Consider the following 54,681-nt stretch of genomic DNA (forward strand, 5'->3'; position numbering starts at 1 on the left):
GCAACGCCGCTGGCCGGACGCACCTGGCTGCAACACGCGACGCCGGTCACGCTGGGCATGAAAATCGCCGGATGGCTCGGCGCCGTGACGCGTAGCCGTCAGCGTCTGCGCGAACTCAAGCCGCGTCTGTTGGTGCTGCAATTTGGCGGCGCGTCCGGCACGCTCGCGGCGTTGGGCGAACAAGCGTTGCCAGTTGCCGAGGCGTTGGCGGAAGAATTGCAACTGACCTTGCCCGAACAACCGTGGCACACCCAACGCGACCGCATCGTCGAGTTCGGCGCTGTGCTGGGATTGATCGCCGGCAGCCTCGGCAAATTTGGCCGCGACATCAGCCTGTTGATGCAGACCGAAGCCGCGGAAGTGTTCGAACCTTCGGCGCCGGGCAAGGGCGGTTCTTCGACCATGCCGCACAAGCGCAATCCGGTCGGTGCTGCGGTGTTGATCGGCGCCGCGACGCGGATGCCGGGGCTGGTATCGACCCTGTTCAGCGCGATGCCGCAGGAGCATGAGCGCAGCCTCGGCCTGTGGCACGCCGAATGGGAAACCTTGCCGGAGATTTGCTGTTTGGTCTCGGGTGCCTTGCAGCAGGCACGGCTACTGGCCGATGGTCTTGAAGTGGATGCCGCACGCATGGCGCGCAATCTGCAATTGACCCAAGGTCTGGTGCTGGCCGAAGCGGTGAGCATCGTCCTCGCGCAGCGGGTCGGGCGCGACACTGCGCATCATCTGCTCGAACAATGCTGCAAACGCGCGGTGGCCGAACAACGCCATTTACGTGCGGTACTCGGTGATGAGCCGCAAGTTACCGCCGAGCTGAGCGCTGCTGAACTGGATCATCTACTCGACCCCGCTCACTACCTTGGCCAGGCGCAAGTCTGGGTCGAGCGAGCGGTGGCCGAACACATCGCATTGTCTGACTGAAAGGAGAGGGCTGTGGCTTTCGTTCAACTCGCCGATGGCGAACTGCACTATCAAATTGAAGGGCCAACCAATGCTCCGGTGTTGGTGCTGTCCAACTCGCTGGGCACTGATCTGCACATGTGGGACGCGCAGATGCCGGCGTTCACCGAGCACTTTCGCGTGCTGCGCTTCGACACCCGAGGCCACGGTAAATCACTGGTGACGTCGGGGCCGTACACCATCGAGCAACTGGGCCACGACGTGCTCGCGTTGCTGGATGCGCTGCACATCGAGCGGGCGCATTTTTGCGGGTTGTCGATGGGTGGCTTGATCGGTCAGTGGCTGGGGATCAATGCCGGGCAGCGGCTGCACAAGTTGATCGTGTGTAATACGGCGGCAAAGATCGGCGATCCGTCGGTGTGGAATCCGCGCATTGAAATGGTCCTGCGTGACGGCGCTGCAGCGATGGTTGCGCTGCGTGATGCGTCGATTGCGCGCTGGTTTACCGCTGACTTTTCCGCTGCCAATCCGGCGGCGGCCAAGCAGATTACCGATATGCTCGCGGCTACATCGCCTGAGGGCTACGCGGCCAATTGCGCGGCAGTGCGGGATGCGGATTTCCGTGATCAACTTGGCTCGATCAAAGTGCCGTTGCTGGTGATTGCCGGCACGGAAGACGCGGTCACGCCACCCTCCGGCGGGCATTTCATTCAGGAACATGTGCGCGGTGCCGAGTACGCCGAGTTCTATGCGGCGCATTTGTCCAACGTGCAGGCCGGCAGCGCGTTCAGCGACCGAGTGCTGACGTTCTTGCAGGCTGATTGAGAGGAAAGATTGTGGACGAGAAACAACGTTACGACGACGGCATGCAAGTGCGCCGCGCGGTATTGGGCGATGCGCATGTTGATCGCAGCCTGACAGCCCTGACCGAATTCAACTCGGAGTTTCAGGAGATGATCACCCGGCACGCCTGGGGCGATATCTGGACGCGTCCGGGCCTGCCGCGCCACACCCGCAGCCTGATCACCATCGCCATGCTGATCGGCATGAACCGCGAAGGTGAACTCAAATTGCATTTGCGTTCTGCCGCCAATAACGGCGTGAGCCGTGGGGAGATCAAGGAGGTGATCATGCAGAGCGCGATCTACTGCGGGATTCCGGCGGCGAATGCGACGTTCCACTTGGCAGAGTCGGTCTGGGATGAATTGGGTGTCGAATCCCGGGAGTGATTGTGGCTGAACTGGCCCCATCGCTGGCAAGCCAGCTCCCACAGTGCTCTCGGGTGTGCCCAAAATTTGTGAACGACACAAAAACCTGTGGGAGCTGCGGTGCGACGATTCGACTTGCCAGCGATGAGGCCGCCGCGATCAATCACGTCTTGGCAACAATGAAAATCCGCTTGAACGGAAACAACGTACGCCCGTCACGCTGCTGCGGATACTCCGCCTGCACCCGCATCACAAAGTGATAGATGAACCGCGCCTGCTCGCCAGCATCCAGCCCCTGCATCACCTCACGCAGCGCTGACACCTTGATCCAGTCGTAAACCGGCGACTTGCCGTCCACCACTTGCATCTGCTCGGTCTCCCAGATGTCCACCGTCGCGCACAGCGGGGCGAGCAAATGGTAGTAATCGGCTAATGGCAACAACGGGCGTCTGCGCATTCTTTCGCGCAATTGCGGCGTGCCCAGTGGCTTGCCGTTCTGGCCACTGTCCTCAAGCGTATCGAGCATCAATTGATACCAGCGCGCATCCCGCCAGTCGGGCATGTGCGCAGCCAGGCAGCCGCCCGGGTCGAGGTGCCCGAGCAATCCCGGAAGCAGATTCTGATGGTCATCGATGAAGTGCAGCACGGCGGCGGCGAACAGCAGGTCGGCGGGTTTTTCAGGCTTCCAGCCTTGCAGGTCGCAATGGTGCCACTGGGCTTTGATCGGCAGGCATCGCGCCTGCTCGAGCATTTGCCTTGAGCTGTCGACGCCTGTCAGTTGTGCGCGCGGCCAGCGTTTGGCCAGAGCTTGAGTGCCAATGCCGGTGCCGCAGCCCAGATCATAGATGAGGTTGGGATTTACCAGGTCGATACGTTCAAGCAATTCGCACACCGGACGTTGTCGCAGACGTGAGAATTGCTGGTACGCAGTGGCGTCCCAGTCAGGCACAGATTTGAGGCGAGCGATCATGAGGTGGTCCTCCATTGATCAGCAGTGTCTTCCGATGACAGCTTGGCTTGAGTCGCGGGGACCAACATCCACAGATAACGGAAGCGGGTAGGTGCAGCGCCTGAGTCCTTCAGGTTTTTCTTACTCTAATGGATGGCTGGCGCTATGCCAGCCATCCCGACGGATGGCCTATAGCAAGCTGATCGGATAGCTGACGATCAAGCGGTTCTCATCGAATTCGTTATTGTTGAAGTCGCGCCGGATGGTCGAGTTGCGCCATCTGACGTTGAGATCCTTGAGCGTGCCGCTCTGTACGGTGTAACCGAGTTCCGATTCGCGGCCCCACTCCTTGCCGTCGCTGGTGGTGGCGGTGTGTACGTTGTCGCCGCTGATGTAGCGGTTCATCAGGGTCAGGCCGGGGACGCCGAGGGCGACGAAGTTGTAGTCGTGGCGGATCTGCCAGGAGCGCTCTTGCGCGTTGTCGTAACTGGCGTTGTAGCTGTCGTTGGCCAGGGTACCGCCGCTGGTGCCGTTGACGCGCATCCACGCGCTGTCGCCGGTGAGTTTTTGCAGGCCGACGTAGAAAGTGTGGCCGGCGTAGCGCGCCGAGAGCATGCCCGACCAGGTCTTGTTGTCCAGCTCGCCGGCGCGGGCACTGCCGTCATCCTTGCCGTAGAAAAAACCGAGGTTGGCGCCGAGGGTCCAGTCGCCCAGCGGCTGGCTGTGGGTCAGGTTAACGTATTGCTGGCTGTAAATGTCTTCCAGCTCGGCGTTCCACAGGCCGATCTGCGTACGTTTTTCGTTGAACGCGTACTCGCCGCCCTGAAAGTTGAAACGATCTGAGGTGAAGCCTGCTTTGCCGGTCATCGACATGTCGCTCATGCTGCTGTCGTCGCGCGGGCTGTTGGCGCGGAACTGCCCGCCGTAAAGGGTCAGGCCGTCGATTTCCTTCGAGGTGATCTGCCCGCCACGAAAGGTTTGCGGCAGCGAGCGGCCGTCGTCAGAGCGCAGGATCGGCAGCACCGGCATCCATTCGCCGACCTTGACTTCGGTCTGCGAGAACTTCGCCTTGAACGCGACGTTGGTGCGGCCGAAGTTGTCTGCGGGGCGTCCGTCACGATCCAGCGGCAACAGTTGCGTGCCGCCAGTGCCTTTGCCGCCATCAAGCTTGAGCGAGTACAGGCCGAGGATGTCCATGCCGAAGCCCACGGTGCCTTGGGTGAAACCGGATTTGGCGTCGAGGATGAAGTTCTGCGTCCACTCTTCAGCCTTGCCCTGCGCCTTGGTCGGGTTGGTGAAGTTGCGGTTGATGTAGAAGTTGCGCAGGTTCAGGTTGACCTTGGCGCCCTCGACAAAGCCTGCTTCCTCGGCGGCTGCGGGGAGGGCGGTGCCCACCAGGGCCAGAGCGATCAAACCGGGGAATCCGTAACTGGAAGGCGTCATGACTTGGGTCTCTCTAGTTTTTATGGGGCAGAACGAATTTGTTGCCGCCACTTTCGGGGCAGACATGGGGTTGCAGATCTGGGGATGGAGCGGTGGCGATCAGCCTGACGGGGCAGGGCGTGGGAGCATGGTGGTGAACCTGTTGTTATTGATTTTGTGATTCGGATGGTGCGGGGCGCGGATGTCTGTGTTCAATCAGTAAAAGCGGGTTTCGGGCGATTATCGAACGCAAGATTGATCTTTGTTTTGTAGTGGCTGTCAGGGCCTCATCGCTGGCAAGCCAGCTCCCACAGTGTTCTCGGGTGTACCCAAAACTTGTGAACAACACAAAAACTGTGGGAGCTGGCTTGCCAGCGATGGCTATCTGTTAGGCGATGGGGTTGTTTCTGGCTGGGTACATATCCGTTGCTGCGGTAACGGCTGCTTGGGGTTCCGCCCTGACGGCGGGTCACCTTTTCCAAACGCCGAAAAGGTAACCCAAAAGGCTTTACCCTGACGTTCGGCCCTCGCTGTGGCTCGGGTTCCTTCGCTCCGGGATTGATCCGGGGGCATCGCCTCCGGTTTGCTGCGCTGCACCTCCTCTCGATGTGTTCGACTTCGTCGAACGGTCGCTGCGCTCCCACCCCCGGATCAATCCCTCCACTCAGCCTGCCGACGGGCGCTTGAGATCAAGAGCGGTACTCGAGCTAACGCTCATTGTGTTGAGTGGGGCGGCTTTGCCGCGGGGGTGTACGCAAATTGGAGTTGTGTGTGCCAGCCTGCTGGCGATGGGGCCAGCCCAGACAACACCACTTTCAGGCAGACAACAAAAAGCCCACCAATTGGTGGGCTCCTTGTATTCAGCCGAGGATCAGAACAACTTCATCTTCGGCGCTTCTTCTTTCAGCGGCTCGTTCTGCGCGGTTTGCGCATTCCAGCCACCGCCGAGTGCCTTGTACAGGTTGACCGCACTGGTCAGCTGCGCGAGGCGGTCGGTGATCAGCGCTTGTTGCGCGCTGAACAGCTGACGCTGGGCATCGAGGAAGGTCAGGTTGCTGTCGACGCCAATGCGATAGCGACGCTCAGCCAGGCGGTAGTAATCCTGGTTGGCCTGGACGAAATCACGCTGAGCCTGCAACTGCTCGGTGTAGGTCTGACGCGCGGCCAGGCCGTCGGCGACTTCCTGGAAGGCCGTTTGAATGGACTTCTCGTAGTTCGCCACGCCGATGTCCTTCTGGATCTCGGCGGCATCGAGGCTGGCGCGCAGGCTGCCGGCGTTGAAGATCGGCAGGTTGATCTGCGGCTGGAACAGCCAAGTGCCCGAACCACCCTTGAACAGGCCGGACAGGTCCGGGCTCAGGCTGCCCGCGTTGGCGGTCAGGCTGATGCTCGGGAAGAACGCGGCACGGGCCGCGCCGATGTTGGCGTTGGCCGCCTTCAGGTTGTATTCGGCCTGAAGGATGTCCGGGCGACGTTGCAGCAGGTCCGATGGCAGACCGGGCGGCACATCGCTGAGCAGGTCGTCGGACAGCGGTTTGGCCACTTGCAGGTTGGCCGGGATGCCAGTGCCGAGCAGCAGCGTCAGACCGTTTTCATCCTGTGCCACCTGACGGGTGTAACGCGCCAGTTGTGCACGGGCGTTTTCCACCGAGGTGCGCGACTGCGCCAGATCCAGCGCCGAGGCGACACCGACTTCGTTGCTGCGGCTGGTCAGCTTGTAGCTTTCTTCGAAGGCACCGAGGGTGTCTTGAGTCAGCTTGAGCAGTTCCTTGTCGGCCTGCCAGGTCAGGTAGGCGTTGGCCACGTTGGCCACCAGACTGATCTGGGTGCTGCGGCGCGCTTCTTCAGTGGCGAAGTATTGCTGCAGCGATTGCTCGCTCAGGCTGCGCACCCGACCAAACAGGTCGAGTTCGTAGGCGCTGATGCCGACGGTGGCGGAGTACGAGCTGGTGATGCTCGACTCACCGGTCTGCGAAGCCCGGGCCGGGACTCGCTGACGACTGCCGCTGCCATTCGCTGAAACGGCCGGGAACAGATCGGCGCGCTGGATGCGGTATTGAGCCGCATAGGCGTCGATGTTCAGTGCCGCGACGCGCAGGTCGCGGTTGTTTTCCAGCGACACCTGAATCAGTTGCTGCAGTGCCGGGTCATGGAAAAACTGCTTCCAGCCCTGCTCGGCAGCGGCCTGCGCCGGAGCCTGGGCCGGCGAGTACGCCGGGCCCTGCGGGTACTGGCCTGCGACCGGTGCTGCCGGTTGCTGATAGTCAGGTATCAGCGAGCAGCCGCTCAGCACGAAGGCGGCGACGGCGATGGAGAGTAGCGACTTGCTCATTGGCCAGCCTCTTTAGGAGTTTCTTTGGCGTCATCCAGGTCGGCGTTTTTACGCTGGCCAATGGACGACACAGTGACGAAGAACAGTGGCACCCAGAATATCGCGAGTACGGTGGCGGTGATCATACCGCCAATCACGCCGGTACCGATCGCATGCTGACTGCCCGAGCCTGCGCCCGTGGAGATCGCCAGTGGCACCACACCGAGAACGAATGCCAGCGAGGTCATGATGATCGGGCGCAGACGCATGCGGCATGCTTCGATCGCCGCATCGCGCAAGCTGCGCCCTTGCTCATGCAGTTCCTTGGCGAATTCAACGATCAGAATGGCGTTCTTGGCCGCCAGGCCGATGGTCGTCAACAGGCCAACCTGGAAGTACACGTCGTTCGACAGACCGCGCAGGCTAGTGGCCATAAGCGCACCGATGATCCCCAACGGCACCACGAGCATGACCGCAATCGGAATCGACCAGCTCTCATACAGTGCCGCCAGACACAGGAACACCATCAGCAGCGACAAGGCATACAGCGCCGGCGCCTGAGAGCCTGACAGACGTTCCTCGTAGGACAGACCGGTCCAGGACAGGCCCACACCCGCCGGCAGTTTAGCTGCGAGGGCTTCGACTTCGGCCATCGCTTCACCCGTGGAGTAACCCGGAGCCGGAGCACCAAGGATTTCCACCGCTTCCACGCCGTTGTAACGCGAGAGCTTCGGCGAGCCGTAGGCCCACTCGCCCTTGGCGAACGCCGAGAACGGAACCATGGTGCCGCTGGCGTTGCGTACGAACCATTTCTTCAGGTCTTCGGGGCTCATGCGCGAGTCCGGCTGGCCCTGTACGTACACTTTTTTCACTCGACCACGGTCGATGAAGTCGTTGACGTAGCTACTGCCCAAGGCAATCGACAACGTGTTGTTGATGTCGCTGATGGTAATGCCCAAGGCACTGGCCTTCTCGTCATCGATTTCCAGCTGGAATTGTGGCTCGTCATTCAGGCCGTTCGGACGTACCTGCGACAGCACTTTGCTCTGCGCCGCCATGCCGAGGAACTGGTTACGCGCAGCCATCAACTTTTCGTGACCGATACCGGCGCGATCTTGCAGGAACACGTCGAAACCGGTGGCGTTACCCAGTTCCAGAACCGCCGGCGGGGCGAAGGCGAACACCATCGCATCGCGGAAGGTAAAGAAGTGCTGCTGGGCACGGGCGGCGAGTTTGAACACGCTGTTGTCAGCGTTACGTTCGCCCCACGGCTTGAGCATGATGAACGCCATACCCGAGCTCTGACCACGGCCGGCAAAGTTGAAGCCGGTCACGGTGAACACCGAAGCCACTGCGTCACCTTCGCCGCCGTCCTTGGTCGGACGCAGCAGGAATTCGCGCATTTCATCCACCACTACCTGAGTGCGCTGGGCACTGGAGCCGGCAGGGGTTTGCACCTGAGCGAAGAGTACGCCCTGATCTTCTTCGGGCAGGAATGCGGTCGGAATGCGGGTGAACAGCCAGATCATTCCCACCACGATCAGCAGGTAGGCCAGCAAGTAAGGAATCTTGCGCTGAAGCATGCTGCCGACACCGCGCTCGTAGCTGCGAACGCCACGGTCGAAGTTGCGGTTGAACCAGCCGAAGAAACCTTTTTTCGGTGTGCCGTGCTCACCCTTCGGAATCGGCTTGAGCATGGTGGCGCAGAGCGCCGGGGTGAAGATCAGCGCTACCAGTACCGACAGGGCCATGGCCGAGACGATGGTGATGGAGAACTGCTTGTAGATCACCCCGGTGGAGCCGCTGAAGAACGCCATCGGCAGCAATACCGCCGAAAGAACCAGCGCAATACCGACCAGTGCGCCCTGGATCTGGCCCATGGATTTCTTGGTTGCTTCCTTCGGTGACAAGCCTTCTTCGCTCATCACCCGTTCGACGTTTTCCACCACGACGATGGCATCGTCCACCAGCAAGCCGATGGCCAGCACCATACCGAACATGGTCAGGGTGTTGATGCTGAAACCGAACGCCGCGAGGATGCCGAACGTACCGAGCAATACCACCGGCACGGTCATCGTGGTGATGACGGTGGCGCGGAAGTTCTGCAGGAACAGGAACATCACCAGGAACACCAGTACGATGGCCTCGACCAAGGTATGAACCACACCTTTGATCGACTCGGTCACCACCGGGGTGGTGTCGTACGGGAATACCACTTCCATCCCTTGCGGGAAGAATGGCTTGAGGCTGTCAATCGTCGTGCGCAGTGCCTTGGCGGTGTCGAGGGCGTTGGCACCGTTGGCCAGTTTGACTGCCAGACCGGATGCCGGGCTGCCGTTGAACTGGGCACTGATCGCGTAGTTCTCGCCACCCAGGGCGACGTCGGCGACGTCCTTGAGGCGAACCTGCGAGCCGTCCTTATTGACCTTGAGCAGAATCTCTTTGAATTGCTCGGCGGTCTGCAGACGGGTCTTGCCGATGATCGTGGCGTTCAGTTGCTGGCCTTGTACGGCAGGCAAGCCACCGAGCTGACCGGACGACACCTGAACGTTCTGCGCGGCGATCGCGGTCTTGACGTCAACCGGGGTCAGGTTGAAGTTGTTCAACTTGGCCGGGTCGAGCCAGATGCGCATCGCGTACTGGGCACCGAAGACCTGGAAGTCACCGACGCCGGCAGTCCGCGAAATCGGATCCTGCATGTTCGACACGATGTAGTTGGACAGGTCGTCCTTGCTCATGCTGCCGTCGCGCGACACCACGCCGATCACCAAGAGGAAGTTTTTCACTGCCTTGGTCACGCGGATACCTTGTTGCTGCACTTCCTGCGGCAACAGCGGGGTGGCCAGGTTCAGCTTGTTCTGAACCTGCACCTGCGCGGTGTCGGAGTTGGTGCCTTGCTCGAAGGTCGCGGTAATGGTCATGCTGCCGTCGGAGTTACTTTCCGAAGACACATAACGCAGGTTGTCGATACCGTTGAGCTGCTGCTCGATCACCTGAACCACGGTGTCCTGAACCGTTTGTGCCGAAGCACCCGGGTAGGTCACGGAGATCGCAATGGCCGGTGGCGCAATGCTCGGGTATTGGTTGATCGGCAATTTGAGGATCGAAAGTGCCCCGACCAGCATGATCACCAGGGCAATTACCCAGGCGAAAATCGGACGGTCGATGAAGAATTTTGACATGAATTACTCCCCTTTGCCGCCGGCGGCTTGATCAGCTGCCTGTGCGGGGGCCGGGTTCTTGGTGCCGACGTTGGTCGCTTCGGTGGCTTTGACTTCGACGCCTGGCTTGACGAATTGCAGACCTTCGGTGATCAGGCGATCGCCGGCCTTGAGGCCGTCTTCGATCAGCCATTGGCTACCAACGGTGCGGCTGGCCTTGAGCTGACGCAGTTCAACCTTGTTGTCCGCGCCGACTACCAGTGCGGTCGGAGTGCCTTTAAGGTCACGGGTCACGCCTTGTTGCGGAGCGAGAATCGCGGCGCTGTTCACACCGGCCTGCAACTGAGCGTGCACAAACATGCCTGGCAGCAAGGTGTGATCCGGGTTCGGGAACACTGCGCGCAGCGTCACGGAGCCGGTGGTCTGATCGACTGACACTTCGGAGAATTCCAGCTTACCGTCGAGCTTGTACTGGCTGCCGTCTTCGAGGGTCAGCTTGACCGCAGCGGCGTTATCGCCAGCCTTTTGCAGACGACCGCTTTCCAGCTCGCGGCGCAGCTCCAGCAATTCCACCGAAGACTGCGTGACGTCCACGTAGATCGGGTCAAGCTGCTGAATCACCGCCATGGCGTCGGTCTGGCCATTGCTGACCAGTGCACCTTCGGTGACCGAAGAGCGGCCGATGCGGCCGGAGATCGGTGCGTAAACCTTGGTGTAACGCACGTTGATCTGCGCGCTCTGCAGGGTCGCTTCCGATTGCAGGCGGTTGGACAGGGCGGTGTCGTATTCCTGACGGCTCACGGCTTGCTCGTCAACGAGCTGCTTGTAGCGATCGGAGATCGACTTGGTCGAACGCAGGTTGGCTTCGGCGCTTTTCAGGGTCGCTTCATAGACCGACGGATCGATCTGATACAGCTGCTGGCCGGCTTTGACATCGCCGCCTTCCTTGAACAGACGCTTGAGAATGATGCCGTTGACCTGCGGTCGAACTTCAGCGATGCGGAACGCGCTGGTGCGGCCCGGCAGTTCGGAAGTCAGGGTAAAGGCTTGTGGTTGCAGGGTGACGACGCCGACCTGAGGAGGCGGTGCGGCAGGCGCCGCTTCTTCCTTTTTACATCCGCTGAGCAGCGATGCCAGGGCGACGGCAGTGACCAGAGCGGTAACAGCTGGCTTGAATTGCATGAAGATCCTCGGGTCAGGCGCGCAAAAAGCGCACAAGAAATGTGTAAGGGTAAAAAACAGATACCGGGTGGATAAGTAGCTTGCTAAGGAATATACTTACATTCATGGCTGTTTGTAAACACCCTGGCGTCGTATCCAGCCTGTTACAAAAGTGGTTGCAAGGTTAGGAATTGTAGGCCCGGGAGATGATCCGCGAGAGATCCAGCCCTTTTTATTCAGCGAATATTCAGTCATCGCTGAAACATCCTGTTTGAGGTTTTACTGCCATGGTTCGTCGTACCAAAGAGGAAGCTCAGGAAACCCGAAGCCAAATCCTCGAAGCGGCCGAGAAAGCTTTCTATGAGCGCGGGGTCGCGCGCACCACGCTGGCGGACATCGCCACCCTGGCCGGCGTGACGCGCGGAGCCATCTATTGGCACTTCAGCAACAAAGCCGATTTGCTGCAGGCTATGCTCGATACCTTGCATGAGCCGCTGGATGAACTGGCCAAGGCCAGCGAGAGCGAGGACGAACTCGATCCGCTGGGCTGCATGCGCAAGCTGCTGATTCATTTGTTTCATCAAGTTGCGCTGGATCCGAAAACCCGGCGCATCAACGAAATTCTGTTTCATAAGTGCGAGTTCACCGATGAAATGTGCGATCTGCGCCAGCAGCGCCGGACGGCCAGTCTCGATTGCAATCTGCGTATCGGCCTGACCCTGCGTAATGCGGTGAATCGCGGCCAGCTGCCGGAAGATCTCGACACTGCCCGCGCGGCCATCAGCATTCATGCCTATATCGACGGCCTCCTTTATGGCTGGCTACTCGCGCCGGACAGCTTCGAGCTGCATGCCGAAGCCGAGCGCTGGGTCGATACCGGGTTGGACATGCTGCGCTTGAGTCCCAGCCTGCGCAAATGAAACAAAATCCGGGATTGGAGCGGGCTGTGTCAACCAAGGTGCACAGGAATATTCACGCGGCGAGTTTATACGTAGCGCGCTACGTCTTTTGTAGGGATTTTGTATTTTCGCCGAAGGGAAATTTGGTCGTTGCGATTTGAGCGAAGGAGGCAAGCGTCCTCGTAAGGGCGCTTGCTCATGGGCCGGTAATTACAAGAATTAATACCGGATTTGAATCTTAAGTGCGTAGCTATAAGGGGTGGCGCTCTGGTTTTGTTCCAGTGCGTATTCGCATAGGATTTTGCGCTGGCCAATCGAGTGAATACTGTGTTGTCGCGATACTCTCGACTTTGCGTCAAAAGCAAGCGGATCATAGCCGCGATTTGTTAGTGTTGCTGCTGTCGCGAAACTGAATGCGTAGTCACCGCTACTATATGTAAATTTATGACTGATCAGTGAACTTCGAAATGCTTGCTTGCCACTGGTGATACGTCGTAGCAACGCGTTTGGTAATAAAAGTGAATAGCAGTCGCCAGGTGGTATTTCAAAATCCTCCGACTCGCCATCCCACGTTGAACTGATCAGAGAAAATGTTTCGTGAGTATGATTGTAGATGTGGATCAGGATGTTGGTCTTTGAGGTTGTTTTGCGAATCGCCTCCCATTCTACAGGCTGCTGCTGTCGAGCCAGTTTATAGTTTTCTTCAAATTTTCTACCAAGTAAAAAGTTTGCCTTTTCGCTTTCTAATTGTTCTTTGCTCAGGCCGGCTAAATAGGTTCTGGTGCTGTCGATATACTCCTGGTCATGTTCCCCTTCCAAGTATGAGAGTAGCTCTTCAATTTCGTCCATGATTCGATCTCTGGTTGTTTGATTGTGTTGTGTTGTGTTGTGGTGGCTGAAGATAACAGCGCCGCTGAAGGTTTGCTTACAAGGTGTGTAATGGTTTATGTATTTAATTAACTATCTGTGAGAACTAAAAAAGCCCCGGCTCTTTCGAGTCGGGGCTTGTTTAGTTGCTACTAACTAACGCTTACAGCGTTGGATAGTCAATGTAACCCACCGGGCCTTTGCCATAGAAAGTTTCCGGATGCGGCTGGTTCAGCGGCGCATCGGCCTTCAGACGCGCTGGCAAATCCGGGTTGGCAATGAACGGCACACCAAACGCCACGGCGTCAGCCTTGCCGCTGGCCAGCCACTCGTTGGCGCTGTCTTTGGTGAAGCGTTCGTTGGCGATGTACGCGCCGCCGAAGGCTTCTTTCAATTGCGGGCCGAGGCTGTCAGCGCCTTCTTTCTCACGCGAGCAGATGAACGCGATGCCACGCTTGCCCAGTTCGCGAGCGACGTAGGTGAAGGTCTCGGCGAGGTTGTCATCACCCATGTCGTGGGAGTCGGCACGCGGTGCCAGGTGCACGCCAACACGCCCGGCACCCCAGACTTCGATCGCAGCGTCGGTCACTTCGAGCAACAGGCGCGCACGGTTTTCCAGGGAGCCGCCGTAGTTGTCGGTACGCTGGTTGGTGCTGCTTTGCAGGAACTGGTCGAGCAGGTAACCGTTGGCGCCGTGGATTTCCACGCCGTCAAAACCGGCGGCCTTGGCGTTCTCGGCACCCACGCGGTAGGCGTCGACGATGTCGGCGATTTCAGCGGTTTCCAGTGCGCGCGGGGTGACGTAGTCGGACAGCGGACGCACCAGGCTGACGTGGCCTGCCGGCTGGATCGCGCTTGGAGCCACCGGGGTTTCACCGTTCAGGTACGACGGGTGCGAGACGCGGCCGACGTGCCACAGTTGCAGGACGATTTTGCCGCCGGCAGCGTGGATGGCTTTGGTCACGTTGGTCCAGCCGCGCACTTGATCGTTGGACCAGATGCCCGGGGTGTCCGGGTAGCCGACGCCCATCGGGGTTACCGAAGTGGCTTCGCTGAGGATCAGCCCGGCAGAAGCGCGTTGTACGTAGTACTCGGCCATCAGCGCGTTGGGCACGCGGCCTTCGTCGGCGCGGCAGCGGGTCAGCGGCGCCATGATGATGCGGTTGGACAGCTCGAGGTCGCCCAGTTTGATCGGATCGAAAATAGTTGCCATGAGATACAACCCTCGTGAGGTGATTAAGTGAATCAGTGGGTAGCAGGTGCCAGCTCGGGATTACCGCTCTGACGGAAAGTGATCAGCGTCACCAGCAGCGCGAGCACTGCCAGGACAGCCGCTGCGAGCGGCACGCTGGTGAGGCCGAAGCCGTGGGCGATGACGCTGCCGCCAACCCAGGCGCCGAGCGCATTGCCGATGTTGAAGGCGCCGATGTTCAGCGTTGAGACCAGGTTTGGTGCAGCCTTGCCGAAGGTCACCACGTTGACTTGCAACGCCGGTACGGCGGCGAACGAAGCGGTGGCCCAGAGGAACAGGGTGATTTCCGTCGGGATCAACGCGACGCTGGTCCAGCTCAGTACGGTGGAGATCACCGCCATCGCCACGAACACACCAATCAGCGTGGCGCCAAGACGTTTGTCCGCCAGTTTGCCGCCGATGATGTTGCCGACGGTCAGGCCGAGGCCGATCAGCAACAAGGTCCAGGTCACGCCTTTGGGCGAGACGCCGGTGACTTCGCCGAGCAGCGGCGCGACGTAGGTGAACAGGGTGAACATCGAGGCGGCGAACAGCGCGGTTATGCTCAGCGACAGCCAGATCCCGGCACCTTTAAGGGCGGCCAGTTCGGCGCGCATGTCGAGTTTTTCCTCGTCACGCTTGGCCGGCAGAAAGCGGATCAGACCGATCAGTGCAATCACACCGATCACGGTCACGGCCCAGAAGGTCGAACGCCAGCCGGCTTCTTGACCGAGCGCGGTGCCCAGTGGCACGCCAAGCACGTTGGCCAAGGTCAGACCGGTGAACATCAAAGCCACGGCCGAAGCGCGTTTGTTCGGCGCCACCAGACCTGCCGCGACCACCGAACCGATGCCGAAGAACGCACCGTGGCACAGCGCGGTCACCACTCGGGCGAACATCAACACTTGATAGTCACTGGCGACTGCACAGAGCAGGTTGCCGACGATGAAAATCCCCATCAACGCTACCAGCGCAGCCTTGCGCGGCAGTTTCGCGGTGGCCAGTGCCATGAACGGCGCACCGATGGCCACGCCCAGGGCGTAACCGGTCACCAGCCAGCCGGCACCGGGAATCGACACACCGAGGTCGGCCGCCACATCGGGCAGCAGGCCCATGATGACGAACTCGGTGGTGCCGATGGCGAAGGCGCTCAAGGCGAGTATGAGTAGCGAGAGGGGCATCGTTGATTCCTTTTGGCTGGCTGACGTTAAGGGTCAGAGCTCTTTACTGAGAGTGCTGAGAAACGCCTGGATCACGTCCTCGTTGCGTTTGAAAAAGTGCCATTGACCGACCTTCTGGCTGCTGATCAGGCCGGCCCGTTGCAAGGTCGCCAGGTGTGCGGAGACCGTCGATTGCGACAGGCCGCAACGCTGATCGATCTGCCCGGCACAGATGCCGTACTCGTGGTTGTGCAACTGTTCCGGGAACTGGACTTTCGGGTCTTTCAGCCAGTTGAGGATGTCTCGCCGTACTGGGTGCGCCAGGGCTTTTATTATTTCGTCGAGGTCAAGGTTCATGGCAGGGTGCTCGGTGTGTAAAACGCTATATCGCGATGAGGCGAACTTTAAATCGGTATTTCGCGATATACCAATATGATTTTGATCTGATGACCGCATAAATCGGTATATCGGGTTATAACGATACGCTGAGTGTAAAAACCAAAGGACGCAGTGCTAAGCTGCGCCCATGAACTATCTCGCACATTTACACCTCGGTGGCCAGCGCCCCGGCCAATTGCTCGGCAGCCTGTATGGCGATTTCGTCAAAGGACGGCTGCAAGGGCAGTTTGATCCGGAGGTCGAAGCGGCGATTGCGCTGCATCGGCGGATCGACGTATTTACCGATCGCCATCCGCTGGTCGACGTTTCCCTCGGACGCTTCTCCACCACCCGCCGGCGTTATGCGGGGATCGTTCTTGATGTGTTTTTCGACCACTGCCTGGCGCGCGACTGGACGCTGTATGCCGACCGGCCGCTGGCGCAATTCACTTCGGACGTTTATCGCGTGTTGTCCAGCGAACGGCAGTTGCCCGAACGCTTGGCGCAGATTGCGCCGCACATGATGGCCAACGATTGGCTGGGTTCGTATCAGGAATTTGAAGTGCTGGAGCAGGTGTTGCGCGGGATTTCCCGGCGCCTGACCCGGCCGGAAGAACTGGCGGGAGCGATGGAGGAGTTGCGACGCTTGTATGAGCCGTTGAGTGAGGATTTTGCGTTGTTTTATCCACAACTGCAGGATTTTGCTCAAGGCTCAAAGGCAACCTAGATCCCTGTGGGAGCGGGCTTGCCCGCGATGGCGTCAGCACATTCCACAAAGATGTTGGCTGGTCTATCGCTATCGCGGGCAAGCCCGCTCCCACAGGGTCATATCGTGATTTCAAGATCTCAATTTCAAGCTGCAATCGCAGGGCGCATCGGGGCTTGTTGTTTCTCGGGAATTGCCCCAAACAATGCCTTCTGCACCGCTTGCTGCGCTTCAAACGCCAATGCCGCACGCTCGCGGCCCTCGCAGGCAATCGGCTTGAGCAGATGAATCTCCACATCTCCCCGATCATTGCCAAACAAGCGCATCAAGTGCGACAGCAGATCATCATCACCAATGAACGGCGCCAGCGTATCGACCTGACCGTCGCGCAGATAACGAATGGCCACCGGTTGCAGCATCACCTCTGAATCAATCGCCGCCGACAGCAAGCGACCATGAAAGGTACGCAGCGAACGGCCATCGGTGGTGGTGCCTTCCGGGAACATCAGTAGCGGATGGGCCTGTTGCAGGTGGCGGGTCATCTGTTTGCGGATCAACTGGCTGTCGCCCGAACCACGGCGGATGAACAGGCTGCCAGCCTTGGCCGCGAGCCAACCGGCCACCGGCCAGGTGCGCACTTCAGCCTTGGACAGAAACGACAGCGGCGTGAGCATGCCCAGCAGCGGAATGTCGGTCCATGACACATGGTTGCTGACCCACAGCATCGGCTGTTTCGGCATGTCGCCGTGTACGGTCACGCGAAAGGGCAGGGCATTGCTCAGGCGCGCCATGAAAAAACGCGACCAGCGCTGCCGGCGCAGCATCGAATGCGCCAGCCCGGCGCGCTCGAACATCCCGAACACACTGGCCATGGTCAAACCGAGCGTCACCACCAGCAGCACTCGCGCAATCCGCGCGTACACCCGCAACCGGCTCATCACATGGCCGCCTTGAAGTGTTTGGCGTAGCGCGGGCAGAGTTCGTCGCGCTTGAGCAGGATGAACACATCGGCGACCTGGAAATCTTCGTCCCAGCACGGTTCGCCGCAAATCTTCGCGCCGAGGCGCATGTAAGCCTTGAGCAACGGGGGCATTTCGGCAATCACGTTCGACGGGATATCCAGCGTCGGCAGCGGCTTTTTCGGCTCGGCGCGCAGGTGTTCCGTGCACAGATAACGTTCGCGCAGACGCTGCATGATCGCGTGCGCCTGGATGCCGCCGTCCTGCATCGGGATGCTCGCGCAACCCATCAGATAGCTGTAACCACCCTGATTCAATACTTCGGCCAATTCGCCCCAGAGCACAGCGATGGTGCCGCCGTTGCGATAGGCCGGGTCGACGCAGGTGCGACCGATTTCGAGAATCGGGCCTTGCAGATGTGCGAGGCCGTGCAGGCTGAATTCTTCTTCGCTGTAGAACTTGCCCAGCGTGCTGGCGGCGGCGTGATCGAGCAAACGCGTGGTCGCCACCAGGCGGCCGGTGTTCAAGTCACGCACGCCGATGTGGCTGCAGTGAACATCATAGTCATCCATGTCCAGACCCAGCTCCGCGCCGTTCAACTTGGCGTTGAACTCGCCGCTGAACACGTTGAAGCGCAAGGCTTGGGCTTGCTGCAACGCTTCGGCGCCGATCAGGCGTTCGGCTTGCAGGCGGCGTTCATTGCCGGTGTCGCTGATGCGGGCGATCTGAGTCATGCGAATCTCCGTACGGGCCATTAACCCGTCGTGGGTTACAGCCATCGACTTTCTTTATGCAGCCGTGTTGTGCAAAGTCAGGCTATGTAGCCCCGGTGTCATCGCCATGAATGTTTGGTGATGCTTATATGACAGCCCACGAGGAGCCTCGGATGAACTGGTCGAACCTGCTTGAACGCCGCGAACGTTTACCCGCCGTTGCCGACTTGGCGGAAGGGTTCGCCACGCTGTTGCAGCAACTGGGCAGCGTCAGCCCGTTTGAACTGGCGGTGGCTGGCGGGCGGCGCATGGCGACGCCGGGGCTGGCGTTTCTGGTGGGCTATCAAGCGGCATTGCGCATGCTTTGGCCGAGTGCGCCGTTGAGCCTTGGCGCGTTGTGTGCGACCGAACAGCGCAGTCTGCGGCCCGCGGACATGCAGACCCGACTCAAGGATTTACGCCTGAGCGGACGCAAGGACTTTGTCACTGCTGGCGACGCCGCCGACTGGCTGCTGATCGCTGCACGCAGTGAACAACCCGACGAATCACCACGTTTGAGTCTGGCGGTGGTGTACCCCGGCGAACCTGGCGTACGGGTGGAAAAACTCCCCGCGCTGCCGTTGATGCCGGACATCAGCCACGGTCGGTTGCATCTCGACGGTGCGCTGTGCGAGTTGCTGGCCGGGGACGGGTGGGATGCTTACGTAAAACCGTTTCGCACCCTTGAAGATGTTTATGTGCTCAGCGCAATGACCGCATGGTTGTACGGCGTCGGCCAGGACTGCGATTGGCCGCAGTCCTTGCAGTTGCGCTTGCTGGCGCTGTTGGCGGGTTGTTCGGAGGCGAGCCGGCAACCGCCGAACAGTCCGGCGGGTCATGTGCTGCTGGGCGGTTTGTTTGCGCAGTTTGATGCGCTGAAGGTTGAACTGGATCAGGCGTTGGCTGACGGCAATCCGGAGTGGGCGGCGATGTGGCAGCGTGATCAATCGGTGATGCAATTGGCGGCGGGTGCGCGGGCCAAGCGGTTGGCCAAGGCGTTGGCGGATCGTTGAATCCTGTGGGATTGTCATTTTTGTGGGCTAGCCTCGGCAGGTCTGTTTGCCGAGGCCTGACCATGTTCAAAGGCTTGTCCCTGATTTTGCTGCTGCTCAGCTTCACCGTTCAGGCCGAACAATGGCCCGGCGAACAGTGGCCCGTCGGCGCGAGGATCTCCGGTCCGGCCGTCGAAGCGCTGGAAACTTATGCCTTCCCCAATCGCGACGACGAGACCCGCCAAGGCATTCGCACCGACGCCTTGCTGGTGATCCGCGACGGGCAGCTCATCTACGAACGCTACGCCGCGCCAACGACTGCCGTTACACCGCACCTGACCTGGTCGATCAGCAAAAGCCTGATGGCCACGGTGCTCGGCGTGGCTTACGGCGAGGGCCTGTTCAAACTCGAAGATCCGGCCGCGAAGTTTTATCCGGCACTGACCAGACACCCGGCCATCACCCTCGCCGATCTGCTGCACTGGGCCTCGGGCATCGACTGGCAAGAAGACTACGAATACGCCCCGCTTAAATCTTCAGTGGTGGCGATGCTCTACACCCGTGGCCATCGCGACATGGCCGCGTTCACCGCCGATCACGGCACTTACGCACAACCGGGTCAGGCGTTCCGCTATTCCAGCGGCGACAGCAATCTTTTGGCCGCGGCGCTGAAAACCATCGTCGGCGCGCAGCGCTATGCGGATTATCCGTGGACGGCACTGTTCGAACCGCTGGGCATTCGCAACGCCGTGTGGGAAACCGATGCGACCGGCACGTTCGTCGCCTCTTCCTACGTCTATCTGACTGCAAGGGATCTGGCACGCATCGGCCTGCTGATGGCGCGCGATGGGCGCTGGAACGATCGGCAATTGCTGCCCAAAGACTGGGTCGCGTTCAACCGCGAACCGTTCGTTGGCTACAAGGCGCATCAGGACGAAGCGGTGCCGGGCGGCCAGTGGTGGCTCAATCGCGCGGCAGACGGTGCGGCCTCACCCTGGCCGGATGCACCCGCCGACACCTTTGCCGCCCTCGGTCACTGGGGACAGGCGCTGTACGTGATCCCCAGCGAAAAACTGGTGATCGTGCGCTACGCCGATGACCGCGACGGCAGTTACCGCCACAACGAATTGCTCAGACTGGCGCTCAAGGCATTCGCCGGGACGGTGCAGCCATGAAGTGGGTCGGACGATTTTTGTTGTTGCTGTTGATCGTGCTGCTCGGCTGGATCTGGCATGAGCGCGTGGCGTTGTGGGCGTTTCCGGACATCATCAGCGCCTACACCGCCAAAGAGTATTGCTCGTGCCGTTATGTGATGAACAACGATGCCGATTACTGTCGCGGCTACGTAAAACAGTGGCTACCGACGAGCAGCTTCAGCGATGAGGCCGCCAGCAAAACCATCACCGTCAGCGGCATGGGCCGAACCAATAGCGCGCAGTGGCTGAGCCAACGACAAGGCTGTCTCCTCAATCCCTGAACCCCCTCAATTCCCCTGTGAATAGAGAGCCCTGTGGGAGCTGGCGTGCCAGCGATGACGGAGTGTCAGTCACAACAATATTGCCCGTGCCGGCGCTATCGCTGGCAAGCCAGCTCCCACAGGGATTTCCACCCATCGACAGATTTGCGGCGATCCGGTTTGCAATAACCGCGCAGGCAGTTAAGGTTCGTGCACGTTTATCGGCCCCACGAGTCTTCAATGTTCAAACGCTCCCTGTGCAACCTCGCTGCCGGCCTATTGCTGGCGGCTGCCGCTTTGCCGGCTCAGGCCAACTGGTATCTGGACGGCGAGTCGTCGCGGATTTCTTTCGTCAGTACGAAAAACGCCAACGTTTCCGAAGTGCAGCGCTTTCTGGTGTTGCACGGCAAGGTCGATCCGAGTGGTCGCGCCGAGGTCGAAGTCGAGATGGACTCGATCAACAGCGGCATCCCGCTGCGCGATGAACGCATGCGCAAAGAGTTGTTCCAGATCGAGCAATTCCCCGAAGCGACCATCACCACGCAAATCGATCTGCGCCCGATCAACGATCTGGCGCCCGGTGCGCAGCTGGAATTGCGCTTGCCGCTGACCGTCAACCTGCACGGCAAGCAACACGAATATCCTGCCGAACTGCTGGCGACGCGTCTGGATGATCGACGCTTTCAAGTGGTCACGCTGGAGCCGCTGGTGATCAGCGCCGAGGATTTCGATCTGGCACCGGGGCTGGAAAGTCTGCGCAAGATGGCCGGGTTGTCGGCCATCAGTCTGTCGGTGCCGGTGGGTGCGGTGCTGATCTTCACGGCGCGCTGACGTGCGTGGTGCGGTATTCCCGTGGCGCGACGGCAATCGCTTCGAACTGCTGATCGACGGCCCGCAATTCTTCCCGAAGATGCTCGAGGAAATCGCCAACGCCAAGGAGCAGATCGAACTTGAGTTGTATCTGGTCGAGGCGGGCGCCTGCGCTGAAACCATGGTCCAGGCGTTGGTGCTGGCAGCCGAACGCGGTGTGCGCGTGCGTTGCCTGTTCGATGATTACGGCAGCCTCGCGTTCACGCTCAATCTGCGTAAACGCCTGACGGGTGCTGGCGTTGAACTGCGCTTCTACAATCGCCTGAACTGGCGACGCTGGGTGCGTAATTTCTACCGTGATCATCGCAAGCTGCTACTGGTCGATCAGCGTCTGGCAGTGGTCGGCGGCACGGGCGTTACCGACGAGTTCTGGACGCCGGGCCACGACACCAGTGAATGGCACGAAGTGATGGTGCACATTACCGGGCCGCTGGTGCTCGATTGGCAATTGCTGTTCGACCGCCAATGGATTGCCAATAGTTATCGCCGCGCATGGAAGCCGGCTGCGCATTTTGGTCTACCGCGTTTGCCCAAAGTCCCTGCCAGCGGCGCGGGCATGGGCCGCGTGGCCTACGCCGATGCCCGCCAGCACCGCGACATTCTGCAATCACTGATCCGCGCGCTGAACAGCGGCCAGCGCCGGATCTGGCTGGCAACACCGTACTTCCTACCGACCTGGCAAATCCGCCGCTCCCTGCGCAAGGCCGCCGCGCGTGGCATCGACGTACGGCTGTTGCTGACCGGGCCGCACACCGATCATCCCTCGGTGCGTTATGCCGGGCATCGCTACTACCCGCGTCTGCTCAAGGCCGGGGTGAAAATCTTCGAATACCAGCCGTGTTTCCTGCACCTGAAAATGGTGCTGGTGGACGACTGGGTGAGCATCGGTTCGTGTAATTTCGACCACTGGAATCTGCGCTTCAATCTTGAGGCGAATCTGGAAGCACTGGACCCGCAATTGACGGCGGCAGTGGTGGCGAGTTTCGAGAAAGACTTCAGCCTGAGTCAGCAGGTGAGTCTGGAGGAATGGCAGCGCCGGCCGTTGTGGCGGCGGGTCAAGCAGAGGATTTGGGGATGGGTGGATCGGGTGGTGGTCAATATCCTGGATCGCCGCGGGTAGCGGCGTCACCCTAGAACACTGTGGGAGCTGGCTTGCCAGCGATGAGGCCGGCATATTCAACATCTCAGTTGACTGTCAGTCCGCCATCGCTGGCAAGCCAGCTCCCACAGGTTTTTGCAGTGTTTGACGAATTACAGCAACTCAAAGCTCTGCTGCGTCACGTCCTGGGAGTCCAGGCCGATCTGCACGTTGAACTTGCCCGGCTCTGCCGCGTACTTGAGCTGGGCGTTGTAGAACTTCAGGTCATCCTCGGTGATGGTGAAGTGCACGACTTTCTGTTCGCCGGCCTTGAGCATGATCTTCTGGAAGTTCTTCAGCTCCTTGACCGGGCGGATCATCGAGCCGGTGACGTCCTGAATGTACAGCTGCACCACGGTTTCGCCGTCACGCTTGCCGGTGTTTTTCACCATCACACTGGCGTCGAGCTTGCCGGTGGCGTTCAGCGTGGTCGACGACAGCGCCATGTCGCTCAGGTTGAAAACGGTGTAGCTCAAGCCGAAACCGAACGGGAACAGCGGCCCGGTGGTGTCATCGAAATACTGCGAGGTGTAGTTGCCCGGTTTGCCCGGCGTGAACGGCCGGCCAATGCTCAGATGGTTGTAGTAGGTCGGAATCTGGCCTACCGAGCGTGGGAACGTCACCGGCAGTTTGCCCGACGGGTTGTAGTCGCCGAACAGCACGTCAGCGATGGCGTTACCGCCTTCGGTGCCGCTGAACCAGGTTTCCAGAATCGCATCAGCCGATTCTTTTTCTTCAAGAATCGTCAGCGGACGGCCGTTCATCAGCACCAGCACCAACGGCTTGCCGGTGGCTTTCAGGGCGCGGATCAGATCGCGCTGGCTTTGCGGGATGTTCAGGTCGGTGCGGCTCGACGACTCGTGGGACATGCCACGCGATTCACCGACCGCTGCAACCACCACGTCAGCCGACTGCGCCGCTTTGACCGCTTCGTCGATCAACACGTTGGCCGGGCGCGGGTCATCGACCACTTCCGGTGCATCGAAGTTGAGGAAGTTCAGGTAATCGAGGACTTTCTTGTCGCCGGTGATGTTGGCGCCACGGGCGTAGATCAGGTTCGACTTGTCGCCGATCACGCTGCTCATGCCGTCGAACAGGGTCACCGATTGCGCTGGACGACCAGCAGCGGCCCAACTGCCCATCATGTCGATTGGCGCTTTGGCCAGCGGGCCGACCAGGGCGATCTTCGCGGTTTTCTTCAGCGGCAGGGTTTCATTCTGATTCTTCAGCAATACCTGACTGCGACGCGCAACTTCACGCGCTTCGGCGCGGTGCAGGCGGCTTTCGGCGTAGGTGTCGGCCGGATCATCTTCAGCCTTGCCGATGCGCAGGTACGGGTCCTTGAACAGGCCCATGTCGTACTTGGCCGCGAGTACTTCGCGTACGGCGTTGTCGATGTGTTTCTGTTCGATTTCACCGGACTTGAGCAGGCCCGGCAGCTCTTTGCCGTACAGGGTGTCGTTCATGCTCATGTCGATGCCGGCCTTGATCGCCAGCTTCGCCGCTTCACGACCGTCACGTGCCACGCCGTGCTTGATCAGCTCGAAGATCGCACCGTGGTCGCTGACTGCCAGACCTTTGAAGCCCCAGTCGCGGCGCAGCAGATCGTTCATCAGCCAGGTATCGGCAGTGGCCGGTATGCCGTTGATCGAGTTCAACGCCACCATCACGCCACCAGCGCCGGCATCAATCGCGGCGCGGTACGGCGGCAGGTAATCCTGATACATCTTCACCGGGCTCATATCCACGGTGTTGTAATCGCGACCACCCTCGACCGCGCCATACAGGGCGAAGTGCTTGACGCTGGCCATGATGCTATCGGCGGCGCTCGGGGTCGCGCCTTGATAAGCCTTGACCATCACCGTGGCGATGCGCGAAGTCAGGTAGGTATCTTCCCCGAAACCTTCGGAGCTACGGCCCCAGCGCGGATCACGGGAGATGTCGACCATCGGCGCGAAGGTGATATCGAGGCTGTCGGCGGCGGCTTCTCTGGCCGCGACGCGCCCGGACTGGCCGATGGCGTCCATGTCCCAGCTCGAAGCGAGGGCCAGCGGAATCGGGAAAATCGTACGGTGACCGTGGATCACGTCGTACGCGAAAAACATCGGAATCTTCAACCGGCTGCGCATTGCCGCGTCCTGCATCGGACGGTTTTCCGCACGGGTGATAGAGTTGAACGTACCGCCGATGTTGCCCGCGGCGATTTCCTTGCGGATCAGTTCGCGGGGCATTTCCGGGCCGATGCTGATCAGGCGCAATTGGCCGATCTTCTCGTCGAGAGTCATTTGCTTCATCAGGTCGGTGATGAAGGCGTCCTTGTTTTCCAGGGGCACCGGGGTCGCCGCGGCCAATACTTGATGACTGGCCAGACTGACGAACAGGCCCAGCAAACACAGCTTCTTCATGAATAGTTTTCTCAAGGGCACACACGGCGTTGCAATGCCGGCCAGCCAAAATTTAGGGAACGACTATTGTTGTTCGGGTACTGATGCAAATGCGGCGGCGTAATGCGCGTTGCCGAATTTCACAGCATGATCGCGCTGGGCCTCTTTTTAGCCCATCGGCCCGTAGCAATCCAGTGGCGCGGGCGATTATGCCCCAACAGCCGGCCGAGAATGTTTCGCGGTCAATTTTTCTGAAAATGTGCAAGGGAGCACCCATCCGATGAATCTCAGTCCTGTCTACCGCTCGCGCTTGCAGGTGGCCACGTTATTGGTGATGGCCACGCTGCTGACCGCGTGCGGCATCAACAACATTCCGACCCTCGACGAACAGGCCAAAGCCGCGTGGGGCCAGGTGCAGAACCAGTATCAGCGTCGCGCTGATCTGATTCCGAACCTGGTGGAAACCGTCAAAGGTTACGCCGCGCATGAAAAGGAAACCCTGACGGCGGTGATCGAGGCGCGCGCCAAGGCGACTTCGATTCAAGTGGATGCCAGCACCCTCGACAACCCGGAAAAGCTCAAGCAGTTCCAGCAGGCTCAGGATCAACTGACCGGCGCCTTGAGCCGGTTGATGGTGGTGTCCGAGCGTTATCCGGATCTCAAAGCCAACCAGAACTTCCTCGCCCTGCAATCACAACTTGAGGGCACGGAAAACCGCATCGCCGTGGCTCGCCGCGATTTCATTCTGGCCGTGCAGAAATACAACACCGAAATCCGCACCTTCCCCGGTCGCCTGTGGCACAGCGTGATGTACAGCGATCTGCCGGCCCGTGAAACCTTCGAAGCCACCACCCCCGGTGCGGACAAGGCCCCGGAAGTGAAGTTCTGATCCGGTGATGTCCATGCGTGTTTTGAAGATAGGCCTGGTGCTGATGCTGTGGCTGTTCGCCGTCAGCGCCCGGGCCGAGTTGACGTTCCCGGCGCTGAGCGGACGGGTGGTGGACGATGCGCAGATGCTCGAGCCGACGGTGCGTGCGCAACTGAGCCAACAGTTACAGGCTCACGAACAGGCGACCGGGGAGCAATTGGTGGTGGTCACCCTGCCGGATCTGCAGGGCACCACGATCGAGGACTACGGCGTCCAGCTCGGTCGCCACTGGGGCATTGGTCAGAAGGACAAGAACAACGGCGCGCTGCTGATCGTCGCCCGTGACGAGCGCAAGTTGCGCATCGAAGTCGGCTACGGGCTGGAGGATCGGCTGACCGATGCGCAGAGTTCGGTGATCATCCATCAGGTCATCACACCCGCGTTCAAGTCCGGCAACTTCGGCAAGGGCATCAGCGACGGCGTCGCGGCGATGCTCGTGGTGCTGGGTGGCAATCCGCTGGATGAGCCGTCGACGGTGTATGAATCGACCGGCGATCCGTCGGACGATTTCATCTCGCGCCATCCTGCGCTGTTCGTGTTCCTGCTGATGTTGTTCATCCTTGCGGTGTTTGTCTTCCAGATGCTCGGTATCCTGCCCGCTGGCCGGGGTGGCTCCGGAGGCGGGGGCGGTTTTGGCGGGGGCGGCTTCGGAGGTGGCGGCGGTGGCGGTGGAGGCTTCAGCGGCGGCGGTGGCAGTTTCGGCGGCGGTGGTTCGTCCGGCGGCTGGTAATGACAATAATGAGAACAGGCACTGCATGACATGGCATTACTGAATGAACACGAACAACGCAAAGTCGCCGAGGCAATCGCCCGGGTCGAGCGCGACACCGACGCCGAACTGGTAACGGTGCTGGCGGCGCGCGCCGACGACTACGCCTACATCCCGCTGCTGTGGGCCAGCCTGTTGGCGCTGGTGCTGCCGGGAATCGTGCATTACCTGACCGGGTGGTTGACCTTGCACAGTCTGTTGCTGGTGCAATGGGGCCTGTTCATCGTGTTGTGCCTGCTGTTCAGGCTGCCGAAGATCACCACGCATCTGGTGCCGCGCCGAGTACGGCACTGGCGGGCGTCGAACCTGGCGCGACGGCAGTTTCTCGAGCAGAACCTGCATCACACGGTGGGTAGCACCGGGATGTTGATCTTCGTCTGCGAGGCCGAGCGCTACGTGGAGATTCTGGTGGACGAAGGGATTTCCAAACGGCTGGACAACAAGAGTTGGGACGCGATTGTCGCGGCGTTTACCGAGCAGGTAAGGCGCGGGCAGACGTTGCAGGGTTTCGTGACGTGCATCGAGGCGTGTGGCGAGTTGCTCAAGGTGCATGTGCCGGTGACGCAGGTGAGGAATGAGTTACCGAATCGGTTGGTGGTGCTGGGCTGAGGATTTTGTGTTCGCTGCAAGATCGTAGCCCCTCACCCCAGCCCTCTCCCTCCGGGAGAGGGCTGGGGTGAGGGTGCTTTTAGCAACCGCTGGGTAAATAAGCGCGTGTCCCAAACCGCCATCCCCCCTAAAATACCCGCCATCCCCGATTCGCCCCGCCCCGAGGCCACCCATGTCTGTTACCGCCCAATCCGCCCCGTCTACCCAATCGGCGCCGGATCACCACGCCCAGTTCATCGAGCTGCTGCAAACCAGCCTCGAGCAGAGCGGCTTCATCAAACTGGTGCTGGCCAAGTACGTCGGCGACGAAGCGGAGTTGCAGCGGATCATCATCAAACCAGTGACGGTCAAAGCCCAGCCTTGCCTGTCGTTCGTGTATCGCTACAAGACCCGCGACATCACCAAGAATCTGCCCCTGACTGAAGGCGTGGCGGCGATTGCTGCTCTGCTGCCAGCCTCATTCAAAAACGCGCATTTACTGTCGCTGAACGATGAAGCCCAGCTGGAATACAGCAAAAAGGGCAAATCTTCGCTGTTCATGAGCAAACCCCAGCAATTGCGCGAGGTGCCGTCTGCCGAGCACAACCGCGAGAAAAACCGCTTCCTTGAGCTGAACCGACCGTTCCTCAAGGATCTGGGCGTGACCAACGCCAAGTCCGAGCTGATCCCGGCGATGTCGCGCAAGTGGAAGCAGATCAACAAGTTCATCGAAGTCTTCAGCCACGCCCTGACCACTTCACCACTGGCGCTGGATAAACCGGTGCGGGTGGCGGATTTCGGGTCGGGCAAGGGTTACCTGACGTTCGCCATCCACGACTATCTGCGCAATACGCTCAAGGCTGAAGGCGAAGTCACCGGTGTCGAGCTGCGTGAAGAGATGGTCGACTTGTGCAACAACGCGGCGGCGAAACTCGATCACCCAGGTCTAGTGTTCAAGTGCGGCGATGTACGCAGTGTGGCGCCGAGCGAGCTGGACGTGATGATCGCCCTGCATGCCTGCGACATCGCGACCGACTACGCGATCCACACCGGCATCCGCTCGGGCGCCGCGATCATCATGTGCTCGCCGTGCTGCCACAAGCAGATCCGCCTGCAAATCCAGAGCCCGGCGCTGCTCAAGCCGATGCTGCAATACGGTTTGCACTTGGGCCAGCAAGCGGAAATGGTCACCGACAGTCTGCGTGCATTGTTCCTTGAGGCCTGCGGTTACGAGACCAAGGTGTTCGAGTTCATCTCGCTCGATCACACCAACAAAAACAAGATGATTCTGGCGGTGAAACGCGCCGAGGCGGTCGATCCGGCTCAGTTGCTGGTGAAGATTCAAGAACTGAAGGCGTTTTACAACATCAGCGAGCACTGCCTGGAAACCTTGCTGCGCGCTGATGGTTATCTGAGCTGACCTATGTGGTTTAAACGGGGACTGTAAGGGGCGGGACGACAGCGGCGTAGTAGCCGGTTGTTACCCACCCCGTCAGATACGGACTACCTTGAAGACTCCTGCGTATTTTCCAGAGGAGTTCTCCCCATGGCCGCGAAAAAAATTCTGATGCTGGTTGGCGACTACGTCGAAGACTACGAAGTGATGGTGCCGTTTCAGGCCCTGCAAATGGTCGGCCACACCGTCCACGCCGTGTGCCCGGACAAGGCTGCGGGCCAGACGGTGCGCACCGCGATCCATGACTTCGAAGGCGACCAGACTTACAGCGAAAAACCCGGTCACCTGTTTGCGCTGAACTTCGACTTTGCCAAAGTCGATGCCAAGGATTACGACGCACTGCTGGTGCCCGGCGGTCGTGCGCCGGAATACCTGCGCCTGAACGAAAAAGTCCTCGACCTGGTAAGAGCCTTCGACAAGGCCGGCAAGCCAATCGCCGCCGTCTGCCACGGCGCGCAACTGTTGGCAGCCGCGGGCATTCTCGAAGGTCGCGAGTGCAGCGCTTATCCAGCCTGTGCGCCGGAAGTGCGACTGGCGGGTGGTACGTACATCGACATCGCCGTGACCGAAGGCCACGTTCAGGGCAATCTGGCCACTGCGCCAGCCTGGCCGGCGCATCCGAATTGGCTGGCCGGTTTCCTCGGTCTGCTGGGCACCAAAATCACTCTGTAACGAGGTTGCGTGCATGTGCGAGCTGTACGTCAAAGCCGATCCGATTCTTTACGAATCACGCTCGCGCTCGCTGCGCATCTGCGGCGTGGTGACCACGGTGCGCCTGGAAAACCAGTTCTGGGACATCCTCAGCGAAATCGCCGAGGTCGACGGCATGAGCACCAATCAACTGGTGGCCAAGCTGTATGAAGAGGTGATGGATTATCGCGGTGAGGTGGTGAATTTCGCTTCGTTTCTACGGGTGAGCTGCACGCGCTATCTGAGTCAGCGGCGCGTGGCTGCGCCGGAGTTGTCGGTGGTGCGTGCAGTGGTGAAGTAGCGCTGCGCAGGCGACAGAAGCCCGGCGCTGGTCTTTACTCTCTGGCGCCAATCCCTTCAATCGCCAAGGAGCAACGAGCATGTCCGGATGGTACGAAGTGAGCAAAAGCAGCAGTGGTCAATTCAGGTTTGTACTGAAAGCCGCGAATGCCGAAACCATTCTGACCAGTGAGCTGTACACCACCCGCAGCGCCGCCGACAAAGGCATCGCCTCGGTACAGACCAACAGCCCGCTGGATGAACGCTACGAGAAGAAAACCACCAAGGACGGTCATCCGTATTTCAATCTCAAGGCTGGCAACCATGAAGTCATCGGCAGCAGTGAGGCGTATTCCTCTGATGCCGCTTGTGACAAGGGCATTGCCAGCGTCAAGGTGAATGGGCCGAGCAAAGTGATCAAGGACAAAACCTTGCCGGTACTCTGAATCTGCTGAAGATCCAAATGTGGGAGCCAGCAGGCTGGCTCCCACATGGTTTTGTGTGTTGCCTGGGATCAGCGCAGGGTTTTGAGGATTGCTTGCAGTTGATTGCGCCCAGCCTCGCTCAGCGGGAATACCGGCAAACGCGGCTCGCCAACCTCTAGCCCGGTATCACGCAAGCCGGCCTTGATCGTCGCTGGCAAGCCTCCTTTCAAGATGAAGTCCAGCAGCGGCAACTGGCGGTAGAACAGTTCGCGCGCCTTGCCCAGATCGTTCGCCAGCGTAGCGGCATACAGATCCAGATTCAGCTGTGGAATCAGGTTCGGCGCCGCAGTGCACCAGCCCTTGGCCCCGGCGGCGAACGCTTCCAGCGCCAGCGGATTGCAGCCGTTGTAGAACGGCACCTGACCTTCGCCGAGCAGTTGCAGCTTGTGCATGCGCTGAATGTCGCCGGTGCTCTCCTTGACCATGGTCACGTTCTCCACGGCGTTGACGATGCGCAGAATCAGATCAACCGACATGTCGGTGCCGCTGGTGGCCGGGTTGTTGTAGAGCATGATCGGCACGCCGATGCTCTCGCCGATGGCGCGGTAGTGGGCGAGGATTTCCGCTTCGGTGAGTTTCCAGTACGAGGCTGGCAGCACCATCACCACGTCGGCGCCGTGAGCTTCGGCGAAACGTGCGCGGCGGACCGCTTTGGCGGTGGTCAGATCGGAGACGCTGACCACGGTCGGCACACGTTTGGCGACGTGCTTGATGCTGAACTCGGCGACTTGATCCCACTCCGTATCGCTCAGGTACGCGCCTTCGCCGGTGCTGCCCAATGGCGCAATGGCATGCACGCCACCGTCAATCAGTCGGTCGATCGAGCGGCCGAGTGCCGGCAGGTCGAGGTCTTCGCCATTGGCGCTGAACGGGGTGATGGTGTAGCCGATGATGCCGTGAATGTTGGACATGTTGGGTGCTCCGCAAGGATGAAGTTTCAGTTCAGGCAATCGGCGTGTTGGCGCAGGTTCTGCCGGGCGTAGTAGTTGAACGCGGCGGCGTGGCGTTTCGGTTTCGACACCCAGTTATGCGCCTCGCGGCCCAGCTCGGGACTGATCGGCTTGATCGTGCCGGCGGCCATCGCCAGCAACTGCAGTTTGGCTGCGCGCTCGATCAATTGCGCGATGACACAGGCTTCTTCAATCGTCGCCCCGGAAGACAGCTGACCGTGGTGCGAAAGCAGAATCGCGCGCTTGTCGCCCAGCGCACCGGCAATCAGTTCGCCTTCTTCATTGCCCACCGGCACCCCCGGCCAGCCTTCGAGAAACGCGCAATCGTCGTACAACGGGCACAGATCCATGTGCGAAATCTGCAACGGCACTTCGAGCATCGACAGCGCGGCAACGTGGGTCGGATGCGTGTGAATGATGCAGTTCACGTCCGGTCGGGCACGGTACACCCAACTGTGGAAACGGTTGGCCGGGTTGGCCATGCCGTGACCTTCGAGCACTTCCAGGTCTTCGTTGACCAGCAGTAGATTGCTCGCGGTGATCTCATCGAAACCCAGGCCCAGTTGCTGAGTGTAATAGGTGCCGGGCTGCGGGCCACGCGCGGTGATCTGCCCGGCGAGGCCGGAGTCATGGCCGCTCTCGAACAGGATCCGGCAGGTCAGGGCCAGCTTTTGCCGGTCAGTCCACGTATTATCCGCCAGGTGATTTTGCATCTGCGTCAGGGCTTGCTTGACCAGTTGCTCTTTGGGTAGTGCTAATGTCTTGGCCATATCGGGTGTCCTCGGGTGTGTTCATGCAAATGACACTAAAGAGGCTATATGACACAAAGTGTCATTGGCAAGGACAAATCGTCATTCCTTTGCTGGATTAATCGTTTTTCATGTCTATCCGTTTGAAATTATTAAGAAAAAAACTTGGCGTGACGCTTGAGGTGCTGGCCGAAAAATCCGGCATGACCAAGAGCTATCTGTCAAAAGTCGAGCGCGGCTTGAACACGCCGTCGATTGCCGCCGCGTTGAAACTGGCCAAGGCACTGAACGTGAAAGTCGAGGAGTTGTTCTCCGAAGGCAACGTCAGCCTCGACAGTTACAGCCTGGTGCGCAGCCACGAGCGCCAGCCGCTCGGCGCCGATCAGCACAGCCCAGGTTACGCGGTGCTGGCGCATCAGGTCAGCGAGCGCAATCTGCTGCCGTTCATCATTTACCCGCCGAGCGAGTTCACCGACAAAACCTTCAAGGAACACTTGGGCGAGGAGTTTCTGTTCGTCCACGAAGGCCGGGTGGAAGTCGACTTCATGAGCGAGCGCGTGCTGCTGGAACGCGGCGATGCGCTGCACTTCAATGCGCAGAAGCCGCATCGAATTCGGTCAGTCGGGGATGTGCAGGCGCAGTTGCTGGTCGTCGTGCACAGCGCTGAAGACTGAGTTGACTGGGCGAATGCCATCGCTAGCCTGCTAGCGATGGCGTCAGTAGCCATTCAACTATTTTTCTAACGGCACTCTGAGTTTCGGACTGCCCAGCGCATGACTCTTCGAATCAAAAAACCGCAGCTCAACGCCCGTGCCCTCAAACACCTGCGCGTAATGCCGCTTCTGATGCTGAATAAACGCAGTGCTGCGTGGATGGATCGAGATCGCCACGGTCTTCGGTCTGGCCTGGCGCAACGCGCGAATGATGTGGCTGTCCTGCTCGCCCAACGCATGGCCGAAGATACACAATCCGTCGCCATGCCCTAACAACTGCTCATAGCAGAACGACAGATAATCCGAGCTGCGGATGCTTTTGAGCTTGTCCGCACTCGGCCCTTCGTTGACGAACAGCGGCACGTCATCAAGGGTTTTGATCGTGTTGTTGATCGCGAAATTACCCAGCAGCGTGCCTTCGGAGACGGTCATTTTGCGTGCGCTGCCGTCCTGATTGCGCACCAGGTGCAGAGCGCCGTGCAGGTACAGCAGACGCGGTTTTTCGCTGGTGCTTTGGCTCAGGTCGAAACTGGCGTTGGCGCCGTTGAACAAGTCGTCGAGGGCATCGCTCTGGTGCTGCGCGGCCCAGCAATTGAGCAAGTCGTAATTGCTGCTGAACACGGTGCGATAGCTGGCCAGTTCCTCATTCAGCGTCGCCAGCGTCGAGGCCTTGACCAGTCGCCACGGCAGGTGCACGTCGTGCACGCTGTTGATCAGCGCTTCCTTGATCGCGTAGTAGCGATTGCGCGGCGCCGCCGAACTCACGGCCAGCGCCTTGTTCACGCGGCTGGTGGTTTTCAGCGCGCCGAGCACCTGCTCGAAACTGCGCGTCTGCATCGCCTCGAACACGCTCAGCTCCGACTGGCTCAGCGGCTTGTCCGGCAGCGTGCGCGCGTTTTCGAACAGCGAGTCATAGCCGAAATCGTCCCACAGCGCGCGGCTGGCGCCATTGCCCATCAGCAGACCGCGCAAGTCTGTGCTGGCGCGCACGGCGCTCCAGTCTTCGAGCGTGGCGTCGACATCGAGAAAATCGGTCATTGCAGGGCAGGTCTCAAAACGAAGGGCAGATGGACGGCGACTTTATCACGAGCCGGCATTGAGCCAGATCAACATCGCCGGTGACCGATCGGTCGATGCTGTGCGTATCCGCCGGATAGCAGGTGTCGATTCGGCCTCAGTCAGGAGACGCGCATGAGCAGTACCTTTTTCATTCCGGCGGTGAACATCATGGGCAACGGCTGCCTCGACGAAGCCATGGTCGCGATCCGCAACTACGGTTTTCGCAAGGCGTTGATTGTCACCGACGTCGGTCTGGCCAAGGCTGGCGTGGCTTCGATGATTGCCGAGAAACTGGCAATGCAGGACATCGACTCGGTGATCTTCGACGGCGCCAAACCGAATCCGAGCATCGCCAACGTCGAATCCGGGCTGGGCCTGCTCAAGGAAACTCAGTGTGATTTCGTGGTGTCGCTGGGCGGTGGTTCACCGCACGATTGCGCCAAAGGCATCGCATTGTGCGCGACCAACGGCGGGCAGATCCGCGACTATGAGGGCGTCGATCAATCGAGCAAGCCGCAACTGCCGCTGATCGCCATCAACACCACTGCCGGCACCGCCAGCGAGATGACCCGTTTCTGCATCATCACCGACGAATCGCGCCACGTGAAAATGGCCATCGTTGACCGCAACGTCACGCCGCTGCTGTCGGTCAACGACCCGGCGCTGATGGTAGCGATGCCGAAAAGCCTGACCGCCGCCACTGGCATGGACGCTCTGACCCACGCCATCGAAGCCTACGTCTCGACCGCTGCCAACCCGATCACCGACGCCTGCGCGCTGAAGGCCATGACCCTGATCAGCAACAACCTGCGTCTGGCGGTGCGCGACGGCAGCGATCTGGCCGCCCGCGAGAACATGGCGTATGCGCAGTTTCTCGCCGGCATGGCCTTCAACAACGCGTCGCTGGGATATGTGCACGCGATGGCGCATCAGTTGGGCGGTTTCTACGATCTGCCGCATGGCGTGTGCAACGCGGTGCTGCTGCCGCATGTGCAGGCGTTCAACGCGTTGGTTTGCGCGGATCGGCTGACCGATGTCGCGCACGCGATGGGGGCGGACATTCGCGGTTTCAGCGCAGAGGAGGGCGCGCAAGCGGCCATTACGGCGATCCGTTGTCTGGCCAAGGACGTGGAGATTCCCAGCGGTTTGCGCGACCTCGGCGCAAAATGCACCGACATCCCGATACTGGCCGCCAATGCACTGAAAGACGCCTGCGGGTTGACCAACCCACGCGCGGCGGATCAGCGGCAGATCGAAGAGATCTTCCGCAGCGCGTTTTAAGCGCGTGGACGCTTCGGCGCGAACCGCACGCAAAGCACCGCGCCGAGTGCCAATACGCAGCACAACAACGACAATGGCCACGCGTGCGGGCCGGCCATCAGGCTGGCCAGTCCGCCGATCACTGCCGCGAGCAATTGGTGAATGAAGCCGCTCAGTGCCATGGCGTAGGCACCGGCAATCGGCGCGCCGTCGTTGGCGCAGGACAGGCTGATCGGGTAGTTCAGCGACTGGCCGAACACCGCCACGCAGTAGGGCAACCACAGCAGCCAGGCAAGCGAACTCGCCGCCAGACTGCCGAGCAACATCACGCCACTGCCGGCCAGCACCAGGCCCACGCCCAAGGCCATCAAGCGTTGTTGACCGGTGCGCAGCACGAAGCGATTGACCGCCACTGCGCCAAGAAAATACGCCGCGCTGATTGGCCATCCGAGCAGTCCGTAATCGGCCGCTGACCAATTCAACGGACCTTGCAGAATCAACGGCGCCGCAGTGTTGAAGGCGATGATCACGCCGTATCCCAGACCGCCCGCGAGTGCCGGCAGGAGGAACGCGCGATGGCTCAGAATCTGCCGATAGACCGTCCATGGTGAAACCGTTGAGGGTGTTTCTGCGAGCACGGGAAAGCTCAAGCGCGAGACAATCCCGGCCATCATCAGGCTGACGGCGCCGAGCAGATAAAAAATCGCCTGCCAGCCCAGAGTCACCTGAATGATCGAGCCGACGTACTGACCAATCCCCAGCGCCACCACGAACGAAATCGAAATCCACGACAGTGCCTTGGCCAGCAGATCGCCCTTGAAACTGTCGCGAATCAACACCCGCGCCATCACCGAAATACCGCTGGCGCCGATCCCCTGAACAAATCGCAGCAACAAGAACGACTCCAGCGTCGCGCCCAGTGGCAACGCCAGATTCGCCAGCCCATAAATTCCGAGTGCCGCCAGCAACACCGGTTTGCGCCCGATGCGCTGGGCGAGGCTGCCCCAGAACAGCATCGGCAACGCCATGCCGATCAGGTACAGCGCCAACCCCCAGGCGACCTGCGAGGCATCGACCTGCAAATATCCGGCGATCTGCGGCAATGCGGGCAAATAGATGCTCATGCCCAGTTGGGCGAGGAATACGGTGCAGCAGGTGATGAGCAGGATCAGGCTGGGGTTCATGCGTCGTCCGTGGCGTTAGTGATTGCGACTGTGGGTCAATAAAAGTTCGGTGATCAGCTCGCAGAAATGCTGGATCAAAGCCGGCGGCATATCGGCGCGCAGAGTAATGCGGATTGCGGCTTTGCCTTGAGCGACCACCGGAAAGAATACCGCGCTGGTGAAGAAACCTTGATCGGCCAGTTCCATGGCAATACGGTTGGCCAGCGCGGCTTTGCCACAATTGATCAGGCGAATGGCCATGGGGCTGCTGTGCTGTTCGGTGCCGATCAGGCTGTCGAACAGGCGGATATTAGCCTGAAGCTGGCCCTGCAGAACGCGAAATTCTGCGCTGCGGTGCAATCGAATCGACGCGCGTCCGGCACCGATGGCCGCGCAGTTGAGGCTTTGCGACCAGTTGCTCGGCCCGCCGTAACGCTGGATCAGCGTCTTCTGCCGCTGGTTGCCGAGCATCACCAGACCACCGCTGGCGCCGAAGGATTTGGCCAGCGAGGCGACGATCAGACAATCGTCCTCCAGCGCACTGATTCTCGGGCGCACCAGGCCGGCGCCGTTGCTACCGACGGCGGACAGCGCGTGGGAATCGTCCAGGTAGAGGAACAAGCCGTAGCGTTCCTTGAGATACAGCAGGCTGTCCAGATTGGCCACGCCACCCATGCTGTAGGCACCGCCGGCGATGTACGCGACGCTGGTGTGGCGCTGGCACACGCTTTCGAGAAAATCCATGTCGTTGTGTGGGCCGGTCAAGACTTGAGTTTCGTCGGCGCAGTTGGCTTTGAGGTGATTCATCGAGTAGTGCGCGAGGCGATCGAAGACCATCACGGGCGGACGGTTTTGGGTGAACACGCCGCTGGCCAGCAGCGGCAGAATTCCTGCGCTGGCGGCGCTGCATGACAAGGTGCTCAGGCACACGGCGCCAAACAGTTCCGAGAGTTCGTTTTCGTATTGGTCGAGGATTGCCAGTTTGCAGCGGTTCTTCGAGTTGGCGACGCGCAGGGTGCCGGTTTCGCGCAGGGCTGCGATGGCGCCTTCGAGCAGGGCGGGGTGATGATCAAGGCCCAGGTAGGAGGTGGTGCAGAAGTGGTGGAAGTGGCGGCCGTGTTGGTCTTGCAGGTGGTTGGGGCCTTTGATTTCGACGTTGAGGGCGGCGATTTTTCCGCTTTCAGCGGTTTCCCAATCGTGGTCGGCGCGGGCGATGACTTTGCGGTAGTTGGTGAAGAGGTTGGGGGTGTTGGGCTGGTGATTCAACGGGGGCTCTCCTTGAGCTTGGCGATCCTTGGGGGTGTTGCAATTTGTGTGTGTTGCGAGACTTTACAGACAGGGCTGTACCGCTTGAATCGGCTATGTCTGATAGGGCTGAGCGGTGTTGGAGTTTTGTTTGTAGGGCGGTGGGGTTAGGGGTGTAGGGGATTGGTGGTTAGGTGTATATCCGTTGCTGCGGGTGCTTCTGGTTAGGGTTCCGCCCTTACGGCGGGTCACTTTTTCCAGACGCCGAAAAAGTAACCAAAAAGGCTTTACCCTGACGTTCGGCCCTCGCTGTGGCTCGGGTTCCTTCGCTCCGGGATTGATCCGGGGGCATCGCCTCCGGTTTGCTGCGCTGCACCTCCTCTCGATGTGTTTGGCTGCGCCAAACGTCGCTTCGCTCCCACCCCGGATCAATCCCTCCACTCAGCCTGCCGACGGGCGCTCGAGATCAAGAGCGGTACTCGAGCTAACGCTCATTGTGTTGAGTGGTGAGAGGCGAAGTGCGGTTCTCGGGTGGATATGAAACTGTGGGAGCTGGCCTACCGGCGATGGCGGTGGTTCAGTCGCCGCCGTTCTGACGTTTTGCGTCAACCTGCTGCTGCCACGCTCTTCTCTAACGCCCCGCCGAACTGAATCAACACCACTCCGGCAATCAGCAACAGTGCTCCGGATATGCGTGGCAAGGTCAGGTGTTTTTCCGCCAATCCAAACAGTCCGAAGTGATCCAGCATCATCGATGCAATCACTTGTCCGGCCAGTGCCAGTGCGACGAATCCTGATGCGCCGAGCTTGGGCAAGAGCATCACCGCCAGCGCCACGAAACACACACCGAATGCGCCACCGGCCCACATCCAGATTGGCGCTTTGCTGATGAAAGTCAGTGAGGGCAATGGCAAGCGCAGGGCGATGATTACCGGCAACAGCACCAGCACGCTGACCAGCAGCGAGGCCAGCGTTGCCCATAACGGATGTCCCAATCCGCGCGCCAGATTGGTGTTGATTGCGCTTTGGAATGGCACCACCGCCCCGGCGAATGCGGCCAACAGCAACAGACCGGCCCAATGCAACGTACTCATGATGGTTCTCCAGCAAGGTTTTGCTGGACTCTAAGGTATTCGTCGCGCAGATTTAAATTCCGTTTTGTCATCCGGAACATGCATCAGATGAATGATCTGCGGCGTATCGATCTCAACCTGTTAGTGATCCTCGACGCTTTGCTCAGCGAGCAACACGTGACCCGCGCCGCCGAGCGTCTGCACCTGAGTCAACCGGCGGTCAGTCATGCCTTGGCGCGGTTGCGGGATTTGCTTGGTGATCCGTTGCTGGTGCGCGCCGGCGCAACGTTGGCACCGACGGCGCGAGCGCTGGAGTTGGTCGCGCCGTTGGCTGAGGCCTTGGCTCAGGTGCAATCGCTGTTGGTGCCAAACAGCTTTGATCCGGCCAGTGCGCGTCGGACCTTTCGTGTGGCGATGTCGGATTACGGCGCGGCGATTATTTTGCCGGGGCTGATCCGCACTTTGCGTCGCGAAGCGCCGGGCATCGATCTGCAAATCAGCCATGCCAGTCGCGAAGGCATGCTTGATGGTGTGCTCACTGGCGATATTGATCTGGCCGCCGGGGTGTTTCCCGAACTGCCCAATGAACTGCGTAGCACGCCGTTGTTCGAGGAGCACTACGTGTGTTTGCTGGATCGTCAGAGTTTGCCGGCCGATGGCCAACTCGACCTGCCGACCTACTTGTCACGCCCGCATGTTCTGCTGGAAATGCGCGGCAGTGGCACGCCGGAAATCGAACGCGCGCTGACCGCGTTGCGTGAACGCCGCCGCGTGGCCATCAGCCTGCCGCACTGGAGCGTCGCGCCGCAGTTCATCAGTGGCACCGATCTGATTCTCACGGTGGCTTCGCGTGCGTTGAATGACATAGATAGAGAGTCGCTGATCGTCGTGCCGCCTCCGTTCGAGATCGCGCCGTTCACGTTCGTACTGGCGTGGCACAAGCGCCGGGGTGGGGATCAGGCGTTGAACTGGTTGAATCAGCGGATTGAGGAGGGGATAGTGCGCGGCTGAAATAGATGAGGAGCGGGATGTGACAGTGAAGTCTGCGGTAGTTGGGTGTGTGCTGCTTTGTGCTTGGTTGATGGCGGGGGAGGTGTTTGCTGATTGCACGCCTGCGCCGCTGGCAAGTGAGCGGGATTTCTCGGTTTGCAAGGATTGGCCGGCCTATCCGGGTATGACGCTCAATGCTGTATCGAAGTTTGAGCCGGATCCGGTGTATGGCAAAACGGGTGACGTCGGTAGTTACGATCTCTCTTTATCCGTGTTGTCGGAGGACTCGAAACCACTCGCGACCTATCACCAGCCTACTGCCTTCGTGTCTGATGCTATCGCGCTCGACAGCGTGGAGTTCGATACCGCTCGCTACAAACTTACACCCGAGCTTCGGGCGTTTGGTGTCCGGGTCAGGTTCAAAGGCTCATCCCGCGTCAATCCATTGGATGAAGTCTGGCTGTCGCTCTACGTCAAAGAGGGCGATAAATTGCGCCCGGTACTGGATCGGCTGGTGACGTACAACTACAGCGGCGAGTGGGATGGCGGTTGTGCAGGAGAGCGCGCTTATATGGAGCGCACCCTCGAAATCGGCAAAACCAGTTCCCATGGTTACGCAGATCTGATCATCAAATCGGTTGTGACGGGCCTCGTCGGTGAAGGGCCGCCGGACACTTGCGAGTTGAGGAGCACGCCTGAAAAACCCGTGTTCACCACACTTCGCTATGACGGCAAGTCGTATGTTTTGCCTCAGGGCTTCAAAGGCACTTAACAGGCAGCCGTCAAACACAACTTTTATCAAGGAAGAACAATGCTCACCTCAACCAGACTCTTAATCGCCCTCAGCTTTCTCGCCATCACCACCCAGGCCCAAGCCGCCTGCGAGGTAAAGAAGTTCAACGGCCAATCGCTTTCACGCTGCAAAGTCTGGCCGGCGTTTCCGGATCAGGCGATCTCGGCAAAGTCCACGTTCTTGACGGATTCCGACGACGGGCATGACGGGGTGTTTGATCTCGACCTGTCGCTGCTCAACGCTTCCAACGCCAAGCCGCTTGCCACGTTCGTCAAACCAGGCGCGTACAACTCCGATGCCATCCGTTTCGTTGATCTGGTAATCGACACCGCACGCTACAGACTGGCACCGAACGTTCGTGCATTCGGTTTGCGCTCGAAGTTTGCCGACCAGATGTCACGCGCCAATCCCTACGCGAAAACCGATCTGGCATTGTATGTACGCGAAGGAACTAAACTGCGTCCGGTGCTTGAGGGCCTGGTCATCCGCAAAGACTTCGGCGAGGGGTCAAGTGAGTGTGAAACGCAGGACACACGAATTCGCAGAACCGTCGAAATAGGTCCTTTGAGCCACAATGGATTTTCCGATCTGATTGTCAGCTCCAGCGGCGTGGTGATGACCTCGTACAAATCCGGCAAAGAATGCCTCTCGAAAACCACCGACCTGAAGAAAACCCAAACCACCCTCAGCTACGACGGTACTCAATACCTCATCCCCGAAGACTTGCGAGGTTACTGATCCGATGCTCACCGGCCTCAACCACTTGACCCTCGCCGTCACCGATCTGAACCGCAGCCTCGCGTTCTACCGCGACGTGCTGCATCTGCGGGTTGAAGCTACGTGGGACGCCGGCGCTTATCTGTCGCTCCCGGGTCTGTGGTTGTGCCTGTCCCTCGATCCGAAGCGCAATTCAGAACCCGCCTCCGACTACACCCATTACGCCTTCAGCCTCGGCGCAGCGGATTTCCCGCTGTTCGTGCAGCAGCTACGTGCCGCGAACGTACGCGAATGGCGTGACAACCGCAGCGAAGGTGCGTCGTTCTACTTCCTCGACCCGGACGGGCACAAGCTCGAAGCGCATGTCGGTGACTTGGCCTCGCGTCTGGCCGCGTGTCGGCAAAAGCCTTACGCGGGCATGCGTTTCTTCGACGAGTCGTGATCAACCGCCAATCGCTGATATAGACTGGCCGCCACGTTTTCTGGCGCTTGCAGGTTGTCCATGACTCCATCGTTGCTACTGGCCGTGCTGGCCTCGGGTTTCATTTACGGCATCACGCCGGGACCGGGTGTGCTGGCGGTGTTCGGCATCGGTGCGGCGCGTGGCCGGCGGGCCGGGGCGGGGTTTCTCTGCGGACATCTGCTCGGCGATGTGATCTGGTGCAGCACGGCGTTGATCGCGATTGTCGGCGCCAAGGAAATCGGCAGCACCGCGTTCGATGTGCTCGGTGTGCTCAGCGCTCTGTACCTGTTCTGGCTCGGCTGGCGTGCGGTACGCGCCAAACGTAGTGACGGTGAGCAACCCCAGGGCGCGGCGCGTCATCCATTTTGGCACGGCATCCTGTTCGGCCTGACCAATCCCAAAGCGTACCCGGTGGCGGTGGCGACTTTTACCGCGTTGCTGTCGAGCCGCGCCGAGTTGCTCAACTGGTCGATGCTGCCGATGCTGATCGCCCTGAGTTTCCTCGGCGGCGTGCTGGCCTACGCTATTCTGATCGGCATTGTCGGCGCGCGGCAGGTACGCACGTTGTACCAGCGGCATGAGTTGGCGATCACTCGCTTGTGCGGAGTGATGTTCATCGGGTTCGCGATCAACGCGCTGGTGCATGCGTTGCCCGGATTGCTACCGAACAAGGCTTGAACTCAATCGCAGGACGCGAAGTTGTCGGGGCAGGGATGGTTGCTCAGTGCTGCATTGTCCGGACACCCACGCTGAATCATGGAAAAGCGAAATTCCGCGCCGTTGGCGAGTTACCTCGACCTGTTGCTGGACGCCGTGTGTGCGGTGGACAAGCAGGGCCGCTTCGTTTTTGTCAGTGCGGCGTGCGAGCGAATTCTCGGCTACACGCCTGACGAATTGATCGGCCAGTCGATGATCGATTACGTGCACCCGGCCGACCGTGAGCGCACCTTGGCGGCGGCCAGCGACATCATGGGCGGCGAGCCCAAGCTCAACTTCGAGAACCGTTACCTGCGCAAGGACGGCGGCGTCGTGCATATTCTGTGGTCAGCGCGCTGGTCGGAGGTCGATCAACTGCGCATCGCCGTGGCCCGCGACATTACCGAGCGCAAACTGGCGGAATCGCGTCAGGCCGCGCTGTACGCGATCTCCGAAGCGGCGCATGCGGCGGAGGATTTACTCGCGCTGTTCAAGCGTATCCACCTGATCATCGGCGAATGGCTGCCGGCGCTGAATTTCTCCGTCGCGCTGTATGACGAACACTGCGCGCAGCTGAATTTTCCCTATCACGTCGATGACGATGAGTTGCAGCCGGAGCAGCCCGGTACGGTGACGGGACGTCTGTGCTCGGAAGTGATCCGCAGTGGCCAGCCGATTCTGCTGACCCCGGATTGCCCACACACGCCTCCGGAATTCGAAGCATTGGTGGCCGGTCAGCAATCACCGTGCTGGCTCGGCGTGCCGCTCAACTCGAAAGACCGCACCATCGGCGCGCTGATCGTCAAAAGCCTGGCCGGCGGCGAGCGCTATACCGAGCGCGACAAGGAACTGCTGCAATACGTCTGCGCCCAGGTCGCCACCGCCATCGAACGCCAACAGTTGCACGCGCGGCTGCGACGTATGGCGCAATACGATCAGCTCACGCAATTGCCCAACCGCGAACTGCTGCGCGACCGACTCAAGACCGCACTGGCCCTCGCGCGCGCGCAGTCCGGCCACATGGCGCTGTTGTACGTGGATCTGGATCGCTTCAAACAGGTCAACGACAGCTTTGGCCACGCGGTCGGCGACATGCTGCTACAAGCTGTGGCCAGTCGACTCAAGGGCTGCGTACGCGAGACGGACACGGTGGCGCGGATTGGCGGCGACGAATTCGTGGTGTTACTGCACAGCCTGCATGCAGCCGAAGATGCCGACAGCGTGGCGGAAAAAATCCGACAGGTACTGGTGCAACCGTTGCGCCTGGATGGCCACAATCTGCACATTGAACCGAGCATCGGCGTAGCTCGTTATCCGGAACACGGCCATCATGAAGAGCAACTGTTCCGTCATGCGGATCAGGCCATGTACGCCGCCAAACGCCTGAATCATCGAGCGCTGGGTATCTAGTCCGGGCGCGCCGTTCGTCGCAGCGCTGGCAATTTTTCTAAACCTTTGTCCGTCAGGAAATTCTCAATCTAGGCGGGCACCTGCTCGCGACGATCAATACCAAGAGGTAGAGAATCATGCCTAATTCAAGGAACTCGAACTCGGGAAACTTCGCCAACGATCGAACGAAGGCGTCTGAAGCCGGTCGCAAAGGTGGGAAAACCACCACAACGACGGTCGACAAAGAGCCTGCGAAAACAGAAACGGGCCGCAAGCCTGCTCAGAAGTCGAAGTAGTCGGTGAAGGTAGTTTTGATTAAGAGGCGGGGGCGCAAGCTCCCGCTTGAATTCCGCTAGAAGGAGGGCGCGACCATGAGCCGGATGGCCACCCGAGTCCGCAACATCAGTTTTATTAGCCTGCTGGGATTGTTCGCCAGCAGCGCATTTGCCCAGTCGCCCGCCGACTTCATCAACGATGCCTCGGCCAAAGGCATGGCCGACATTGAAGCCAGTCGTTTGGCGCACGGGAAGACCGAATCCAGAGAGGTCAAGGATTACACCATCACCGTGATCAACGACCGCACCACGGCCAATCAGCATCTGGCGAAGATCGCCAAAAAGCTCGACTTGCCGGTCGCCCCGCGTGAAGTAGTCGCGGATAAAGCCAAAGAGTTGATGCCTGAGGTGAAGGACGGCGCGACGTTTGATCAGGCCTATGCAGCGAGTCAGGTGAAGGCTACCGAGGACGCTATCAAGCAAATCGAGCTTGAAGCGCAGACTACCGACGTGCCAGAGATCAAGGCGTTTGCCGATGAGACTTTGCCCAAACTGCAGAGTCATCTGGAGAAGGCTAGGGCGTTGCAAGCGAGTCGTTGATTTTGCGAGTAAAAAACGGCGCGTATTGCGCCGTTTTTTTGTGCTGGCGAATTACCTTTGGGGCCTGAGTTCCACCGCAACCTGGCAGCGAAAATATCCCACTGCTTCGCATTGCTGATTGACCAGCATGAAGTTCAGCGCGCACTGGGCGGTACCGAACGTTTTCGGCGTGCATACCCAGAAATGGTCATCCGCCCTGTGGCTTGCCGGCACCGTCGGATTGGTGTGATCAGGGGCGGGGACGGTGAGGTCTTGGTGGACCTCAAGCTTCGGCTCGGAAAGCACAGCGCTGTCGTCGGTTGTCATGTTGTAGACCGCTACGCTGTGTTCGGCGATCAGGCTAATGGACCGTGAGCGAAAATGCAGGTCCCGGTCAATTTCAACGGTCAGCGTCACATTGCTGTCATTTGTAGCTATTTTCTTCGAGTTGGCAGCTGTGATGATAAAAATGAATTCGTCAGTAATGCTCGTCGGGTTAGCGGCATCTGCACTCGGGTCGGGATAACCCGTGAGTACAGATTCAGCATCAATGACAAGCAATACATTCTGTGCATTGGTCACGGCGCTGGAGGGGGATGGGATCGGTTGAGAAGTCATCATGGATTCCTTTCATGATGGTGGCGCAACATGGCAGCCGCTTCGGTCAAGGCAAAACATCCTGTTCCGGCCGGGGCGGTGTCGGATCGGTAGACCCCTCGTTGCCAAGGGGTCGGTGCATCGTCAGTTGCGAATGGTGATGAATGGATCCCACGAGCAGCAGCCGACGATCTTGCAATCGCGATCAACAATCAGGAAGTGGAAATGATAAGTCACACTGCCGCACGACAGCGTTTCCGAAGACCAGTAATGGTTGTCGACTTTCTGACAGCTAGGCACTGATGGATTGCTGGTGTTTGGTACCGCAACGCAGGCGGTTGCCTTGCGTGGGGTCGGCGTGGAGATCAACTCGCTACCTTGATTACCAATAAACTTGTAGAAAATCACTGCCGTTTCGAAACTCTGCGACAGGCTGGTTTCACGCCAGCGAATCAGATCACCGACCTGCGCTTTGATGTTCAGCTCGCCACCGGCCTGGCCGTTGATTACGTTGTCCCGATTGGTAACCATGTACACATGATTGACGTCGATCATCGTCGGCGAGGCCGGATTTTTACTGATGTTCGGGTAGTTTTTCAGAATGGTTTCGGTGTCGATGGAAACCAGCACATCGGTAACTCGAGACATGGTAACGCTCCTTTTTCATAGTGAACGTCGGACTGCAATCCAGGCACGACGACGCTTGCTTGCCGTATGGCGTTTGCGAGCACACTACTGGGGGAACCCACCGGGTCAGGGGAAATGAGCAGGCCGTGCTCCATGCACGAAAACTTTCGAATCGGGTTCCTTCCGACTGCCGCAGCTTGACTATAGGCAGGATTTTATAGCTGTCAAAATCGCTTTTGCCTGGGTCGACGAGCGGTCGCTTTTCAGACAAGGTTCTAATCCTGACGGTCCCGACGCCTACTGCGCAGACATCGTCGGAAAATGAGTCACTGTGGAACTGCTCGCGGTGCTGACTGTATTGTGACGCTCCGCAGGAAGATCCCGACAGGAGAACGCAATGACCTGGTCCGCCAAACAATACGTCGCTTTCGAAGATGAACGCACCCGTCCGGCGCGTGACTTGCTGGCGGCTATCCCCACGCCAGACGCACGCTCCGTGGTCGATATCGGTTGTGGCCCGGGTAACTCGACCGAGTTGCTGGCGCAGCGTTTTGCGGATGCGCAAGTACAAGGACTGGACAGTTCGCCGGACATGATCGAGGCCGCGCGCAAGCGGTTGCCGCAGTTGCAGTTCGATGTGGCAGAGATTGATCAGTGGGCGGAGGCCGGGTCGTTTGATGTGATCTTTGCCAATGCTGTTTTGCAGTGGTTGCCGGATCACGCGACATTGTTGCCGGCGCTGGTGGAGAAGTTGGCGGTGGGTGGCAGTCTGGCGATTCAGATGCCGGATAACTTGAATGAGCCGTCGCATCGGTTGATACGGGAAGTGGCTGCGAATGGCCCTTGGGCCGGCAAGCTTGCCGATGCTGCGGGGCAGCGAACGGAGATGGCCAGTGCCAGTGCTTACTTCTCGATGTTGCGAGCGCACTGTTCGCGGGTCGATGTGTGGCGTACGACTTATCACCATCAGTTGGCGGGCGGGGCGGCCGGGGTTGTTGAATGGTTCAAGGGTAGCGGGTTGATTCCGTTCCTCAGCCCTCTGACGGAAGTGGAGCGCGAGGCATATCTGGCGTTGTATCTGGAGGCTGTTGCCAAGGCTTATCCGGCGTTGGCGGATGGCTCGGTGCTGTTGCCGTTTCCGCGCTTGTTTATTGTGGCTACGCGCTAGAGAACTGAAGCAAACCTTGTGGCGAGGGAGGTTGCTCCCGCCGGGCTGCGAAGCGACCCCAAAATCCTGGATCGGCTTCGCAATCCATCAACTCAGCGCTGAACCGCCACCAACATCATCATCGGCCGCTCACGCTCTTCCGCCAGCGCCGGTTGCGCCGCCACCTCCGCATCACTCGGCCCCCATTCATTAACGTGACGAATGGCAAACCCTGCCGCAATCAACGAATTCAGCAACGTCCCGACCGTACGATGCTGCTTGATCACCCCGTCCGCCAACCAGTTCGTCACCCGCTCACCTTCCATCTGATAGCTGTCCAGCGGCCAGCGTTTGCGCCCTTCACCGTCGATCAGCCAACCCGGATTACGCGGCGCCATGAAGATCGGATGCTCAATCGAAAACACAAAATGCGCACCCGGTTTTAGCGCCGCATACAGCTTGGCGAACAGCCCTGAAAGATCCTTGATGTAATGCAGCGCCAGCGAGCTGTAGGCCAGATCGAAAGTGCACGTAGGCAAATCGAGCTGTTCGAGGTCGGCACGTTCGTAGCGGATGTTCGCGGCTGACGTAGTTTCCCGCGCTCGTTCGAGCATTTTCTGCGAGACATCCAGCCCCAGCACATCAGCAGCGCCTTGCTCGCTGGCCCAACGGCAGAACCAGCCATAACCGCAGCCCAGATCCACCACCCGCAGACCGTGCATGGAGGGCAGCAACGCCTTCAGCGCCGGCCATTCCGGCGCGGCGTCGAGGCCGCCGATGGAGCGGTTCATCTGGCTGTAGCCCTGGAAGAATTCGGGATCGTCGTAGATGTTTTGAGTCATGGGGAGATGCTAGCGGGTCGTGAGCCGGGAGAGAACAGGTTGAATGTTGGGGATGTGTAATTGCTGTATTTCGATTCGGGATGTTTAACGCGTGTTTCGAATTTGCCGAACCTTCCCACAATGTTTTCAGGTTGTCCGTCGGAAGCGCGGTCTCTAGCCTGTGTGGGTCGCTGCCAAATCAGCGACCGGGATTGGAACTCCGCGGCTCTACTGACTGCAAATGCACTTTTCATGACGTATGCTTGCGCGCCTTGATGGTGTGCACTCCGTTATGGCGGCTGTGCGCGGGAGACTTCGAGTCTGTCGGGTTTTGCTCAGTGGCCCGGGTTCCAACCTGCGTACAGCTGCCACCTCTTCGCGTGGAACCGAAAGGGTCAGCTCCAACCATCACGCTGAGTATCAAAATCATGATCAAACCAACACCGAATCCACCCGAGTTCGAAACCGACCCAACATCCCCCTACGCGTCCATCGACTCCAGAAAGCTCCACGAAGCCGCCGACCGCGCTCTCGATCACTACCTTTGCCCCGGCGCCCACGTCATGGGCAGCAGCAACGAACCCGCGCCGATGTACTTCGCCAACCCGGCGTGCGACACCGAATCCCTGCTCGCCAACGCCAGCGAATCACTCGGTTCCGCCACCGAGATGCTCTACAACTTCGCCGCCGTGCTCGACCCCGCCCACCGCAAGACCGCGCTGGGCATTGCGCAGGTGGTCATGCTCGGAGGGCTGGCGGTGAATCAGGCACTGGATAACGTTGAGCTGAAGGCATGAGCACTTCGTAAGCGTTTTCCCGCAGGCATAAAAAAACCGGTCATTACGACCGGTTTTTCCTACTTCTACATGGCTCGTCAGTTTTTGGTTTTTGGTCAATTTGGCTGCGTATTTGTTTTTCTAAAGGGTCATATTAGGTCTGTATAATCAATTTTTCTTCTATAATTGGTCAAATATAGCCAAATAGGATTTTCAGGAGGGTGGCCATGTCATTCATGCACGTGCTCTATTCGCCGGCTGAGATTGCAAGGACTGTTGGAGAGAACGCGAAAACGCTGCGTCTCTCAAAAAACCTCTCCCGGAAGACGCTCGCCGAAAAATCGGGTGTGTCTGAGTCCACCATCAAGCGATTTGAGGCGACGGGAGTAGTAACTCTGGAGGCTCTGATCCTTATGGCCACCGCTCTTGATGAACTGACTTCCGTGACCAGGCTCTTCAAGCCTGAGCATCCGAATTCACTCGAAGAGCTCAAAAATGCCAAGCGCAAGCGAGGGATGAAGTGATGAAGAAAGAGTTCAAGCACACTGAATCTCTGACTGTGTTGAAAAATGCCGTGAAGGTCGGAGAGCTGTTTAAAGCCAAAGGGAAGGGGATCTACTTCGCTTACGATCAGGGGTGGCTCGTCACTGGCTACAACCTTTCGCCGCTGACGATGGTCTGGGACGAAAAACCACAACTGGCCAAAAACACTAGCCTCTTCGAAGGGCTCCATGGGCCATTTGCTGATTCCCTGCCAGATGGTTGGGGGACGCTGCTGATGGACCGATTTTTCAACAGCACCTTCGGTGACGGCACCCATCTCACCGTCACGGCTCTGGATCGCCTTGCCTACATGGGCGACCGAAGCATGGGCGCTTTTGAGTACCGGCCGAAGGCTGAACAATCAGAGCTAGTCGGTCCTGTTGATATCTCCCAACTGTATGAAGCGTCCATCAAGGTTCAGGAGGGCGATACCCAAGCGGTGCTCACCAAGCTACGACTAGCCGGTGGCTCACCGGGTGGTGCTCGTCCAAAGGCGATTGTGGCTCTCTCTGACAATGGTACCAATGCAACGTCGGCCTTCGGGCCGCTTCCCGAGGGCTATGCACACTGGATCGTAAAGTTCAGAGCGCTGTACGAACCGGCGGAAACAGGGAGCATTGAGTTCGCATATGCAGAGATGGCGAGGGTAGCCGGAGTCAACATGGCTGAGTCGCGCATCTTGAGTATGCAGATGCCCAATGGCCAGGTTGAAAACTTCTTCGCGACGAAACGTTTCGATCGAGAGGGCGATCGCAAGATACACATGATGACCGTATCGGCACTGATGTATGCGAACTACCGTGCGTTGTCATCCATTGATTACCCTAATCTGTTGAAGCTCACCCAGGTGCTGACTAAAAGCTCTGTCGAAGTCGAAAAAATGGCCAGGTTGATGATCTTCAACGCGCTGGCGCATAACCATGACGACCACGCGAAGAACTTTGCTTTCCTTTGTCACGATTCTGCAACGCCTGGTGAAAAGGAGACATGGACGCTTTCTCCCGCGTACGACGTTACGTTCGCAAACGCCATGGGTGAGCACACCACTGACTTCGGTGGGCGTACCCCCGGCAAACCTACCAGGAAGCGAATCATGCAGATCTGCGGGGATTACAAATACCTCAAAGCCGAGGCGTACATCGAGCAGACTCTCGCCGCTCTGTCAGACTGGAAAGAGGTATTCACTCGATTGAAGATCCCACATAGAGCAGGGGAGCCAATCTTCAACGTGCTGGCGAAGCTGCACAAAGAATTTGAGAGGTAGCGCGACGCGCCCAATCGATATCAACGTCGGGAACTCCTGAGAAAAAGCCAAACCCCAGACACAAAAAAACCGGCCATCAAGACCGGTTTTTGTTTTTCCGCATCCCCCGTCAAACCGCAACGCAGGACAAATATTCGATTGGAAACGGGTGGCGGGATTCGGTATAGCTTCCTTATCCCAGGGATTCAAAGATGATGAAACTTCAACAGCTCCTTCCAAATGTAACCGTAGCTATAGCGTAGCCAGGTAACTTTTAAGAAGTCGAAGCCACGTCGTAGCCAGCTGTTTTCTCGCGCTTTGAGTTCTTTGGCTATTTCATCTAGTAACCATTCATCCTGAAAACCACTCCAGACAGGAGGGGCGGGCGTTTCAAGGTTGCTGAAGCACACAGGCGCAACCTCTGAGTACAAGATGTCCTCCACGACCTTTGGGTCGTAACTCCGTATTCGTTCTGCGATAGAGGCATAGTCGACGGCGCTGTCTACGAAGGCTTCTGCCAGCGCGATCTGGATACTTGCTCGTTCCGCAGGCGTCAGAATATGTGCCATTGGGCCAGCTCCTCTAGCTCTGGGTCGAACGTATCAGTTGCAACCCCGCCAACAATGGCTCCGGCCATGCTTTCAACTGTTTCCTTGGCTTTGTCATCTGCGTTCAGTATTTGTTTTCTGCTCAAGAGTTTCTGAACTCTCACCCCTCAGCTCACTCCGGAAAGCAAACTCTCATAAGGAATCCGCAGGCCCTCGTGCAAGCGTTTGATCATCGACAGGCTCAGTTTTCGTTTGCGGTTCAATACTTCCGACACGCGTCCGCTGGTGCCAATGAAAGGCTCGAGGTCGCGCGGAGTAAGACCTTGCTGGTCCATACGAAACTTGATCGCCTCAATCGGATCGGACGGTGGCATCGGGTAATGTTCTTCTTCGTACTTTTCGATGAGCAGCGCCAGGATCTCCAGTTCATCGCCTTCAGTCGAGCCGACCTCGGCGCCCCAGAGTGCTTCCACACGCGTCAACGCAGCGGCCAGATCTTCCGGGCTACGAATCGGTTTAATGTTCATTACACAGTCTCCGCATTGATCTGGTCATACTGGGCATGGGTGCCGACGAACCGGATGAAGCCAAGCTGCCGCTGATAATCAATCGCCAGAATCACTCGATATTTGTTACCACCGATATTGAAAACAACCCTCGCACCTTTGAGGATGCTGGCTGTTCGCAGCTCGGCTTTGATCTCTTGGCTTTGTTGTGAGGGTAGGAGCACTCACGTGGAAAGGGGAGCTGGAATATTTTTCAAGGAGTAACCGCTGAGTTTCCTGCTCGGTTTCACCAAACCCCAGACACAAAAAAACCGGCCATCAAGACCGGTTTTTTGTACTTGTGCATCCCCCGTCAAACCACAACGCAGGACAAATATTCGATTGGAGCGGGTGAAGGGAATCGAACCCTCGTTATCAGCTTGGGAAGCTGGAGTAATGCCATTATACGACACCCGCTCAGAGCGGCTGACTTTGTACCAGACTCGGCCACGGATGAGAAGTTTTCTTTGCGCCGACGCGCTGCAAAAGCCTGAATCAGAGCCAAAACGGTCAATCGCAAGCAAGCACTGAGGACTCCGAGTCGATGGAAACTCAGTCCCGCAGGCTTGCTCGCAATGACACTCTTTCAAATAGCCAATGCATGGTGATCCTGAACAAACTGGTAACGCGTTCGGCTGGCTTGCGGTGCTGGTTTCAGAAAGCCGAGCAGGGCGTTCTGGCTGTCGCGGCAGGCCGATTTGTGTTCCATGTCGAGGAAGTGCCCGGTGGCTTGCAGCGTGGTGAAGGTGCTTTGCGCCACGTGGTTGCCGAACAGGCGGGCGTCGGTGGCGGCGGTGTATTCGTCCCATTCGCCGTTGAGGAACAGCACCGGCACGTTGATCTTCTGCGCGGCTTTCAGATAGCACTGCCGATCGCTGTGCAGCACGTCGCTGATGTGGAAGTGCATCTGCCCGTATTCGTGCTCGGCCAAGCTGCTGACGTGACGATAGTTGAAGCGCTTGAACAGCGACGGCAGGTGTTTGCCGATGGTGCTGTTGACCAGTTCGCCAACGCGGTCTCCATCACGTTTGCCGAGGTAATCAACGCCGCGTTCGAGGTAGTCGAGCATGTGCGCGTTGATCACCGGGGAGAACGAGCTGATCACGGCTTTTTCGATGCGTCGTGGCTGGTGCGCCAGCGCGACCAGCGTGGCGGCGCCACCCCATGAGAACGACAGAACGTGTTCGGCGGCGAAGTGGTCGATCAGCTCGAGCAGGATCTGCCCTTCGACGTCTTTCGTCAGATGTTTCTCATGGCGATTGTGGACTTTCGACTTGCCCGCGTAGGGCTGGTCGTAGCAGACCACGTTGAATTGCGGGTGCAGATTTTTCACGGTTTGTGCAAACGACGCAGTCGTGGCCATCGAGCCGTTGACCAGAATAATGGTCTTTTCTGCGGCGTCTGCGCGATAGAACTCCGTGTAAACCCGATACTGACCCTGTATATCCAGCACAGCGATTTCTGGCCTCATGTCATAAGACTCCTGGCAAGCAAGCGGGTATGCGCGCAAATAGAGATTGCACGAGCTTTGTGACAGGTAGGCATACGCCTTGAATTTTGCAGGCCCATGTCGATCCGGTAATGCAGGTCGACGGGTATTGTTATTGGCGGGCAGTCTGCCGGCTGAGGCGCAGCCTTAAGGGCTGTCTACCGGCAAAAAGTTTCTTGGATGTACGTTGTGACTCATCGGTCACAATCTGGCCGACGTCCTGATTCAAGCAGGGGGAGGCGGATCGCGCAAGTGCGTTTGGAGAATTGTTCGACAACTTCTGCTGAGCGGTCGGCTGCTTAGAACAAATGGATCTCTTCGGTGCGCAAAGCGCGGTACTCGCCCGGTTTTAGCGCGTTATCCAGATGCAGCAGGCCCATGGATTCACGGTGCAGACGCAGCACTTTGTTGTCGAAGTGGCCGAACATCCGCTTCACCTGGTGGTAGCGGCCCTGGACGATGCTTAGCCGCGCCGTTTTCGGGCCGAGGATTTCCAGATGCGCCGGTTGCGTGGTCAGGTCTTCGAAAGCGAAATAAATCCCTTCGGCGAACTTGCTCGCATATTCCGCGCCGATCTCCTGCTCGGTCTCGACGTAGTAGACCTTCGGCAGTTTGGTCTGCGGCTGAGTGAGTCGCCGCGACCACGCGCCATCGTTGGTGATCAGCATCAGCCCGGTGGTGTTGAAATCCAGACGTCCGGCGATGTGCAGATCTTCCTTACCCGGCTCATTGATCAAATCGAGCACGGTCGGATGCTGGGGATCGAGCGTGGCGCTGACGCAGCCGGGCGGTTTGTGCAGCATGAAGTAACGCGCCGGTTTGCCGGTTTGCAGCACTTCGTCGTCGACCTCGACACGGCTGAACTCCAGCACGTCGCTGTGCGGGTCGCTTACGATTTTTCCGTCAACGCGCACACGCTTTTCCGCCAGCAACAGGCGAACCTGCTTACGGTTGTAGCGGGGCAGGTTGCTGAGGAAACGGTCGACGCGCATGGTCAGGAATCGGCGGATAAAGGGGCGCGCATGTTACGGGATCGGCAGCCTGGCCGCTTGCAGTTGAGCCTCGACCTGAGCACAGCGCGGGCACAGGCAGGATTTGTCGCGCAGTTGCGCGGGCAGCGCTTCGAGCACAGCCGGGTCGATCGAAACGCCGTAGCACCAGCAGGCGCGATCTGCGGTGCGCGGATCGGCCAGGGTGCAGTCATTGCGCGCGCCACAGGCGGGGCAGAGGTTGGCTTGGGTCATATTTAGATCAGTCGACTGAGGCGTTGCATGCATGATCGACCCGCACTCTGGACAGCGCAAGCGGTTGCCGGCCGGCCAGCACTAATCCATCGCCGGGCGGCGCCATCTGCGGATGAACAAGGTTTCATTAATCACTTGTTTCAACTTGTTACGGAAACGCACCAGATTCCGAAAACGCTGTCAGATATTGCGTCAGTCACCGAATAGTCGACTGACGCCTGCCAGCGTCGCTGGTGTGGCTACCCGCGGTCCAGGAGGCCGCCATGTATCGCCGAATCTTTCTGTTTGCCGTGATGCTGTTTTCCCTCAGTGGCTGCGCCCCGTATTCCTACGCAGACACCTACTACAGGTCAGAGGTTTACACATCACCCGCGCCGGTCTACTACGGCGGTGGTGGAAATTATTACAGCGGCGGCCGCAGCACTTACTACTCGGCCCCGCGCTATTACCAGCCTGCACCACGTTATTACCAACCGGCTCCGCGTTATTACTCGGCGCCACGTTACTACCAACCAGCACCGCGCCATTACGATAATCGGCGCTGGCATGGTAACGATCGCGGACGCTGGGAGGGGCATCGCGGCAACGGTTGGGACAACCAACGCGGCCGGGGCGACTACAACCGTCACAGCGGTCGCGGTGATCACAACGGTCGTGGTAACCGCTGGTAACCAACCACAAAAAAGCGGCGCATTGAGCGCCGCTTTTTTTGTGCCTGCGGGAAATGGGTTGTATCTCCATCTCCTAGCGCGTTCTCGGAAGCCTCCTACATTTTTATTTCTGGGCATTTGTTAGCGTTTGTAGGCACAAATTGAGGGTGAAAACCTCAATTTAAAGACGTCTACAAGCATGGAATGCTGTCTAGATATGAATCTTCTTATTATTCAT

60 protein-coding genes, 1 tRNA gene and 1 pseudogene (2 of these 62 only partly in view) are annotated in these 54,681 nt (G+C 59.2%); 34 read left to right on the top strand and 28 right to left on the bottom strand.

What is annotated here, in order from left to right; translation table 11 throughout:
* The 3 genes in view from ACP7BN_RS18460 to pcaC are tightly spaced (at most 12 nt apart) and all read left to right on the top strand, a layout consistent with a single transcriptional unit that may run on beyond the window.
* On the top strand, positions 1-921 hold the 3' portion of the coding sequence (locus tag ACP7BN_RS18460) for a 3-carboxy-cis,cis-muconate cycloisomerase (RefSeq protein ID WP_426205551.1). 444 nt of this gene lie to the left of the window's left edge; 921 of the gene's 1,365 nt are visible here — the last part of the coding sequence; its start codon lies beyond the left edge, outside the window; its stop codon occupies positions 919-921.
* Positions 922-933: 12 nt separating this feature from the next.
* Positions 934-1,725: a 3-oxoadipate enol-lactonase gene (gene pcaD / locus ACP7BN_RS18465; protein WP_426205552.1), complete on the top strand. Its 792-nt coding sequence runs from the start codon at positions 934-936 to the stop codon at positions 1,723-1,725.
* A gap of 11 nt (positions 1,726-1,736) precedes the next feature.
* On the top strand, positions 1,737-2,129 hold the full coding sequence (gene pcaC / locus ACP7BN_RS18470; RefSeq protein WP_426205553.1) for a 4-carboxymuconolactone decarboxylase: 393 nt from the start codon (positions 1,737-1,739) through the stop codon (positions 2,127-2,129).
* A 142-nt stretch (positions 2,130-2,271) separates the two neighbouring features.
* Here the strand turns inward: pcaC and ACP7BN_RS18475 are convergent, their stop codons facing one another.
* Positions 2,272-3,078, bottom strand: coding sequence for a methyltransferase domain-containing protein (locus tag ACP7BN_RS18475; protein ID WP_426205554.1), 807 nt, complete (start codon positions 3,076-3,078; stop codon positions 2,272-2,274).
* A 168-nt stretch (positions 3,079-3,246) separates the two neighbouring features.
* Entirely contained in the window at positions 3,247-4,500 is a 1,254-nt protein-coding gene (locus ACP7BN_RS18480) for an OprD family porin (protein WP_426205555.1), read from the bottom strand.
* Here ACP7BN_RS18480 and ACP7BN_RS18485 point away from each other — a divergent pair.
* Positions 4,499-4,660 (top strand): hypothetical protein, encoded by a 162-nt coding sequence (locus ACP7BN_RS18485; RefSeq protein WP_426205556.1) that lies wholly within the window; start codon positions 4,499-4,501, stop codon positions 4,658-4,660. The genes ACP7BN_RS18480 and ACP7BN_RS18485 overlap by 2 nt on opposite strands.
* Positions 4,661-5,350: 690 nt before the next feature.
* Here ACP7BN_RS18485 and emhC read toward each other — a convergent pair.
* Genes emhC through emhA form a run of 3 tightly spaced genes read right to left on the bottom strand, consistent with a single transcriptional unit; the run spans position 5,351 to position 11,133 of the window.
* A complete protein-coding gene (emhC, locus tag ACP7BN_RS18490) occupies positions 5,351-6,811 on the bottom strand; it encodes an efflux RND transporter outer membrane subunit EmhC (RefSeq protein ID WP_426205557.1) in 1,461 nt (486 codons plus the stop codon).
* Positions 6,808-9,972, bottom strand: coding sequence for an efflux RND transporter permease subunit EmhB (gene emhB, locus ACP7BN_RS18495; RefSeq protein WP_426205558.1), 3,165 nt, complete (start codon positions 9,970-9,972; stop codon positions 6,808-6,810). The genes emhC and emhB overlap by 4 nt, the downstream gene beginning before the upstream one ends.
* 3 nt (positions 9,973-9,975) lie before the next feature.
* A complete protein-coding gene (gene emhA / locus ACP7BN_RS18500) occupies positions 9,976-11,133 on the bottom strand; it encodes an efflux RND transporter periplasmic adaptor subunit EmhA (protein WP_426205559.1) in 1,158 nt (385 codons plus the stop codon).
* A gap of 266 nt (positions 11,134-11,399) precedes the next feature.
* On the opposite strand from emhA, the gene emhR reads away from it, so the two are divergent.
* Positions 11,400-12,032 carry an efflux system transcriptional repressor EmhR gene (emhR, locus tag ACP7BN_RS18505; protein ID WP_426205560.1) on the top strand — a complete coding sequence of 211 codons (633 nt, stop codon included), beginning with the start codon at positions 11,400-11,402 and terminating at the stop codon, positions 12,030-12,032.
* Positions 12,033-12,230: 198 nt separating this feature from the next.
* Here emhR and ACP7BN_RS18510 read toward each other — a convergent pair whose 3' ends face one another.
* The 4 genes from ACP7BN_RS18510 to ACP7BN_RS18525 form a co-directional block, all read right to left on the bottom strand.
* The gene (locus ACP7BN_RS18510) at positions 12,231-12,860 is read right to left on the bottom strand and encodes a hypothetical protein (protein ID WP_426205561.1); all 630 of its coding nucleotides are present in this window, start codon (positions 12,858-12,860) and stop codon (positions 12,231-12,233) included.
* 181 nt (positions 12,861-13,041) lie between these two features.
* Entirely contained in the window at positions 13,042-14,091 is a 1,050-nt protein-coding gene (locus tag ACP7BN_RS18515) for an alkene reductase (RefSeq protein ID WP_426205562.1), read from the bottom strand.
* A 32-nt stretch (positions 14,092-14,123) separates the two neighbouring features.
* A complete protein-coding gene (locus ACP7BN_RS18520; RefSeq protein WP_426205563.1) occupies positions 14,124-15,290 on the bottom strand; it encodes an MFS transporter in 1,167 nt (388 codons plus the stop codon).
* Between the two features lie 33 nt (positions 15,291-15,323).
* Complete coding sequence (locus ACP7BN_RS18525; RefSeq protein WP_426205564.1) at positions 15,324-15,626, bottom strand: ArsR/SmtB family transcription factor; 303 nt, start codon at positions 15,624-15,626, stop codon at positions 15,324-15,326.
* Between the two features lie 169 nt (positions 15,627-15,795).
* Here ACP7BN_RS18525 and ACP7BN_RS18530 point away from each other — a divergent pair, with 169 nt between their 5' ends.
* Positions 15,796-16,374 carry an ACP phosphodiesterase gene (locus tag ACP7BN_RS18530; RefSeq protein ID WP_426205565.1) on the top strand — a complete coding sequence of 193 codons (579 nt, stop codon included), beginning with the start codon at positions 15,796-15,798 and terminating at the stop codon, positions 16,372-16,374.
* A gap of 125 nt (positions 16,375-16,499) precedes the next feature.
* On the opposite strand, the gene ACP7BN_RS18535 is transcribed toward ACP7BN_RS18530, so the two are convergent.
* Together ACP7BN_RS18535 and olsB are read right to left on the bottom strand one after the other, a co-directional pair.
* The gene (locus ACP7BN_RS18535) at positions 16,500-17,291 is read right to left on the bottom strand and encodes a lysophospholipid acyltransferase family protein (RefSeq protein WP_426205566.1); all 792 of its coding nucleotides are present in this window, start codon (positions 17,289-17,291) and stop codon (positions 16,500-16,502) included.
* The gene (gene olsB / locus ACP7BN_RS18540) at positions 17,291-18,046 is read right to left on the bottom strand and encodes an L-ornithine N(alpha)-acyltransferase (protein WP_420648163.1); all 756 of its coding nucleotides are present in this window, start codon (positions 18,044-18,046) and stop codon (positions 17,291-17,293) included. The genes ACP7BN_RS18535 and olsB overlap by 1 nt, the downstream gene beginning before the upstream one ends.
* Before the next feature lie 152 nt (positions 18,047-18,198).
* Between olsB and ACP7BN_RS18545 the strand changes: the two genes are divergently transcribed.
* The 5 genes from ACP7BN_RS18545 (at position 18,199) to ACP7BN_RS18565 (ending at position 22,502) form a co-directional block, all read left to right on the top strand.
* Entirely contained in the window at positions 18,199-19,077 is an 879-nt protein-coding gene (locus ACP7BN_RS18545) for an acyl-CoA dehydrogenase (protein WP_426205567.1), read from the top strand.
* A 62-nt stretch (positions 19,078-19,139) separates the two neighbouring features.
* The gene (locus ACP7BN_RS18550) at positions 19,140-20,231 is read left to right on the top strand and encodes a serine hydrolase domain-containing protein (protein ID WP_426205568.1); all 1,092 of its coding nucleotides are present in this window, start codon (positions 19,140-19,142) and stop codon (positions 20,229-20,231) included.
* Positions 20,228-20,533: an amidase gene (locus ACP7BN_RS18555; RefSeq protein ID WP_426205569.1), complete on the top strand. Its 306-nt coding sequence runs from the start codon at positions 20,228-20,230 to the stop codon at positions 20,531-20,533. Before ACP7BN_RS18550 ends, ACP7BN_RS18555 begins: the two co-directional genes overlap by 4 nt.
* A gap of 219 nt (positions 20,534-20,752) precedes the next feature.
* Positions 20,753-21,343: a YceI family protein gene (locus ACP7BN_RS18560; RefSeq protein WP_420648159.1), complete on the top strand. Its 591-nt coding sequence runs from the start codon at positions 20,753-20,755 to the stop codon at positions 21,341-21,343.
* A gap of 1 nt (position 21,344) precedes the next feature.
* Positions 21,345-22,502 carry a phospholipase D-like domain-containing protein gene (locus ACP7BN_RS18565; protein WP_426205570.1) on the top strand — a complete coding sequence of 386 codons (1,158 nt, stop codon included), beginning with the start codon at positions 21,345-21,347 and terminating at the stop codon, positions 22,500-22,502.
* Positions 22,503-22,633: 131 nt separating this feature from the next.
* Here ACP7BN_RS18565 and bglX read toward each other — a convergent pair whose 3' ends face one another.
* Entirely contained in the window at positions 22,634-24,925 is a 2,292-nt protein-coding gene (gene bglX, locus ACP7BN_RS18570; RefSeq protein WP_426205571.1) for a beta-glucosidase BglX, read from the bottom strand.
* 259 nt (positions 24,926-25,184) lie between these two features.
* On the opposite strand from bglX, the gene ACP7BN_RS18575 reads away from it, so the two are divergent.
* From ACP7BN_RS18575 to ACP7BN_RS18605, 7 genes are all read left to right on the top strand, one after another.
* A complete protein-coding gene (locus tag ACP7BN_RS18575; RefSeq protein WP_420648156.1) occupies positions 25,185-25,793 on the top strand; it encodes a LemA family protein in 609 nt (202 codons plus the stop codon).
* 13 nt (positions 25,794-25,806) lie between these two features.
* Positions 25,807-26,562 carry a TPM domain-containing protein gene (locus ACP7BN_RS18580; protein WP_426205572.1) on the top strand — a complete coding sequence of 252 codons (756 nt, stop codon included), beginning with the start codon at positions 25,807-25,809 and terminating at the stop codon, positions 26,560-26,562.
* A 30-nt stretch (positions 26,563-26,592) separates the two neighbouring features.
* A complete protein-coding gene (locus tag ACP7BN_RS18585; protein WP_426205573.1) occupies positions 26,593-27,210 on the top strand; it encodes a TPM domain-containing protein in 618 nt (205 codons plus the stop codon).
* Positions 27,211-27,382: 172 nt separating this feature from the next.
* Complete coding sequence (locus ACP7BN_RS18590) at positions 27,383-28,609, top strand: class I SAM-dependent methyltransferase (RefSeq protein WP_426205574.1); 1,227 nt, start codon at positions 27,383-27,385, stop codon at positions 28,607-28,609.
* 126 nt (positions 28,610-28,735) lie between these two features.
* Positions 28,736-29,317 carry a DJ-1/PfpI family protein gene (locus tag ACP7BN_RS18595; RefSeq protein ID WP_426205575.1) on the top strand — a complete coding sequence of 194 codons (582 nt, stop codon included), beginning with the start codon at positions 28,736-28,738 and terminating at the stop codon, positions 29,315-29,317.
* A gap of 13 nt (positions 29,318-29,330) precedes the next feature.
* Positions 29,331-29,636 (top strand): ribbon-helix-helix domain-containing protein, encoded by a 306-nt coding sequence (locus tag ACP7BN_RS18600; protein WP_420648152.1) that lies wholly within the window; start codon positions 29,331-29,333, stop codon positions 29,634-29,636.
* Between the two features lie 79 nt (positions 29,637-29,715).
* Positions 29,716-30,060, top strand: coding sequence for a YegP family protein (locus tag ACP7BN_RS18605; RefSeq protein WP_420648151.1), 345 nt, complete (start codon positions 29,716-29,718; stop codon positions 30,058-30,060).
* A gap of 68 nt (positions 30,061-30,128) precedes the next feature.
* Here ACP7BN_RS18605 and ACP7BN_RS18610 read toward each other — a convergent pair whose 3' ends face one another.
* Together ACP7BN_RS18610 and ACP7BN_RS18615 are read right to left on the bottom strand one after the other, a co-directional pair.
* Complete coding sequence (locus ACP7BN_RS18610) at positions 30,129-31,010, bottom strand: dihydrodipicolinate synthase family protein (RefSeq protein WP_426205576.1); 882 nt, start codon at positions 31,008-31,010, stop codon at positions 30,129-30,131.
* A 26-nt stretch (positions 31,011-31,036) separates the two neighbouring features.
* A complete protein-coding gene (locus ACP7BN_RS18615; protein ID WP_426205577.1) occupies positions 31,037-31,819 on the bottom strand; it encodes an aldolase in 783 nt (260 codons plus the stop codon).
* 110 nt (positions 31,820-31,929) lie between these two features.
* Here ACP7BN_RS18615 and ACP7BN_RS18620 point away from each other — a divergent pair, with 110 nt between their 5' ends.
* Positions 31,930-32,472 (top strand): helix-turn-helix domain-containing protein, encoded by a 543-nt coding sequence (locus ACP7BN_RS18620; protein ID WP_426205578.1) that lies wholly within the window; start codon positions 31,930-31,932, stop codon positions 32,470-32,472.
* Positions 32,473-32,529: 57 nt separating this feature from the next.
* Here ACP7BN_RS18620 and ACP7BN_RS18625 read toward each other — a convergent pair whose 3' ends face one another.
* Positions 32,530-33,549, bottom strand: coding sequence for a DUF4917 family protein (locus tag ACP7BN_RS18625; RefSeq protein WP_426205579.1), 1,020 nt, complete (start codon positions 33,547-33,549; stop codon positions 32,530-32,532).
* A gap of 153 nt (positions 33,550-33,702) precedes the next feature.
* On the opposite strand from ACP7BN_RS18625, the gene yiaY reads away from it, so the two are divergent.
* Positions 33,703-34,851 carry an L-threonine dehydrogenase gene (gene yiaY, locus ACP7BN_RS18630; protein WP_426205580.1) on the top strand — a complete coding sequence of 383 codons (1,149 nt, stop codon included), beginning with the start codon at positions 33,703-33,705 and terminating at the stop codon, positions 34,849-34,851.
* Here the strand turns inward: yiaY and ACP7BN_RS18635 are convergent.
* The 3 genes from ACP7BN_RS18635 to ACP7BN_RS18645 all read right to left on the bottom strand — a co-directional run bounded on the left by ACP7BN_RS18635 (position 34,848) and on the right by ACP7BN_RS18645 (position 38,332).
* A complete protein-coding gene (locus ACP7BN_RS18635) occupies positions 34,848-36,014 on the bottom strand; it encodes a multidrug effflux MFS transporter (RefSeq protein WP_426205581.1) in 1,167 nt (388 codons plus the stop codon). The two genes, yiaY and ACP7BN_RS18635, sit on opposite strands and share 4 nt — an antisense overlap.
* Positions 36,015-36,029: 15 nt before the next feature.
* Positions 36,030-37,259: an aminotransferase class I/II-fold pyridoxal phosphate-dependent enzyme gene (locus ACP7BN_RS18640; RefSeq protein ID WP_426205582.1), complete on the bottom strand. Its 1,230-nt coding sequence runs from the start codon at positions 37,257-37,259 to the stop codon at positions 36,030-36,032.
* A 584-nt stretch (positions 37,260-37,843) separates the two neighbouring features.
* Positions 37,844-38,332, bottom strand: a complete 489-nt coding sequence (locus ACP7BN_RS18645; RefSeq protein WP_420648143.1) for a DMT family transporter — start codon at positions 38,330-38,332, stop codon at positions 37,844-37,846.
* Positions 38,333-38,410: 78 nt separating this feature from the next.
* On the opposite strand from ACP7BN_RS18645, the gene ACP7BN_RS18650 reads away from it, so the two are divergent.
* From ACP7BN_RS18650 to ACP7BN_RS18685, 8 genes are all read left to right on the top strand, one after another.
* On the top strand, positions 38,411-39,322 hold the full coding sequence (locus tag ACP7BN_RS18650) for a LysR family transcriptional regulator (protein ID WP_426205583.1): 912 nt from the start codon (positions 38,411-38,413) through the stop codon (positions 39,320-39,322).
* A 19-nt stretch (positions 39,323-39,341) separates the two neighbouring features.
* The gene (locus ACP7BN_RS18655) at positions 39,342-40,073 is read left to right on the top strand and encodes a hypothetical protein (RefSeq protein WP_426205584.1); all 732 of its coding nucleotides are present in this window, start codon (positions 39,342-39,344) and stop codon (positions 40,071-40,073) included.
* A gap of 39 nt (positions 40,074-40,112) precedes the next feature.
* Entirely contained in the window at positions 40,113-40,832 is a 720-nt protein-coding gene (locus tag ACP7BN_RS18660) for a hypothetical protein (RefSeq protein WP_426205585.1), read from the top strand.
* A gap of 4 nt (positions 40,833-40,836) precedes the next feature.
* Positions 40,837-41,253 carry a fosfomycin resistance glutathione transferase gene (gene fos, locus ACP7BN_RS18665; RefSeq protein WP_426205586.1) on the top strand — a complete coding sequence of 139 codons (417 nt, stop codon included), beginning with the start codon at positions 40,837-40,839 and terminating at the stop codon, positions 41,251-41,253.
* A 60-nt stretch (positions 41,254-41,313) separates the two neighbouring features.
* A complete protein-coding gene (locus tag ACP7BN_RS18670; protein ID WP_426205587.1) occupies positions 41,314-41,952 on the top strand; it encodes a LysE family translocator in 639 nt (212 codons plus the stop codon).
* A gap of 78 nt (positions 41,953-42,030) precedes the next feature.
* Positions 42,031-43,380: a diguanylate cyclase domain-containing protein gene (locus ACP7BN_RS18675; protein ID WP_426205588.1), complete on the top strand. Its 1,350-nt coding sequence runs from the start codon at positions 42,031-42,033 to the stop codon at positions 43,378-43,380.
* Between the two features lie 116 nt (positions 43,381-43,496).
* Complete coding sequence (locus ACP7BN_RS18680; protein WP_080762009.1) at positions 43,497-43,655, top strand: KGG domain-containing protein; 159 nt, start codon at positions 43,497-43,499, stop codon at positions 43,653-43,655.
* Between the two features lie 75 nt (positions 43,656-43,730).
* Positions 43,731-44,234: a DUF4142 domain-containing protein gene (locus ACP7BN_RS18685; protein ID WP_426205589.1), complete on the top strand. Its 504-nt coding sequence runs from the start codon at positions 43,731-43,733 to the stop codon at positions 44,232-44,234.
* 51 nt (positions 44,235-44,285) lie between these two features.
* On the opposite strand, the gene ACP7BN_RS18690 is transcribed toward ACP7BN_RS18685, so the two are convergent.
* Both ACP7BN_RS18690 and ACP7BN_RS18695 read right to left on the bottom strand, forming a co-directional pair.
* Entirely contained in the window at positions 44,286-44,831 is a 546-nt protein-coding gene (locus ACP7BN_RS18690; RefSeq protein WP_426205590.1) for an AidA/PixA family protein, read from the bottom strand.
* A gap of 123 nt (positions 44,832-44,954) precedes the next feature.
* A complete protein-coding gene (locus ACP7BN_RS18695; protein WP_426205591.1) occupies positions 44,955-45,458 on the bottom strand; it encodes an inclusion body family protein in 504 nt (167 codons plus the stop codon).
* Between the two features lie 376 nt (positions 45,459-45,834).
* On the opposite strand from ACP7BN_RS18695, the gene tam reads away from it, so the two are divergent.
* Positions 45,835-46,605: a trans-aconitate 2-methyltransferase gene (gene tam / locus ACP7BN_RS18700; RefSeq protein ID WP_426205592.1), complete on the top strand. Its 771-nt coding sequence runs from the start codon at positions 45,835-45,837 to the stop codon at positions 46,603-46,605.
* Positions 46,606-46,697: 92 nt separating this feature from the next.
* On the opposite strand, the gene ACP7BN_RS18705 is transcribed toward tam, so the two are convergent.
* Complete coding sequence (locus ACP7BN_RS18705) at positions 46,698-47,426, bottom strand: class I SAM-dependent methyltransferase (RefSeq protein ID WP_426205593.1); 729 nt, start codon at positions 47,424-47,426, stop codon at positions 46,698-46,700.
* A gap of 407 nt (positions 47,427-47,833) precedes the next feature.
* On the opposite strand from ACP7BN_RS18705, the gene ACP7BN_RS18710 reads away from it, so the two are divergent.
* The 3 genes from ACP7BN_RS18710 (at position 47,834) to ACP7BN_RS18720 (ending at position 49,988) form a co-directional block, all read left to right on the top strand.
* Positions 47,834-48,202, top strand: coding sequence for a DUF6124 family protein (locus tag ACP7BN_RS18710; protein ID WP_426205594.1), 369 nt, complete (start codon positions 47,834-47,836; stop codon positions 48,200-48,202).
* A gap of 206 nt (positions 48,203-48,408) precedes the next feature.
* A complete protein-coding gene (locus tag ACP7BN_RS18715) occupies positions 48,409-48,705 on the top strand; it encodes a helix-turn-helix domain-containing protein (protein WP_426205595.1) in 297 nt (98 codons plus the stop codon).
* Complete coding sequence (locus ACP7BN_RS18720; protein WP_426205596.1) at positions 48,705-49,988, top strand: type II toxin-antitoxin system HipA family toxin; 1,284 nt, start codon at positions 48,705-48,707, stop codon at positions 49,986-49,988. The genes ACP7BN_RS18715 and ACP7BN_RS18720 overlap by 1 nt, the downstream gene beginning before the upstream one ends.
* 185 nt (positions 49,989-50,173) lie before the next feature.
* Here ACP7BN_RS18720 and ACP7BN_RS18725 read toward each other — a convergent pair whose 3' ends face one another.
* The 7 genes and pseudogenes from ACP7BN_RS18725 to ACP7BN_RS18755 form a co-directional block, all read right to left on the bottom strand.
* Positions 50,174-50,536 carry a DUF7079 family protein gene (locus ACP7BN_RS18725; protein ID WP_426205597.1) on the bottom strand — a complete coding sequence of 121 codons (363 nt, stop codon included), beginning with the start codon at positions 50,534-50,536 and terminating at the stop codon, positions 50,174-50,176.
* Positions 50,537-50,682: 146 nt separating this feature from the next.
* The gene (locus tag ACP7BN_RS18730) at positions 50,683-51,042 is read right to left on the bottom strand and encodes a helix-turn-helix domain-containing protein (RefSeq protein WP_426205598.1); all 360 of its coding nucleotides are present in this window, start codon (positions 51,040-51,042) and stop codon (positions 50,683-50,685) included.
* Positions 51,042-51,221: pseudogene (locus ACP7BN_RS18735) on the bottom strand (type II toxin-antitoxin system HigB family toxin); the annotation flags it as partial. The gene ACP7BN_RS18730 and the pseudogene ACP7BN_RS18735, both read right to left, overlap by 1 nt.
* A 182-nt stretch (positions 51,222-51,403) precedes the next feature.
* Positions 51,404-51,477 (bottom strand) — tRNA-Gly (locus ACP7BN_RS18740).
* A 169-nt stretch (positions 51,478-51,646) separates the two neighbouring features.
* Positions 51,647-52,531 (bottom strand): alpha/beta fold hydrolase, encoded by an 885-nt coding sequence (locus tag ACP7BN_RS18745; protein WP_426205599.1) that lies wholly within the window; start codon positions 52,529-52,531, stop codon positions 51,647-51,649.
* Between the two features lie 317 nt (positions 52,532-52,848).
* Positions 52,849-53,541, bottom strand: coding sequence for a pseudouridine synthase (locus tag ACP7BN_RS18750; protein WP_426205600.1), 693 nt, complete (start codon positions 53,539-53,541; stop codon positions 52,849-52,851).
* Positions 53,542-53,574: 33 nt separating this feature from the next.
* A complete protein-coding gene (locus ACP7BN_RS18755) occupies positions 53,575-53,793 on the bottom strand; it encodes a cysteine-rich CWC family protein (RefSeq protein WP_426205601.1) in 219 nt (72 codons plus the stop codon).
* 263 nt (positions 53,794-54,056) lie between these two features.
* Between ACP7BN_RS18755 and ACP7BN_RS18760 the strand changes: the two genes are divergently transcribed.
* Both ACP7BN_RS18760 and ACP7BN_RS18765 read left to right on the top strand, forming a co-directional pair.
* Entirely contained in the window at positions 54,057-54,464 is a 408-nt protein-coding gene (locus tag ACP7BN_RS18760; RefSeq protein WP_420648126.1) for a hypothetical protein, read from the top strand.
* Between the two features lie 196 nt (positions 54,465-54,660).
* Positions 54,661-54,681, top strand: the 5' portion of a protein-coding gene (locus ACP7BN_RS18765; RefSeq protein WP_426205602.1) for a glycosyltransferase family 4 protein. The gene runs 1,185 nt beyond the window's last position; only the first 21 of its 1,206 coding nucleotides appear in the window; the start codon lies at positions 54,661-54,663; its stop codon lies off the right edge, out of view.

It is taken from the genome of Pseudomonas sp. TWP3-1 (assembly GCF_049896625.1).
GTDB lineage: Bacteria > Pseudomonadota > Gammaproteobacteria > Pseudomonadales > Pseudomonadaceae > Aquipseudomonas.

Coding starts and splice junctions, on each gene's coding strand:
- emhC (WP_426205557.1), bottom strand. CDS start 6,811: ATGAGCAAGTCGCTACTCTCCATCGCCGTCGCCGCCTTCGTGCTGAGC.
- ACP7BN_RS18585 (WP_426205573.1), top strand. CDS start 26,593: ATGGCATTACTGAATGAACACGAACAACGCAAAGTCGCCGAGGCAATC.
- ACP7BN_RS18680 (WP_080762009.1), top strand. CDS start 43,497: ATGCCTAATTCAAGGAACTCGAACTCGGGAAACTTCGCCAACGATCGA.
- ACP7BN_RS18510 (WP_426205561.1), bottom strand. CDS start 12,860: ATGGACGAAATTGAAGAGCTACTCTCATACTTGGAAGGGGAACATGAC.
- ACP7BN_RS18515 (WP_426205562.1), bottom strand. CDS start 14,091: ATGGCAACTATTTTCGATCCGATCAAACTGGGCGACCTCGAGCTGTCC.
- emhA (WP_426205559.1), bottom strand. CDS start 11,133: ATGCAATTCAAGCCAGCTGTTACCGCTCTGGTCACTGCCGTCGCCCTG.
- tam (WP_426205592.1), top strand. CDS start 45,835: ATGACCTGGTCCGCCAAACAATACGTCGCTTTCGAAGATGAACGCACC.
- ACP7BN_RS18520 (WP_426205563.1), bottom strand. CDS start 15,290: ATGCCCCTCTCGCTACTCATACTCGCCTTGAGCGCCTTCGCCATCGGC.
- ACP7BN_RS18555 (WP_426205569.1), top strand. CDS start 20,228: ATGAAGTGGGTCGGACGATTTTTGTTGTTGCTGTTGATCGTGCTGCTC.
- ACP7BN_RS18750 (WP_426205600.1), bottom strand. CDS start 53,541: ATGCGCGTCGACCGTTTCCTCAGCAACCTGCCCCGCTACAACCGTAAG.
- ACP7BN_RS18675 (WP_426205588.1), top strand. CDS start 42,031: ATGGAAAAGCGAAATTCCGCGCCGTTGGCGAGTTACCTCGACCTGTTG.
- ACP7BN_RS18695 (WP_426205591.1), bottom strand. CDS start 45,458: ATGTCTCGAGTTACCGATGTGCTGGTTTCCATCGACACCGAAACCATT.
- ACP7BN_RS18595 (WP_426205575.1), top strand. CDS start 28,736: ATGGCCGCGAAAAAAATTCTGATGCTGGTTGGCGACTACGTCGAAGAC.
- ACP7BN_RS18690 (WP_426205590.1), bottom strand. CDS start 44,831: ATGACTTCTCAACCGATCCCATCCCCCTCCAGCGCCGTGACCAATGCA.
- ACP7BN_RS18605 (WP_420648151.1), top strand. CDS start 29,716: ATGTCCGGATGGTACGAAGTGAGCAAAAGCAGCAGTGGTCAATTCAGG.
- ACP7BN_RS18575 (WP_420648156.1), top strand. CDS start 25,185: ATGAATCTCAGTCCTGTCTACCGCTCGCGCTTGCAGGTGGCCACGTTA.
- ACP7BN_RS18625 (WP_426205579.1), bottom strand. CDS start 33,549: ATGACCGATTTTCTCGATGTCGACGCCACGCTCGAAGACTGGAGCGCC.
- emhB (WP_426205558.1), bottom strand. CDS start 9,972: ATGTCAAAATTCTTCATCGACCGTCCGATTTTCGCCTGGGTAATTGCC.
- ACP7BN_RS18525 (WP_426205564.1), bottom strand. CDS start 15,626: ATGAACCTTGACCTCGACGAAATAATAAAAGCCCTGGCGCACCCAGTA.
- ACP7BN_RS18720 (WP_426205596.1), top strand. CDS start 48,705: ATGAAGAAAGAGTTCAAGCACACTGAATCTCTGACTGTGTTGAAAAAT.
- ACP7BN_RS18550 (WP_426205568.1), top strand. CDS start 19,140: ATGTTCAAAGGCTTGTCCCTGATTTTGCTGCTGCTCAGCTTCACCGTT.
- ACP7BN_RS18590 (WP_426205574.1), top strand. CDS start 27,383: ATGTCTGTTACCGCCCAATCCGCCCCGTCTACCCAATCGGCGCCGGAT.
- ACP7BN_RS18610 (WP_426205576.1), bottom strand. CDS start 31,010: ATGTCCAACATTCACGGCATCATCGGCTACACCATCACCCCGTTCAGC.
- olsB (WP_420648163.1), bottom strand. CDS start 18,046: ATGACTCAGATCGCCCGCATCAGCGACACCGGCAATGAACGCCGCCTG.
- ACP7BN_RS18600 (WP_420648152.1), top strand. CDS start 29,331: ATGTGCGAGCTGTACGTCAAAGCCGATCCGATTCTTTACGAATCACGC.
- ACP7BN_RS18710 (WP_426205594.1), top strand. CDS start 47,834: ATGATCAAACCAACACCGAATCCACCCGAGTTCGAAACCGACCCAACA.
- yiaY (WP_426205580.1), top strand. CDS start 33,703: ATGAGCAGTACCTTTTTCATTCCGGCGGTGAACATCATGGGCAACGGC.
- ACP7BN_RS18615 (WP_426205577.1), bottom strand. CDS start 31,819: ATGGCCAAGACATTAGCACTACCCAAAGAGCAACTGGTCAAGCAAGCC.
- ACP7BN_RS18545 (WP_426205567.1), top strand. CDS start 18,199: ATGAACTGGTCGAACCTGCTTGAACGCCGCGAACGTTTACCCGCCGTT.
- ACP7BN_RS18535 (WP_426205566.1), bottom strand. CDS start 17,291: ATGAGCCGGTTGCGGGTGTACGCGCGGATTGCGCGAGTGCTGCTGGTG.
- ACP7BN_RS18730 (WP_426205598.1), bottom strand. CDS start 51,042: ATGAACATTAAACCGATTCGTAGCCCGGAAGATCTGGCCGCTGCGTTG.
- ACP7BN_RS18685 (WP_426205589.1), top strand. CDS start 43,731: ATGAGCCGGATGGCCACCCGAGTCCGCAACATCAGTTTTATTAGCCTG.
- ACP7BN_RS18650 (WP_426205583.1), top strand. CDS start 38,411: ATGCATCAGATGAATGATCTGCGGCGTATCGATCTCAACCTGTTAGTG.
- ACP7BN_RS18475 (WP_426205554.1), bottom strand. CDS start 3,078: ATGATCGCTCGCCTCAAATCTGTGCCTGACTGGGACGCCACTGCGTAC.
- ACP7BN_RS18620 (WP_426205578.1), top strand. CDS start 31,930: ATGTCTATCCGTTTGAAATTATTAAGAAAAAAACTTGGCGTGACGCTT.
- ACP7BN_RS18660 (WP_426205585.1), top strand. CDS start 40,113: ATGCTCACCTCAACCAGACTCTTAATCGCCCTCAGCTTTCTCGCCATC.
- ACP7BN_RS18580 (WP_426205572.1), top strand. CDS start 25,807: ATGCGTGTTTTGAAGATAGGCCTGGTGCTGATGCTGTGGCTGTTCGCC.
- ACP7BN_RS18725 (WP_426205597.1), bottom strand. CDS start 50,536: ATGGCACATATTCTGACGCCTGCGGAACGAGCAAGTATCCAGATCGCG.
- fos (WP_426205586.1), top strand. CDS start 40,837: ATGCTCACCGGCCTCAACCACTTGACCCTCGCCGTCACCGATCTGAAC.
- ACP7BN_RS18715 (WP_426205595.1), top strand. CDS start 48,409: ATGTCATTCATGCACGTGCTCTATTCGCCGGCTGAGATTGCAAGGACT.
- ACP7BN_RS18670 (WP_426205587.1), top strand. CDS start 41,314: ATGACTCCATCGTTGCTACTGGCCGTGCTGGCCTCGGGTTTCATTTAC.
- ACP7BN_RS18635 (WP_426205581.1), bottom strand. CDS start 36,014: ATGAACCCCAGCCTGATCCTGCTCATCACCTGCTGCACCGTATTCCTC.
- ACP7BN_RS18485 (WP_426205556.1), top strand. CDS start 4,499: ATGACTTGGGTCTCTCTAGTTTTTATGGGGCAGAACGAATTTGTTGCC.
- ACP7BN_RS18755 (WP_426205601.1), bottom strand. CDS start 53,793: ATGACCCAAGCCAACCTCTGCCCCGCCTGTGGCGCGCGCAATGACTGC.
- ACP7BN_RS18760 (WP_420648126.1), top strand. CDS start 54,057: ATGTATCGCCGAATCTTTCTGTTTGCCGTGATGCTGTTTTCCCTCAGT.
- ACP7BN_RS18745 (WP_426205599.1), bottom strand. CDS start 52,531: ATGAGGCCAGAAATCGCTGTGCTGGATATACAGGGTCAGTATCGGGTT.
- ACP7BN_RS18480 (WP_426205555.1), bottom strand. CDS start 4,500: ATGACGCCTTCCAGTTACGGATTCCCCGGTTTGATCGCTCTGGCCCTG.
- ACP7BN_RS18530 (WP_426205565.1), top strand. CDS start 15,796: ATGAACTATCTCGCACATTTACACCTCGGTGGCCAGCGCCCCGGCCAA.
- ACP7BN_RS18645 (WP_420648143.1), bottom strand. CDS start 38,332: ATGAGTACGTTGCATTGGGCCGGTCTGTTGCTGTTGGCCGCATTCGCC.
- bglX (WP_426205571.1), bottom strand. CDS start 24,925: ATGAAGAAGCTGTGTTTGCTGGGCCTGTTCGTCAGTCTGGCCAGTCAT.
- emhR (WP_426205560.1), top strand. CDS start 11,400: ATGGTTCGTCGTACCAAAGAGGAAGCTCAGGAAACCCGAAGCCAAATC.
- ACP7BN_RS18560 (WP_420648159.1), top strand. CDS start 20,753: ATGTTCAAACGCTCCCTGTGCAACCTCGCTGCCGGCCTATTGCTGGCG.
- ACP7BN_RS18705 (WP_426205593.1), bottom strand. CDS start 47,426: ATGACTCAAAACATCTACGACGATCCCGAATTCTTCCAGGGCTACAGC.